This window comes from Brumimicrobium oceani (assembly GCF_003143775.1).
GTDB classification, from domain to species: Bacteria; Bacteroidota; Bacteroidia; order Flavobacteriales_D; family Crocinitomicaceae; genus Brumimicrobium; species Brumimicrobium oceani.
Genome location: NZ_QFRJ01000003.1, coordinates 193,294 through 250,964 on the forward strand (window position 1 = coordinate 193,294; position 57,671 = coordinate 250,964).

Annotated in this window: 39 protein-coding genes; 19 read left to right on the forward strand and 20 right to left on the reverse strand. The window is 35.9% G+C overall.

The genetic code is table 11. From position 1 onward, the window contains the following. From DIT68_RS06140 to DIT68_RS06160, 5 genes are all read right to left on the reverse strand, one after another. On the reverse strand, window positions 1–3,199 hold a 3,199-nt coding region (locus tag DIT68_RS06140; RefSeq protein ID WP_199223386.1), incomplete at its 3' end, for an FG-GAP repeat domain-containing protein. Between the two features lie 671 nt (window positions 3,200–3,870). Beyond that, window positions 3,871–8,640: a fibronectin type III domain-containing protein gene (locus DIT68_RS06145; protein ID WP_158276124.1), complete on the reverse strand. Its 4,770-nt coding sequence runs from the start codon at window positions 8,638–8,640 to the stop codon at window positions 3,871–3,873. Window positions 8,641–9,176: 536 nt separating this feature from the next. Then, the gene (locus tag DIT68_RS06150) at window positions 9,177–9,806 is read right to left on the reverse strand and encodes a response regulator transcription factor (RefSeq protein ID WP_109358942.1); all 630 of its coding nucleotides are present in this window, start codon (window positions 9,804–9,806) and stop codon (window positions 9,177–9,179) included. 1 nt (window position 9,807) lies between these two features. Next, the gene (locus DIT68_RS06155) at window positions 9,808–11,847 is read right to left on the reverse strand and encodes a tetratricopeptide repeat-containing sensor histidine kinase (protein ID WP_109358943.1); all 2,040 of its coding nucleotides are present in this window, start codon (window positions 11,845–11,847) and stop codon (window positions 9,808–9,810) included. 304 nt (window positions 11,848–12,151) lie between these two features. After that, window positions 12,152–13,669, reverse strand: a complete 1,518-nt coding sequence (locus DIT68_RS06160) for a hypothetical protein (protein WP_146194140.1) — start codon at window positions 13,667–13,669, stop codon at window positions 12,152–12,154. 462 nt (window positions 13,670–14,131) lie between these two features. Between DIT68_RS06160 and DIT68_RS06165 the strand changes: the two genes are divergently transcribed. Then, the gene (locus tag DIT68_RS06165) at window positions 14,132–14,698 is read left to right on the forward strand and encodes a hypothetical protein (RefSeq protein WP_109358945.1); all 567 of its coding nucleotides are present in this window, start codon (window positions 14,132–14,134) and stop codon (window positions 14,696–14,698) included. A 6-nt stretch (window positions 14,699–14,704) separates the two neighbouring features. Here the strand turns inward: DIT68_RS06165 and DIT68_RS06170 are convergent, their stop codons facing one another. Continuing rightward, complete coding sequence (locus tag DIT68_RS06170; protein WP_109358946.1) at window positions 14,705–15,139, reverse strand: NUDIX domain-containing protein; 435 nt, start codon at window positions 15,137–15,139, stop codon at window positions 14,705–14,707. A gap of 174 nt (window positions 15,140–15,313) precedes the next feature. On the opposite strand from DIT68_RS06170, the gene DIT68_RS16300 reads away from it, so the two are divergent. Then, window positions 15,314–15,484: a hypothetical protein gene (locus DIT68_RS16300; protein WP_158276125.1), complete on the forward strand. Its 171-nt coding sequence runs from the start codon at window positions 15,314–15,316 to the stop codon at window positions 15,482–15,484. Next, a complete protein-coding gene (locus DIT68_RS06175) occupies window positions 15,484–16,197 on the forward strand; it encodes an EI24 domain-containing protein (protein WP_109358947.1) in 714 nt (237 codons plus the stop codon). The genes DIT68_RS16300 and DIT68_RS06175 overlap by 1 nt, the downstream gene beginning before the upstream one ends. 61 nt (window positions 16,198–16,258) lie before the next feature. On the opposite strand, the gene DIT68_RS06180 is transcribed toward DIT68_RS06175, so the two are convergent. From DIT68_RS06180 to DIT68_RS06190, 3 genes are all read right to left on the reverse strand, one after another. Continuing rightward, the gene (locus tag DIT68_RS06180; RefSeq protein ID WP_109358948.1) at window positions 16,259–17,212 is read right to left on the reverse strand and encodes a transglycosylase SLT domain-containing protein; all 954 of its coding nucleotides are present in this window, start codon (window positions 17,210–17,212) and stop codon (window positions 16,259–16,261) included. A gap of 82 nt (window positions 17,213–17,294) precedes the next feature. Next, window positions 17,295–18,011 carry a (d)CMP kinase gene (gene cmk / locus DIT68_RS06185; protein WP_233244169.1) on the reverse strand — a complete coding sequence of 239 codons (717 nt, stop codon included), beginning with the start codon at window positions 18,009–18,011 and terminating at the stop codon, window positions 17,295–17,297. 842 nt (window positions 18,012–18,853) lie between these two features. Beyond that, window positions 18,854–20,977, reverse strand: coding sequence for an endonuclease MutS2 (locus DIT68_RS06190; RefSeq protein ID WP_449374852.1), 2,124 nt, complete (start codon window positions 20,975–20,977; stop codon window positions 18,854–18,856). A 30-nt stretch (window positions 20,978–21,007) separates the two neighbouring features. Here DIT68_RS06190 and DIT68_RS06195 point away from each other — a divergent pair, with 30 nt between their 5' ends. Next, complete coding sequence (locus DIT68_RS06195; protein ID WP_109358950.1) at window positions 21,008–21,610, forward strand: hypothetical protein; 603 nt, start codon at window positions 21,008–21,010, stop codon at window positions 21,608–21,610. A gap of 66 nt (window positions 21,611–21,676) precedes the next feature. On the opposite strand, the gene DIT68_RS06200 is transcribed toward DIT68_RS06195, so the two are convergent. Then, a complete protein-coding gene (locus DIT68_RS06200) occupies window positions 21,677–22,459 on the reverse strand; it encodes an alpha/beta fold hydrolase (protein WP_109358951.1) in 783 nt (260 codons plus the stop codon). A gap of 682 nt (window positions 22,460–23,141) precedes the next feature. Here DIT68_RS06200 and DIT68_RS06205 point away from each other — a divergent pair. Beyond that, window positions 23,142–24,347 (forward strand): class I SAM-dependent rRNA methyltransferase, encoded by a 1,206-nt coding sequence (locus DIT68_RS06205; RefSeq protein ID WP_158276126.1) that lies wholly within the window; start codon window positions 23,142–23,144, stop codon window positions 24,345–24,347. 192 nt (window positions 24,348–24,539) lie between these two features. On the opposite strand, the gene lon is transcribed toward DIT68_RS06205, so the two are convergent. The 4 genes from lon to DIT68_RS06225 all read right to left on the reverse strand — a co-directional run bounded on the left by lon (window position 24,540) and on the right by DIT68_RS06225 (window position 31,348). Next, the gene (gene lon / locus DIT68_RS06210) at window positions 24,540–26,987 is read right to left on the reverse strand and encodes an endopeptidase La (protein WP_109358953.1); all 2,448 of its coding nucleotides are present in this window, start codon (window positions 26,985–26,987) and stop codon (window positions 24,540–24,542) included. A gap of 329 nt (window positions 26,988–27,316) precedes the next feature. After that, window positions 27,317–28,465 (reverse strand): putative sugar nucleotidyl transferase, encoded by a 1,149-nt coding sequence (locus DIT68_RS06215; RefSeq protein ID WP_109358954.1) that lies wholly within the window; start codon window positions 28,463–28,465, stop codon window positions 27,317–27,319. A gap of 13 nt (window positions 28,466–28,478) precedes the next feature. Then, a complete protein-coding gene (argS, locus tag DIT68_RS06220; protein WP_109358955.1) occupies window positions 28,479–30,377 on the reverse strand; it encodes an arginine--tRNA ligase in 1,899 nt (632 codons plus the stop codon). 11 nt (window positions 30,378–30,388) lie between these two features. Further along, on the reverse strand, window positions 30,389–31,348 hold the full coding sequence (locus DIT68_RS06225; RefSeq protein WP_109358956.1) for an arginase: 960 nt from the start codon (window positions 31,346–31,348) through the stop codon (window positions 30,389–30,391). Between the two features lie 158 nt (window positions 31,349–31,506). Between DIT68_RS06225 and DIT68_RS06230 the strand changes: the two genes are divergently transcribed. From DIT68_RS06230 to DIT68_RS06255, 6 genes are all read left to right on the forward strand, one after another. Next, window positions 31,507–32,139: a lipoprotein gene (locus DIT68_RS06230; protein WP_109358957.1), complete on the forward strand. Its 633-nt coding sequence runs from the start codon at window positions 31,507–31,509 to the stop codon at window positions 32,137–32,139. A gap of 86 nt (window positions 32,140–32,225) precedes the next feature. Then, a complete protein-coding gene (locus DIT68_RS06235; RefSeq protein WP_109358958.1) occupies window positions 32,226–34,787 on the forward strand; it encodes a DNA translocase FtsK in 2,562 nt (853 codons plus the stop codon). Between the two features lie 78 nt (window positions 34,788–34,865). Next, window positions 34,866–35,504: a LolA family protein gene (locus DIT68_RS06240; protein ID WP_109358959.1), complete on the forward strand. Its 639-nt coding sequence runs from the start codon at window positions 34,866–34,868 to the stop codon at window positions 35,502–35,504. A gap of 315 nt (window positions 35,505–35,819) precedes the next feature. Next, a complete protein-coding gene (locus DIT68_RS06245; protein WP_158276127.1) occupies window positions 35,820–36,527 on the forward strand; it encodes a polysaccharide biosynthesis/export family protein in 708 nt (235 codons plus the stop codon). A gap of 5 nt (window positions 36,528–36,532) precedes the next feature. After that, complete coding sequence (locus tag DIT68_RS06250; RefSeq protein WP_109358961.1) at window positions 36,533–38,932, forward strand: GumC family protein; 2,400 nt, start codon at window positions 36,533–36,535, stop codon at window positions 38,930–38,932. A gap of 194 nt (window positions 38,933–39,126) precedes the next feature. Next, on the forward strand, window positions 39,127–39,798 hold the full coding sequence (locus DIT68_RS06255) for a hypothetical protein (protein WP_146194141.1): 672 nt from the start codon (window positions 39,127–39,129) through the stop codon (window positions 39,796–39,798). Window positions 39,799–40,345: 547 nt separating this feature from the next. On the opposite strand, the gene hemF is transcribed toward DIT68_RS06255, so the two are convergent. From hemF to DIT68_RS06280, 5 genes are all read right to left on the reverse strand, one after another. After that, entirely contained in the window at window positions 40,346–41,263 is a 918-nt protein-coding gene (gene hemF, locus DIT68_RS06260; protein ID WP_233244171.1) for an oxygen-dependent coproporphyrinogen oxidase, read from the reverse strand. Beyond that, window positions 41,235–43,169 carry an amino acid ABC transporter substrate-binding protein gene (locus tag DIT68_RS06265; RefSeq protein WP_158276128.1) on the reverse strand — a complete coding sequence of 645 codons (1,935 nt, stop codon included), beginning with the start codon at window positions 43,167–43,169 and terminating at the stop codon, window positions 41,235–41,237. The genes hemF and DIT68_RS06265 overlap by 29 nt, the downstream gene beginning before the upstream one ends. Continuing rightward, complete coding sequence (gene guaA / locus DIT68_RS06270) at window positions 43,169–44,701, reverse strand: glutamine-hydrolyzing GMP synthase (RefSeq protein ID WP_109358965.1); 1,533 nt, start codon at window positions 44,699–44,701, stop codon at window positions 43,169–43,171. The genes DIT68_RS06265 and guaA overlap by 1 nt, the downstream gene beginning before the upstream one ends. A 403-nt stretch (window positions 44,702–45,104) precedes the next feature. Beyond that, window positions 45,105–46,061: a phosphoribosylaminoimidazolesuccinocarboxamide synthase gene (locus DIT68_RS06275; protein ID WP_109358966.1), complete on the reverse strand. Its 957-nt coding sequence runs from the start codon at window positions 46,059–46,061 to the stop codon at window positions 45,105–45,107. Beyond that, complete coding sequence (locus tag DIT68_RS06280; RefSeq protein WP_109358967.1) at window positions 46,039–47,004, reverse strand: PhoH family protein; 966 nt, start codon at window positions 47,002–47,004, stop codon at window positions 46,039–46,041. Before DIT68_RS06280 ends, DIT68_RS06275 begins: the two co-directional genes overlap by 23 nt. 489 nt (window positions 47,005–47,493) lie before the next feature. On the opposite strand from DIT68_RS06280, the gene DIT68_RS06285 reads away from it, so the two are divergent. The 7 genes from DIT68_RS06285 (at window position 47,494) to DIT68_RS06315 (ending at window position 54,775) form a co-directional block, all read left to right on the forward strand. Beyond that, on the forward strand, window positions 47,494–48,354 hold the full coding sequence (locus tag DIT68_RS06285; RefSeq protein ID WP_109358968.1) for an SAM hydrolase/SAM-dependent halogenase family protein: 861 nt from the start codon (window positions 47,494–47,496) through the stop codon (window positions 48,352–48,354). A gap of 9 nt (window positions 48,355–48,363) precedes the next feature. After that, on the forward strand, window positions 48,364–48,666 hold the full coding sequence (locus DIT68_RS06290) for a putative quinol monooxygenase (RefSeq protein WP_109358969.1): 303 nt from the start codon (window positions 48,364–48,366) through the stop codon (window positions 48,664–48,666). A gap of 240 nt (window positions 48,667–48,906) precedes the next feature. Then, the gene (locus tag DIT68_RS06295) at window positions 48,907–49,638 is read left to right on the forward strand and encodes an ABC transporter permease subunit (protein WP_109358970.1); all 732 of its coding nucleotides are present in this window, start codon (window positions 48,907–48,909) and stop codon (window positions 49,636–49,638) included. A 2-nt stretch (window positions 49,639–49,640) separates the two neighbouring features. Continuing rightward, entirely contained in the window at window positions 49,641–51,416 is a 1,776-nt protein-coding gene (locus tag DIT68_RS06300) for a GldG family protein (protein WP_109358971.1), read from the forward strand. Between the two features lie 6 nt (window positions 51,417–51,422). Further along, entirely contained in the window at window positions 51,423–52,442 is a 1,020-nt protein-coding gene (locus tag DIT68_RS06305; RefSeq protein WP_146194142.1) for a hypothetical protein, read from the forward strand. Window positions 52,443–52,627: 185 nt separating this feature from the next. Further along, a complete protein-coding gene (gene dnaN, locus DIT68_RS06310; RefSeq protein ID WP_109358973.1) occupies window positions 52,628–53,752 on the forward strand; it encodes a DNA polymerase III subunit beta in 1,125 nt (374 codons plus the stop codon). Between the two features lie 105 nt (window positions 53,753–53,857). Next, window positions 53,858–54,775 carry a hypothetical protein gene (locus tag DIT68_RS06315; RefSeq protein WP_146194143.1) on the forward strand — a complete coding sequence of 306 codons (918 nt, stop codon included), beginning with the start codon at window positions 53,858–53,860 and terminating at the stop codon, window positions 54,773–54,775. A gap of 23 nt (window positions 54,776–54,798) precedes the next feature. Here the strand turns inward: DIT68_RS06315 and DIT68_RS06320 are convergent, their stop codons facing one another. Then, window positions 54,799–56,778: a ComEC/Rec2 family competence protein gene (locus DIT68_RS06320; protein ID WP_109358975.1), complete on the reverse strand. Its 1,980-nt coding sequence runs from the start codon at window positions 56,776–56,778 to the stop codon at window positions 54,799–54,801. Window positions 56,779–56,833: 55 nt separating this feature from the next. Between DIT68_RS06320 and DIT68_RS06325 the strand changes: the two genes are divergently transcribed. Next, a complete protein-coding gene (locus tag DIT68_RS06325) occupies window positions 56,834–57,154 on the forward strand; it encodes a hypothetical protein (protein WP_109358976.1) in 321 nt (106 codons plus the stop codon). The last annotated feature ends 517 nt before the right edge of the window (window positions 57,155–57,671 follow it).

A 57,671-nucleotide genomic window follows, 5' to 3' on the forward strand; every position in this document is an offset into this window, starting at 1 on the left:
CTACTGCATTTCCTCCAGCGATTGTGAAAGTAGCTGTGTTGTTGGAAGCTGTGTAAGTATTTCCATCAATCCATGTGTAACTGTCGCACGCTGTTTGAACATCTGTTCCTGTTGTAGAATTGTTGATTGTTAAATCTAAAGTTACGATAGAATCACAACCTACTGTATTTCCTCCAGCGATTGTGAAAGTAGCTGTGTTGTTTGATGAAGTGTAAGTATTTCCATCAATCCAAGTGTAACTGTCACACGCTGTTTGAACATCTGTTCCGGTTGTAGAATTGTTGATTGTTAAATCTAAAGTTACAATAGAATCACATCCTGCTGCATTCGTTAAAGTGTGCGTTGCGGAATTGTTGGAAGCTGTGTAAGTATTTCCATCAATCCATGTGTAACTGTCGCACGCTGTTTGAACATCTGTTCCTGTTGTAGAATTGTTGATTGTTAAATCTAAAGTTACGATAGAATCACAACCTGCTGCATTCACTAAAGTGTGAGTAGCTGTGTTGTTTGATGAAGTGTAAGTATTGCCATCAATCCAAGTGTAGCTGTCACACGCTGTATGAACATCTGTTCCCGTTGAACTATTGATCGTTAAATCTAAAGTTATAATTGAATCACAACCCACAACATTCGTTAAAGTGTATGTTGCCGTATTGTTGGATGAAGTATAAGTAATTCCATCCATCCATGTGTAGCTATTACATGCCATTTGAACATCCGTTCCGAACGAGGAATTATTAATTGTTAAATCTAAAGTTACAATAGAATCACATCCTGCCGCGTTTGTTAAAGTATGCGTGGCCGTGTTGTTTGAAGCTGAGTAAGTATTGCCATCTATCCAAGTATAACTATCACATGCAATTTGAATATCTGTTCCGAATGTTACGGAAAAACAAGTTGTATTTCTGAAAGCCCTAGAAATACCTTGATCAATTCGATTTCTCCCAGTAATCAAGACATCGCTATACCCATCATTATCTATATCACTAAAGGCTAACGAACCAGACAAAACGGAATCAAAGGGTGTACCTGAAAGCTCTACAAAAACTCCAAGACCATTATTGGTATATAATTTAGAAATAGGTTGACTAGAACTATTTTTCCCTGTAATCAAAACATCCTCATCGCCATCATTATCCACATCGCTGAAGGCAATAAAACTGTCTCTTACCCCCTCAAAGGGAGTACCTGTAATTTCCGTAAATACGCCCAAACCATCATTGGTGTACAACTTGGAAATATATTGACCTGCGCCATTCTCGCCAGTAATCAATAGGTCGCCATCTCCATCATTATCTACATCACTAAAGGCTACACAACCATAAACAACCCCTTGGAAAGACGTACCTAGCACTTCTGTAAAATTTCCTAAACCATCATTGGTATACAATTTAGAAGTATGTTGACTAGCGCTATTCATTCCTGTAATCAAAACATCTTCATCTCCATCATTGTCTACATCACTAAAGGCAACAGAACTATAATCAACCGCTTCAAAAGGAGCAGCTATCACTTCGGTAAAAACACCCGATCCATTATTGGTATACAACTTGGCCACAGGATTATTAGAGCTATTCCGTCCCGTAATCAAAACATCTTCATCTCCATCATTATCTATATCACTAAAGGCTACCGAACCATTTCGAACTCCCATAAAAGGAGTGCCTGTAACTTCGGAAAAAAAACCTAATCCATCATTGATATATAATTTAGAAATATCCTGATCAGAGCTATTCTCGCCCGTAATCAAAAGGTCTTCATCACCGTCATTATCTACATCACTAAAGGCTATTGAACTTCTCATTACTGCTTCAATAGCCGTCCCTGTAAGCTCTGTAAAAACGCCCAGACCATCGTTGATGTACAATTTTGAAATGCGTCGATTAGGAACATTGTACCCCGTAATTAAAACATCCTCGTCACCATCATTATCCACATCACTAAAAGCTATTGAACCTCTCAAAACTCCATCAAAAGGAGAACCTGTAACTTTTGTAAAGAACCCAGATCCATCATTTATATATAACCTGGATGATTGCATAAAAGAGCCTAGAAATCCTCCCATAAAAATATCTTCATCTCCATCATTGTCTACATCACTAAAAACTAAAGAACCTAATCCAACTTCTTCAAAAGATGTACCCATGACTTCCGTAAAAACTCCCGAGCCATCATTAGAATATAATTTGGAAGACGTCTGAAAGGAGCTATTAGCTCCCGCAATCAAAACATCGGCATCTCCATCATTATCTACATCACTAAAAGCTACCATACTAAAAATGACTCCTTCAAAAGGAGTGGCTGTAACTTCTGTAAAAACACCTAAACCATCATTGGTGTAAAGTTTAGAAATATGTTGACTCGAGCTATTTTCACCTGTAATCAAAACATCTTCATCTCCATCATTATCTATATCACTAAAAGCTACAGAACCATTTCGAACTCCCATAAAAGGCGTACCCGTGACTTCCGTAAAAACACCCAACCCGTTATTGGCATACAGTTTAGAAATAATCAACCCTAAATCACCCTCACCCGTGATCAAAACATCCTCATCACCATCATTATCCGCATCACTAAAAGCTATAGAACCTCTCAAAACTCCATCAAAAGGAGTACCTATAAGCTCAGAAAAAACACCAGCGCCATCGTTAGCGTATAATTTAGAAATGGGTTGACCAGTATTATTACTTCCTGTAATCAAGACATCTTCATCGCCGTCATTATCTATATCACTGAAAGCTATTGAACTAAAACTAACTCCATCAAAAGGGACACCTACAAACTCTGTAAAAAGACCCGAACCATCATTTAAATATAATTTTGAAATGGGTTGACCAGAATCATTTTTCCCTGTAATCAAAAGGTCCTCATCGCCGTCATTATCTACATCACTAAAGGCTATAGAACCTTCCGCAACTTCTTCAAAAGGCGTACCCATTACTTCTGTAAAACCACCAAAACCATCATTAGCATACAATTTTGAAATGATTTCCACATTTCCAGTATATCCCGTAACTAAAAAATCTTCATCACCATCGCCATCTACATCGCTAAAAGCCACAGAACTTTCAATTAACCATTCAAAATCTGCAATAATTTGAGGTGCTGGTGGAGGTGGGAAAATTCGTTCAAAAGAGATTTGAGAGGAAAGTAATTGCGCCGTAAACAACGCAAATAATAAACTAATTCTTTGCATAATAATAGTATTAAATTTGTTAATTATATGACGAATTTAAAAACTATACTTTTAATTTAGGCTTCAAACAATATGACTTTAATCATTTCATTACAAGACTAATATCTTAATTGATATGTAACATTTGTACTTTCTAAAGGCTCTGTAATTATTGAATGGGCTATCCGATACTTTGTGATTAAGCGGTGAACTGATAAGACCCTTGGCAAGTTTCTATTTCAACAAATTGAAAAAGAAATTTATCTCAGGGTAGTATTAGGCTAAGGGCATATTTCAAGAATGGAGAAACCTTGTCAAATTAAAGAGGGAACCATTTTCTATGGTAATTTATTAAACTGCTGGTAAAGTTCACGACAAGCATTATTATTTATTTTGAAAAAGTTGTAAAAAAGTTCGCTTCAGCATACTAATAAGCCTGATAATCAAACGAAATAGCCTTTTTTTACTAAACTGCCAATACAATACTTGAATAGCATTTATTTGTTTTTTTAAATATTCATCTAGGAACTAAACACTCAAGCCCCCTTTGCTTTTGGGGAAGTACTCACTAAGAAACTCAGCAAAAAACAAAATGCTTGAAACCAAAAAACCGATTCCAAAACTCAATCTCCTCTTAAGGAAAATCAAGTTTGGAATCGGTTATTAAAAACTAAACGACTCTAAAATGAAGTCTAATTCTTTATTACGCGGTGGATGCTTTCGCTTGTTCCATCCGTAATGCGAATCATATAAACTCCTTTTTCGTAAGCAGATAAATCTACTTGCACTGAGTTATTCATGATGTTTTGTTCTGTCAACTTACGGCCTGTTGCATCAACTACTTCTAAAGCATATTGATTAGACTCAAAATTCTCAAACTGAACTGTCACCACTCCACGGGTTGGATTCGGATATAGACTTATTCCTAAGATTTTGTCTAAATCATTTAAGCCAACATTGTCCACTAAAATACAGTCAGAAGTATCTGTACAATTTCCTTCCGTTACAATCACTGCATAATTTCCATTAGCCAAAGCTGTGAAATCTTGATTCGTCTCTCCAGCAATTGGTGCATTTCCATTGTCACAGTCAATCCACTGATAAGTTGCCCCTACTGCATTTGCAGTTAAGACCACACCCGCAACGCTTGTTGTAACATCGACAGTATTGATGGTCAAATCTAAAGTTACGATAGAATCACATCCTACTGCATTTCCTCCTGCGATTGTGAATGTAGCTGTGTTGTTTGATGAAGTATAAGTATTTCCATCAATCCAAGTGTAGCTATCACACGCTGTTTGAACATCTGTTCCTGTTGTGGAATTGTTGATTGTTAAATCTAAAGTGATAAGAGAGTCACAACCAAATGCTCCAGCACCAGGTATAGTATGCGTTGCTGTATTGTTTGAAGCAGTGTATGTGTTTCCATCAATCCATGTGAAAGTTTCACATGCAACTTCCGTATCCGTACCTGTTATAGGCGAAGATAAGGTTGAGAAAGTGAAAGGTCCAACGAATGTACTTACCAAGCTACCACAATCTGCCTCAACATAATAATCATAGTCTGAACAAGGGTTTAAACCTGTCAAAGTGTAAGGGTTACTTGTTACTGTTACTTGCGTTCCTGATCCAGGAGTGAATCCTGCAGATCCATACTCAATATTCCAAGTCGTTGCTGTTCCATTTTCTGTCCAACTTAAGTCAGCAGAGTTTAGTGTAATATTAGCAACACCTAACGCTGATGGGTCTGTACAAACAGGTGCTTCCATAACGAAGAAGTCATCTACACCTAAATCATTTTGATAATAATTAGACGAGGTTGTTCCTGTTGCAGCAATTGCATAAATTCTAAACTTTGTAGTTGTTGGAATTCCAGCTGGAAGTGTACCAGAAACTTCAACCCATGATGTAAAGTTTCCTGTTTCGGTAGTGATATTTACCCATGCACTACCATCCCACGCATCTAGCGCTATAGTGTGGTTCGTGGAATTATCTGTATTATCAGACGCAAACCAGAAACCAACCAATGGAGTTGTCAAGCCGCTCATATCAATGAAAGGAGAAACCATTTCATTGGCTGTGATATCACCTGAGGCATCAATCCACATATAGTTACCAGTACCAGATGTATGATCACCTAGATCTGGCAAATAAGCGTGACCTGTATTCACAACATCATCTGTTACTTCCCATAAATCTGACAGCGTTTGCGGCTCCCAACAAGTAGGTAAATCCGTGTATGGACTCGTTAATGCAAGACCATCAAAGTCCTGCATATATGGTGCAGTAATTGCAAAGCATGGCGTAAAGAATGTGGAAACCAATGACCAAGCACTGGTATCTCCCACCGTACAGATTGCTCTTACATATACCTCATAATCGGTATCATCTGTTAACGCTGTTAAAACTGCAGAATTACTTGTTTCTGTACTTCTCGTACCTGAGCCTAGAGTAAATCCTGGTGCTCCATACTCCACTTCCCACTCCATTGGTGAACCAGATTGGGTCCATGACAAATTTGCGGTAGTAGCTGAAGTCGCGTTAGCGAGCAAATTGGTTGGCGCTAAACAAGTAGGAATAGCTTCGTAGTTAAATTCATCTATTCTGATGTATTTATAAGTTCCCCCGTCTAATTCATGCGCAAGCACAATGTATTCGTCTGTTCCATTGTAACCATTTGCAGTTGTAATATCTACAATAACTTGCTGGTAGGTATCATCTGCAATAAAGGTAATGGTTTCAATTGGGTTAAATGTTGACGTAGGCGTTGGTGCAGCAATTGTACCCACAATCAGTCGTGTGGTCACATTATCTGCGTTTGCTTGGAACCTTACTCTTTTATCGCCTGCTGGTAGATCTGTAAATTGAGGTGACAAAGCAATTAGAGTATCTGTAACACTTGACGCACTATTGTATAAATACAAAGCTTGAGAACCAGCAAAAGGTGCCGATGTTCCAGTGAAATCCTCTACTTCTACCCATGCACTGCTATATGATGCGTAAGAATCCCAACAACCTGGGGCCATGTCCAACATATCATTTTCAAATCCATTATAATAAGGAGCAGTATATGGAACACATAAAGTAGTAAAGTTTGAAGCAAAAGTCCAAGTACTTGTATCTCCAACAGCACAAATTGCTCTTACATAAACATCATAGTTTGTGTTATCGGTCAACGAACTTAAAGTTGCATTTGTTGAACTTTCTACGCTACTTGTACCTGATCCTAAAGTAAATCCAACTGGTCCATATTCGACTTCCCAAGATGTTGCTGTTCCATTTTCAGTCCATGCTAAGTCTGCTGAAGAAGAAGTAATGGCACTAACCGCTAAATTTGAAGGAGCAACACAATTAGGAATCGTTTCATAATTAAATTCATCTATTCTAATGTATTTAAAAGTTCCTCCATCCAACTCATGAGCAAGAACAATATATTGGTCTGTTCCGTTGTAACCACTTGCTGTTGTAAACTCTACAATTACCTGCTGGTATGTATCATCCGCATTGAAGGTAACCACTTGAATTGGATTAAATGTTGATGAAGGAGTTGGTGCAGCAATTGTACCTACTATTAATCGTGTAGTTACGTTATCTGCATTGGCTTGAAATCTAATTCTTTTATCACCCGCAGATAAATCAGAAAACTGTGGTGTTATAGCAATCAAAGTGTCTGAACCTACTGTAAAGCCCGAACCACTATAGATATAAAGTGCCTGATTTCCGAGGAAAGGCGCCGCTGTTCCAGTGAAATCCTCTACTTCTACCCAACCATTAGAAATAGTAGAATAAGAATTCCAACATCCAGGTGGCGTATCTAAAGGATCATTTTCAAAACCATTATAGTAAGGCGCTGTGAAAGCTGAACACAATGTTTTGAACGACCATGCACTAGACCATTCACTCGTGTCACCAGGCGCACAAATTGCTCTAACATACCATTCGTAATCTGAGTACGGAGACAATCCTGTGGCATTATAATTTGTTGAATTCACAATGAATGAATTTGCCGTAGCTCCAGGTGTAACACCAGGTGCTCCTAAAGTCACTTCAAATGAAGTAGCAGATACATGGGTCCACGATAGATCTGCACTTGAGCTTGTAATATTTTGAGCTATCCCCGCATTGGCTTTGAAGCACGAAATTGTCGACTCAACAACAAAGAAGTCATCTATACCTAAATCATTCTGATAATAATCCGAAGACGTTGTTCCCGTTGCGGCAATAGCGCGAATTCTAAATTTTGTTGTTAAAGGAACTCCATTAGGTAAAGGACCACCCACTTCTTTCCAAGCAGGGAAATTACCTGATTCTGATGTAACATTTACCCAAGTAGAACCGTCCCAAGCATCTAAAGTGATGGTATGGTTCACATTATTGTCCACATTGTTTGAGGCAAACCAAAATCCGATATAAGGAACAGTTAGTCCAGTCATATCAATCAAAGGGGTTACCATCGCATTTTCTGTGATATCACTTGAAGCATCTATCCACATATAATTACCCGTACCAGTGGTGTGATCTCCAATGTTTGGTAGATAAGCGTGTCCTGTATTTGTTACATCATCTGTAACATCCCAAAAATCTGGTCCTACTTGAGGCTCCCAACAACTTGGCAAATCAGTATAAGGAGAAGATAAAGCCAAGCCATCAAAGCTCTCATTGAATGGCGCAACGAATGCTGCACATGGCGTTGTGAATGTTAAGGGAGCTGAGAAATTACTGGTGTCTCCAGGAGCACAAATAGATCTCACATAAAAATCATAAGTTGTACTCGGAGCTAAAGATGACAAGACTTGACTTGTTGTAGCAGTGACATTCGATGTCCCACTTCCAGGCGTGTAACCTGTAACATCATACTCAGTAATCCAAGAAGTAGAAGTTCCATTCTCTACCCAATTGAAGGTTCCTCCTGAACCACTTGGCAATAGAGATAGACTTCCAGGTTTCGCACACGTTGAGAAGTTTTCTACTACGAAATTATCGATGTAAACATTATAATCTGTGTTACTCACCGAAGACCTTCCATAAAAACCAATCTTTACGATTCCACTGTAGGCAGATAAATCTAAAGTTACAGTTTCACCAGCGTTTGAAGGCTGATCTCCTTCGGTGTAGAGTTTTAGAATGTTAGATTTTGACCATGTTACTCCGGCATCCGTTGAAATTACGACTGCCATAGTATCATCAATACTCATTAAGTCTGTTCCAGAGCCTGAGTAATCTGTTAAACCTATATCGAATTGAATTTGATAAGCACCCGTCCCCAAATCTATCTCTGGTGACACGAGCCATTCGTCAATTGTTGTTCCATAAATATTAATTCTTGCTGATCCTGAAGAACCTGAGTTTAGAAATCCATCTGAAGTCCAGTTCGAGGTTGTAGCAGTATAAGTACTTGCATTACCTAAAACCCCCGTTGGTTTCTGTCCAGCAGGTAGGGACATAGGTGCTAAATCCCTCAAAGTAAGTCGGTGTGACCGTGCATTGAGCATTTGATTTAGCATTGGGGTTCAGAGCCAAAAGCCCTAAAAGCATTCCTGCTAAAAGTGATTTTGTTTTCATAAGTTTTCTGTTAATAAATTAAATTATCGCTTTACCCATAACTTTTAAGGATAAAATTTGCTTTGTGAAATTACAAAAAAATTAAAAACCGAACAACAATCTGTTAAGAAACAAGTATCTAAACCAAAACTCCAAGAAAAAAAAATGTTTATGTGAGCAGGATCTCACTCTAAATCTAAAAAAAGAAAAAAGCCCCAAATGTTTTTATGGGACTTTTGATTTTTGGCTTTGGTCATATTTTAGTCAGTACTTTTCTATAAAAAGTGTCGTCTGCTGTTGTCTGAAGTAACACAACAAATTTATATTTGAGACAAGCCAATTCTATACGTGCTACTACGTATTTTAAGATATATTTCGGAGTATCATGATCGCTGAGCTTAGACCATTAGCGATGCCTTTCAATATTCATAAGACAAAACTTAAGGATTTGATTAAGCTAGATCCATGTTTTATTCTCATTTACCCAAGCCAATAAGGAGATTGACTTTTCTTTTAATCCTAGCTTACTTATAATATTACTCCGATGTTTTTCAACAGTTCTAATTGAGATAAAAAGCTGTTCCCCTATCTCTTTTGTGGATAGGTTTTGCGCTATTAGTTTTAAAATTTTGCGCTCTGAAGGAGTAAGGTATTCTAACTTATTCATTTTTTTTTCAGCATCAATTAAAGTCCTTGAGCTAAACACCTTGCTATAATATTCTTTGCCTTCTAGTATTGCTTTGAGGCAATTTTCAATTTCTGATACGGCATCCTCTTTCAACACATATCCTGCAATATTTAGCTTTTTTGCTTTGAGTAAAAACGCTGCTTCTTGGTGATAAGATAAAATGATGAATTTGGTAAAACAATCTGGATTGGCTTCACATTTCTTGGCAATCGTAAGCCCATCCACAAATGGCATTTCTATATCCAATATTGCTATTAAAGGCTTGTGCACTATCAACAAGTCCCATGCTGCTTTACCATCATTGGCTTTTAATAAATTTGTATACCCTAGGTTTTTAAGCTGTACATACAAACCTTCTAGCAAAATTGGGTGATCGTCCGCAATAAGTATTTTCGGCATTTTAAAGGGGGATTTTTAATTGAATAATTGTTCCTTGCCCAAGCACTGAAGAAATAACAAGTTGAGTTTTGAGGATATTGGCACGCTCTTTTAAGGTTTTCATTCCTAAAGAATTCATCAGCATTGCTTTTTCCGCTTGATCAAAACCTTTTCCATAATCCTGAATTTTAACCTCCACCATGGTCTTATTATTCTTTACGAGAATTAGCAAAGAGGGAGAACCTGAATGTTTTATCACATTATTTAAGGCTTCCTGTACTATTCTGTATAGGTTTAATTCTTGTTTCTTATCCAACAGACCATCAATGTCTTCAACTTCTTTACTCACAAAAAGATCTGTACTCTCATCCACAGACGTCACTAATTTATTCAATGCTGCGGTGAGTCCAAATTTCTCTAAAATGAAAGGGTGTAGACCTTGCGTGATGGTTCGAACATTCTGTAAAGCAGAGGCGATTAAATTTTCAAACTCGTATTTTTCCTCCAAAACAGCCTTCGTTTTCAACAATATTAAATCTTGTCCAACAGAGTCGTGCAATTCCCTTGAAATTCTCTTTCTTTCTAATTCTTGCGACTCTATCAATTCTTGAGAAAATTGAGTTTGAGCTTGCTCCTTTTCTGCCAAATACCTCCCCTCCTTTTTCGTTTGTCTATTTCTTAAAATCAAAAAGAAAATTCCCACCAGTAAAAAAGATAAAATAGCTATTCCAATAAAAAGAGAGTTTTTTGTTTCCAACTTTTGTGCAGCGATAATTTTCTGTTTCTCTTGTTCTGCCTCATAAATAGCTAATTCTTTTTCTATCTCAAATTCACTCTTTAACTGATAAGTCCTTTTTATCTGATCTTCGCTATTTATGCTGTCTTTGAAAATGCTCACCTTTTTCAGAAAGATTAGGGATTGTGCAAAGTTCCCCAAGTGTTCATTGGCCTCTGCCAAGCACTCACAAACCTTAACTTTATGAAAGAGAGAAACTGTGGGTTCAAAAAACTTCCAAGCTTTTTGACATAATTCCAAGGCCTTTGCAAAATCTCCTCTTAATAAAGCTATACTTCCAAGATCATATTGGGCAATGGCTACAATTTCATCACTTTGAAATTCTGGAGCTTTTGTTAAAACAACCTGTATATAGTCTTCTGATTTACTGGGCTCTCCCAAATTTAGGTAAAGCTTAGACAAGATGGAACTGTACACCACTTCTCCATAAGGGTCGGGATTATTGAGCACCAAATCATATCCTTCCAAGGCATATTTAAGCGACTTTTCATATTCCTGAAAATGCAAATGAAAATCAGCATAGGAATATAGCAAATGGATTTTTACTCGGTAAGAGTCATACTTTTCTGCATAATTCTTAGCCAATTCAAAGTACTTTATGCCTTGGTTATAGTCCCCAAATTGTTTATAAGCGTCTGCCAAAGTAACATAAACACTATAACTTTGAAAATAGTCCACCGTATCTAAATATTGTATTGCCTTTTGCAAGTCCAATATCGCTAAATCATATTTTGATTCTGAAATAAAGTAGGACGCTCTTTTTCTTAGAGCGCTGACAAAAACTGTCTTTTCCTTTTCTTTGTCAATGTCGGCATTCGAAATAACATATTCACTATATTGCTTAAAAGAATCAATCTTTCCCGTAGCAATATAAGCATAAGCCAATTCATCGGCAATCAATAATTTTGCAAGGGGAAATTTTTCCTTGGAGATCTTTACAAAATAATGCTCACCAAGACTTTGTATTTCAACAAAATTATTTTTGCTGGAGTAAACACCCAAAAGCTTAGAAACAATATCTGGTGAATTATTCAGTTGATTTGTCTCACTTAACACTAATGCTTGATGAAGATAATGCAAGCTGCTATCCAGGCTCTCGCTCTTGTATTGCTCTGCGACCTTTATAAATAGGCTAACTTGTCCGGCAACATCTTTGGTCTCATCAATGGAATATTTCAACGAATCAATTGGTGTACTCTGACTTACAGATTGCAAAACAAATGCAAAACTGAGACAAATCAATAGGTATTTGTAAATTCTCATCATTCAACAAAGAGTTCCTTATTCAATATCTCTTTAATTTTATCATTATTCCTGAGCGCATTCAACTGCCCGTAAAAATAAAGATAAAACGATTGACTTTAGCGCATTGGTAAATAAATTGCTTATCGGAAACTTTACCACCTGTTGAATATACAACAATAAAAGTTCTCTCTTTAACTTGGCCAGATTCTTCCATAGTCGAAAATCTTAATTTTCAACTATGGTCGGGATGACAGTTGTAGGCGCTGGGAGGCCATTGAGAGTATGAAGCAAAAGCGATCATATCTTTAAACCTTGAGCACCGGGATTAGAAGGAGATATTCCCCATTCTTGATTTTAAATCATCCTTGTAAATGTCTATAACTTGTTTTAAAACATTTTCATTTTCATCTTTCAAGACCAACTTGAAAATCATTCTTTCATTATCAGCAGTTAGCGTCAAATAATCCGCTATGGACAACATGACGTCAAACTGTCCTTTCATCTTGTTAAATTCTGAATCACCAAGTGTTTTCAAATCCACAAACAACGAAAAAGGCTTACTTCCAAAATCTTCCAACCCCTTTACTTTATGCATTTCTCCAATTTCAAAATCAGATTTTAAGGTGTCGTTACTGTGCATAACAACCGATTTATCCTTCATTAAAAGCATGGAGTTCTCAATTTTAAAATAGCCCTCACCCAAATCCGAAATCACTTCCTCGCTTGCAAATGTTCTTACTAAGTCTTTCATATTTTGAGGATTTTTACCTAAGCCCAAATAGAGATGTGAGTTGGGAAGATTATTTGAATTGTCCATTTTGTCGCTGTCCTCACTATTGCTAATCATCATTCCTAGATCTCCATTCAGAATATCAGATAAATTTTCATTCGTTAAAGAAGCAAACATACTTCCCATAGGCCCCATAGAATTGTAAAAAGACCTCTCTGCTTCCGGAGAAAAATCTTTCATCAGATTTTCCAACTTCTCTATATCCAAAGACATGGCCATGGCCATAATTGGCTCTCCAGGCCCTAGGTTGTTTAAGACATCATTCGCTACTTTATCCTTAAAAAAAGTGTTTTTTTTCATTTTATCGTTCACCCTTGAAAAATCCATTTTCGCCGTTAGATTTCCATTATTAAAATCTACTGTCATAAAGAAGTGGCCACCTCTCACCATTTCCTTAATCTCTGCTTGATTTTCTTCCGCCAAGTCATTCAATGAAGTATTTGATGTCTGGTACAAATTCTCTAAATCACCGGCTAATAAAATATCGGTGGTTGTGGCTAAGATTTCGGTAACATCAGTGTCTTTTTCCTCGTTCTTAAAAGAAGCAAAAGCGTTAAACAGTTTATCTTTTGGGTCATCTCCAAAATTTCCTGACACCATTACCACAGTATGCTCATTGAAGCCTACGGCCATATTCATATCAAAGGAAACGTTCATATCATTTACTTCCTCAAAATAAAACCCCATCTCTTTAAACATTTGCAAGGTACTGTCCTCATTTTCAACACTCATAAAGACATATGCGTACTTGGGTATTCCATCGTTATTCAGGGGTCCTTCAAGCGCATAATGTATTTTGTCGGTTAGTCTTAAACTATTTTCAAACGATTCCATTTGATTATTCACAAACTCTCCAATTGTGGGAATCTGACTCAATTGAGCTTTTCCTTTGATGGCCAAAATATTTACATATCCATATCCCACTACCTCATCGGAGGAAGTTACAAATCTTGCAACATCAGCATTCAAATCACTGGAACTTTTCCCGTTACAGCCAATTAATAAAGTTGAAATTAAAATCCCAGAAAACAAATACGATAAGAACTTATTCATAAATTTCATTTAGTTTACCCAAAAATAATGAAATCAAATTATAAAAGACTGATTGGGTTAATAATGAACGTTAAATCTGGATTTGAAATGGTTTTAAGAAATCCAGTTCAAATGTTTTATAGTGTATAATTTTAGCCCAATTATTCATTAATGTCCTCCCTCCCTTTTTTGGTTAAACAAAACTTCTCAATTCTTGTTTTTAAATTTAAATGCTTGAACGCAACTTTACAAGCAGTTTACTAATTTAAAAGAGAAAATGGTTCTCTACTTAATTTGACTAGATTCTTCCATTGTTGAAAAGCATAATTTTCAACAGTGATCAGGAAGACAGCTGTGGAAAATTTCTTTTTCAATTTGTTGAAATAGAAATTTGCTGAGGATCTTGTCAGTTCTTAGCTGAATCACCTACTTGCTTAGATATATTTGCTGGTAAAGTATCGGTCTTATTTGTAACTTTGTATTATGCATGAATTAGAACCTTATTTTAATTGGAGAGATCATTACATATCATCGGAAGATGAACGTTCTCCTTTTTTCAACAAAGAATACAGCGAATTTGAATTTTCAGATAGAGTGTATAATTATCTGTTGCATCCTCAATGGGATAACTTTGGTTCTTCCACACTTTTTATTAAGATTTTGTACGCGGATTACGAAGAAGGATTTACGGTTATAGAATTGATTGGGGAATGGAATGATGCGATAAATAATGATATAATGACTTTGAAAAGAGACATTATTGAGCACCTAATGGAAGAAGGAATTGACAAGTTTATATTGATTGGTGAAAACGTGCTTAACTTTCATTATTCTGACGATTGTTATTACGAAGAATGGTTTGAAGAATTAGAAGATGGATACATCGCAATGGTTAATTTTCATGATCATGTGGTTAGGGAGTTTAATGAAATTCACTTAGATCAATATTTTGTTTTAGGTGGAGAATTGGAGGATGTTTCTTGGAGAACCTACACACCAGAGCAATTTTACGGTAAAATAAATTCTTATGTACAGAAAAGATTAGGTTAAAAATGCTTAGTTGTCATTCGTTAAAATTCCAACTACTTTTTTATCTATTGGAAAAGTTACATCTTTCTTCTGTAAATCCGATAATTTAACCCAGCGATGAGACTCTATTTCTCCCTGATTAAAATCAAAAGGAATTTTAGTCGCTTTGATGGCTTCAGTATTTTCTACCGACACTTCATAGTAAACACTTATTATCTGATCATCAAAATGAAAGGCAGATTTTTGATAGAAATCGGTTAAGTAAATCAATTCTTTTACTTTTATTTCTACACTCAGTTCCTCCTGAAACTCTCGAATTAAGCAATCTTTTATCCCTTCTCCCTCCTCCAGTCCTCCCCCTGGAAATTTCGTAAATTCCTTACCAAATCGGCGCTCATCAGAGAGTAAAACTTCATTATTTGAATTCTTTAAAATACCATAAACCCTGATGTTAAACGCCATATCTTCTGCTTTTATATTTTTCTATCCTAATACGCTAAAATTGCGTTAGCTAAAATAGAGATTCCGCAGAGTCAAAAGCGTATAAATTCCGGAAATTTATCGAATTGGTATTTCGGGTAACAAAACACACATTAAAATCAATTGAAAAATAGTAAACTTGTCGAAAATTCAAAAATGTCATTAAACCTATACATTTATGCTTTTATTGGCGGATTAATTCTTGGCGGAATTAATAGTTGGATTGCATACAATAAAGGTTTGCGCGGAGGAAAGATGTTTTTTATGGGAACTATTGCATTTTTCGGAATTATCATGTTAATTTTAAGGCTGTTCAATCAAAGTTAATGAGAGCGATAAATGATCATTTTTACTCCTTAAAACGTTCAATAAGCCTTCTGCTAAAAGGTCACTTCTTAGTATTTTTCATCCCAGGTCTTGTTATTGCTTTATTTTTTTTTCTTTATCTACTAACCATTGATACCGTAGAAGGATTTTTCGGGTTATTAAATCACACACCGTGGATAGGAAATTATATGGGAACTGCGGTAGACTCAGTCTTTAGCTGGGTAAATAGCATATCAATCTATTTTTACCAATTCACAATCATTACCCTTTTGTCACCCTTTCATACCGTCTTGAGTCAACGGGTAGAAACCAATGAAAACAACAAACTTTACTCTTCAGGACCTTTGCAATTTATTAAAGATATCCTAAGAACTATTGGTGTTGCTGTTGTTGGAGGTCTAATCTATTCTTCACTTTTCCTTCTTTGGACAGTCATTGCTTGGACATTTGAACTCAGCTTTCTTTCGCCAATTATTTCCGCGATTTTAATTGCCTTTTTTACTGGATTTAACAGCTATGACTACGCTTTAGAAAGACACAATGTTACAGTAAAGGAGAGTTGGAAATTTGCATTTAGGAACCCAACTCAAATGATTTTAACTGGATTGATTTTCACAGGACTTTTATACATTCCTATTATTGGAGTTGTTGTAGCTCCTGTTTTGCTTACGATGGTAGGCACGATAAACTACATTAGGATAAACAAAATTTGATCCCTCGCTCGACCCTATTTTTTTACCTATAAATCCAGAATGAGACTTCAGCAACAATTCATCAACAATCCCAAAGCATTTCTTCAAAAATCAACATCGCTGCTAAAGCCAATTGAGAATAATTCTGAGATGAATTCCTAAATCTACCATTTTCTGTAATCCACATCGTTTGAATGAGCTCCATTCCGCCCTTTGAAGGACTAATTTTGTTGATTACTCCCGCCACATTTCCTGCTCCTGCATGGTAAATATGCAGTACGAACAGTCTAAACCAAAGGTCGTTCTCGTGGTAAGAAATATTGTGTCTATCTAAAATAACTTTAGCCTCTGGAATACAAACATTTGCAATCAAACTACTTGCTCCAATTGCCGATTTAACAAAGTCCTTTCTATCGTCTACATAGCGATTAACAGTGAGTCCTTGGGATCTGGCTACGGCAGCCATCAATTGAAAAGAACCGTACGCTCCAACATTTGATTTTGCTAACCTTCCCGGACTTTCGATCATCAAAATCGCCTGCGCATACCAAGGGTCTACATCTTGTTGTTTAAACACCTCTACACCTTTCGAAATTGTAGGTAAAACATTGTCAAAAGTATAAAAATCCCTTTTTCCAGTAGTCATGTAAACTTTGTCGGTGCTGTTCAATCCTAAAGAAGTCCTTATAGAGTCTCGGTAAGAATCTTTCTGTTCATCCGATTTTTCATCCCAAGAAGCCACAGATTTAGCCTCAATGATTTGACGTGTTGCTCCAATATTGATTACACAGGAATCTGGTGAAAGCTTCATTATTGTTTTCCAAAAAACAGGATGCGCCAAGTGATCCCATTCTTGTTGAAATAACTGCAAATTATTTACATACAATAGATTTACGGTATCATTTAGGATACGCGATTCTACAAAGTTCACTTTGGGAACAGATGAAGAAGGGGTGTTTGGTAAACTATCATTTTCATGAGCATAAACAAACCCAACAAAGCAGCAAGTTAAAGCTATAATTGTATTTCTAATCATGTTGTGAATTAACAAGGTTTAGTCGCAAGCACAAAAATGAAGTGCTGCATTTATACAATTATAACAAAAAAAAGTAAATGTGTTACTTCTTCCTTACTTTTTTTACTAACTCCAATACCTTAGTTAATTGTTCTTTGGGTGTGAGGTTTGAGTTATCCAACACAATAGCATCCTCTACTTGTGTTAAAGGGCTTTCTTCTCGTGTAGAATCCATTTCATCTCTGAGTTTTAAATTCTCTTTCACTTCTTCCAAGGTAACTTTTTCACCTTTTGAAGTCAGTTCATCAAATCGACGTTGCGCTCTGATATCAGGATCAGCGGTCATAAACAATTTTAGTTCTGCCAATGGAAAAACGATTGAACCAATATCTCTACCGTCCATTACTACTCCACCATTAATCCCCATAATACGCTGTTGTTTTACCAAAAACAAACGCACTTCTTTAATCTTCGCTACAGAACTCACACTATTTGAAACTTCAATAGATCGAATCTCCTTTTCAACATTCTCTCCATTCAAATAAAGTTCTGCTTTTCCTTTAGCATTGTTTTTAAATGCTATTTTAATTTCCGGCAAAGAAGCTATAATTCTATTTATATCCACATGGTTACGCGAAACTAAATTCTTTCTCATCGCATGCAAGGTTGCCCCTCTGTACATAGCACCTGAATCAACAAAAACATAATTTAGTTCTTTTGCCAATGCTTTTGCCAATGTACTTTTACCACAAGCTGTCCAACCATCAATAGCAATTGTGAGTTCTTTATCTCTGCTCACGCTCCTCATATCCCTTCTCATAGCGCCAAAGATATGAATTCATATTAATAAGAGAAATTTGAAAGTTTAATTTTATTTACTCCACATAGAATGCACCTCCCTATTTTGTTGCAAAAAACATCGTTTTCTGGGCCTATTCCAATAAGAAATCAGTGATTTTTAGTAGCTAAGCTCTGGTCTAAACAGAAACAAAAAAGCTTTGTTGCGAAATAAAAAAAATAGTGTACTAAACCAAAATGGACTGAAAGTATCCTAAGCTTAGATAGGAATAAAATGGGTCAGTTTCAAAAGTTGGGAATTAAGTTTTTTCTTGACTAAGAATCCCTGTATAAAAATTAGTCTTATCCTATCTTGAGTTGATCTTTTAGACTCTGTAAAAGATGAAGTGCATAAAAGGACAATACTAAAGCGTTCCCACAAGAAGCGTTCCCACAAGATACAATCTTGCGAGAACACTTTGTGAAAGGGTTGAAATTAAAAAAGGGGGAGAATTAATGGCGCAAAGCGCCATTAATTCTCCCCCTTTTTTGAACTCACAACTTAAAAAAAAGTTACCTCAAGATTATATCTTGTGGTAACTTTTTTTTTATTTCTCGGTCTAATTCCACATCGACAAGCCACAAGAAAACTTATAGCTAAATGTCGATCTTATTTCGAAATGAAGCATAAATTGAAAAAATATTGACGTGATGTTACCTGTAATTGACGTGTGGATATTAGCTGGCCATTGTTTTATAATAAAACATATCCCCACAAATTTAATGTGACCCAATAAAATCCTCTAACTGTAAAGTTCTAGACTTTGGATATTATACCTAGGATTATGGTCTAGCACCCAAGGACTGCTAAGGCTCCTACTATAACTAATTACTTACCCAAATCAACTGCTCTAGTTTTACTTTCATTCTAGCAAAACCCAATAAAACTGTTACCTCATCCCCTTTTATCTCTTCCACATCACCAGTTTGCTTCGTTGCAATGAGCTTCACTTTACTCCCAACCTTAATTTTATCTTGTTGGTATTCGTTGACCATTTTCTTTGGCTTTCCTTTTTTCTTATTGGCCTGCTTCTTAAGTCGAATTTCTTTTTTAACTTCCTCTGTTTTCGCTTTTTCTTTTGCAATGTACTTTTTAATATCTTGCATCAGCGGTTCATTTACATTCTTCTTCTTGACACCAACTTTATAGTTGTCAATATATGATTGAAGTTTATTCCCTAGACTTACGAATTTGCTGGTTTCCTCTGCTTTATTTTGTAGAGAGGCCAATTTTCTATCGTATTTTTCCTTTGTTGTTTCGTAATATTTCCGATGTTTATCAGCAGTTTCTTGTGCTAAAATGTGTTCTTTGGTTAAGCGACTCAAATAGGATTTTTCTTTTTGCAATTCATGAAGCAGTTGATCCATCTCTACCTTCTTATTGTCAAGTTTGGATTTTGCCCTATTAATTAGCTTTTTCGGAATCCCATTAATTTGAGCAACTTCAAAAGTAAATGAACTTCCTGGCTGCCCCATTGAAAATTTAAACAAAGGATTCAACGTTTCCGTATCGAACAACATGCAACCATTGATAGCTTCAGGCAACTTGTCCGCTTTCAGCTTTATATTGCTGTAGTGTGTAGTGATAACTCCGTAAGATCCTTTGTCATAAAGTGTTTCAAAAAACACTTCAGCCAGCGCACCACCCAAATCAGGATCTGAACCCGTACCAAATTCGTCTAATAAAAGTAGAGCGTTTTCATTGGCTACATTTAAAAAATGACGCATTCTTTTCAAACGGTAAGAATAGGTACTGAGCTCATCTACAATGGACTGATTATCTCCAATATCCGTTAACAGTGCATCAAAAAAGCACATTCTACTATTCGGATGCAGGGGCACTAATAAACCACATTGCAACATCAATTGTAAAAGTCCAACTGTCTTTAGGGTTATACTCTTCCCTCCTGCGTTTGGTCCAGAAATCACCAACATTCTAGAATTTTCATTCATAGAAATTCGTTGAGGAATAGTTTTCTTTCCTAAATTGTCATTGTTCATTTTCAACAAAGGGTGAAAACAATCAATTAAATCGAATGCTTTATTTTCATTTATTGCAGGTAAATTAGCGTCGAGAAGCAGCGCCAGTCTACATTTTGCATTGATAAAATCCAACTTGGTTAAAACTTGCTGATAGTCTTTTATCAGCGGAAGGAAAGCCAACATCTCATAAGTTAACTGCTGCAGAATGATGAAAATTTCTTTTCTTTCATCATCTTTAAGTTGCTCTAATTCATTATTTAAAGGAACAGTTTCTCCCGGTTCTACAAAGGTAACGTTTCCAGATTTTGAATTGCCCACTACCTGACCATTAACTTCTCTTTTGTAGGAAGACAGAACAGCTAAAACCCTTCTATCATCGAAATACCCTTCCTTCGTGTCGGCCAAATACCCTTTCTTCAAGTACTTTCGCATACTCCTGTCGAAAGTGGAATGAATATGTCTTTTTACTGAAGACATTTGCTGACGTATTGACAAAAGATCTGATGAGGCATCGTCTTTTACCTTTCCGTGTTTGTCAAAAATAGTATCGATTTTCTCGATAATTTCTTTCGTAAATTCTACATCCGAGAGGAGTTCATACAACTGAGGGAAATCTTCTTCTCTTTTATTAAAAAAGAAAAGCAAGGAATTTACCATGACAGAAGCCATACGAATTCGGGCAAAGCTTTCTTGAGGAAGACTGGCATTTTGCACAGGCAACATCCGAATTTCATTTTGCAGTTCCTCGAATTCCAATCTTGGAAAACTTTCGCCTTCTCTACGGATTTCAACCAACTCATTGGTCTGATTAAGGAATTTCATTAACTCCTCATTGTTCTGAACAGGTTTCAACCGTTCTACGATTTTGAGCGCAGATGGGCCAACACAATACTCGCGTAATATGTCCTGAAGCTTTCCGAGCTCTAAATCCTTATATGTTTGTGGGTCGCATTTCAACATTTGCATACAAAGCTAATAAATCATTACATTTGTTAAATGAAAAAGTTCACTGCATTCGTATTATCCTTGTTGACAATTGTTGTATTTGCATCGATTGCCTGGTTACTTTACTCCAATTTCCAAACTACTCCAGTAGTAATTATCAATTTAGTGATAATGATGACGGGCGTTATGCTTGCATTTATTGTTTACAACAGAGTGATGGTAAGCAGCGATAAAAGTTCAATTCAAGTTAATACCGATCATTTCCCTTATATTGAACGTGCTTTAATCTATGTTATGCCTCAAGACTTTGTCTCTAAATTGGAGAAAAATAAAGGTAAAATATTTATGGTTTCAACTGATGTTGTTGAAAGTGACATTTCACTTAAAGATGGCGACTTCAATAGACTTACAGATACCATCACTTTGCGTTACACCAATGGAGTTAGCACTAAAATACGTGGCTCGAGAACTGTTGCTGTGGGAGATAATCAATTTCTTTTTTACGGTTTTGATGAATTAATTCACATAAAAGGTAAAACAGAGCTTATTTATCAATGGGAAGAAGACAGATTGGTTCAGCAAGTAAATGGTGAATTGGTTTCTATCAATATCCCCGATAGAATGCCTGTTTATATCTTTGATTGGAAAGAATAAAAAACACGGTTTTTTCCCGCTGTACAACAGCTTACATTATCTGAACCAAAGAAAAACCTGTTGATATTATTTTTGCAGCTTCAAGAAAGAAATCACGGTATCGTTGAATTCAATGGGCTGATCTACATTTACTACATGACCACAGTTTTCAATAACATGCAATTGCGCACTCATGTGTTTTGAAATCACCTCTTTTATAGAAGGCAGAAATAAATGATCCTGTTCTCCCATGATGTAAAGCGTAGGAATATTGATGTCTTTCATTCTAAATAATCGCAGCAAAGGAGTCAGTTCTGCAGTTAATTTATACCATCTTTTAAATTCTTTTTGGTAAAGCTTTTTAGCTTCTTTCACAAACAATGAACGAGATTCCTTGTGGTTCTTTCTTGGCATTATAACGAATGCAAAAAGTTTGTACAAAAATATATAAGGAACAACGGATTTAAAAACATTTCCAAAACCGATAAGAAACTTTGATCTGACATTTAACTTTAGAATCGCGCCTCCCATAACCATGCTCTCGACCCTCTCAGGGTTTCTTTCGGCTAAATCACGAATTAAAATTGTCCCCAAAGAAATTCCAATAAAATGAGATTTCTGAATTTTAAGGTGATCCAAAACTTCAAGAATATCGTTGGAAATAAATTGAAAAGTATATTTCTCATTGCTGATTTGCTTTACTGGAACCTGACTCTCGCCATGACCTCTTAAATCAATCAACAAAACATTAAACTCATTTTTAAAAGCACGAATTTGCCTAAACCAAATGGAACTACTCCCCCCTGCTCCATGAACAAAAGTGACCCATTTTGTGGTATTTTCATTAGGATAAATTGAATAACTTAACATAGTTTAAAAATAGTTTATTGCCCTAAATAAACAGATGAGCTGCATATAAAGTTTTACAATAATACAACAAAAAAATTCAGTCCTTCAAAATATTTTTAGTTGAAATTCAGCTACTTGATTGTTTTTAAATGCGTACATAATATTTTTGAAAGTTAAATGCTATCATTAGAGGGCGCTAAGAAAATTAGAAGTATAAAATAAAGCTCGAAAACTTTTTTCGAAAAATGAAAAAGAAGTGAACTTGTGACATACTTCTCATGTGTTACCGAACAACAATTATGTAAGTCCCGACTGAAAGACGAATGCAGACATTAAACATAAAATACTTGTCCGGAACTTTACCAGCAGTTTAATAAACTACAATAAAAAATGGTTCTCTCTTTAATTTTCACTTTGTTGAAGTAGAAATTTGCGAAAGATTTTGTCAGTTCACCGCTGAATCACATACTTCATTAAATCTATTTGCTGGTAGAGTATCAAATAGACATTTAAAAGATAGACCAATAGTTTTAGTGCTTGCGTTTAAGGCCTGTGACAAAAAGTTGACAAGTAAATAAAGCTGAACGCATAGTACTAGCTCCTGTTCCCAACATCCACATTTTTACTACAATTCAAAACTCCTCATCTATATACTCTCTCCTACTTCTATTATTCTTAAATTCGCAACTCCAAAATGCATAGAATGAAAATCCCCACAATAGCCATAAAACTTAATAAAGCAGGAGAAAGAGCCGTAAAACAAGGTCACCCTTGGGTATTTGAGAACAGCATTGAGAAAGCACCTGAAGGCGATAGACCCGCTGGAAATTTGTGTGTGATTTTTGATCAACGCTACAATAAACCTATCGCATTTGGTTTGTGGGATCCTGAAGAAATTATTCGCATAAAAATTATTCTTCAAGGCAATCGTTTGCAATTGAACACTGAGTTTTGGAAAGCACAGTTAAAAATGGCGTATTCAAAAAGACAGAACCTCATCAATAAAGGCATTACAGGTTACAGAGGAATTCACGGGGAAAATGATAGTTTCCCTGGATTAATTCTAGATGTTTATGCAAAAGTTGGTGTTCTGAAAATCTATTCAAACATTTGGAAACCTTACATCGAAGTTTTGATGGAGGAAATTCAAAGTTTGTATGGCTTAGAAAGTATTGTGACCCGTTTCAGTAGAAAAATTGAACAAAAGAACACATTTCCTTATCAAGAAGGTCAAATTATTGGTGAAGCTTTAGCGGATGAAAAAGTCGAATTTGAAGAATGTGGTGTGAAGTTTTATGCCTACACACAGTCTGGACACAAAACAGGATTCTTTTTGGACCAGCGACCAAACAGGTTGTGGGTTCAGCAAAATGCAAAAGGAAAGAAAGTCTTAGATGTTTTCAGTTATGTTGGCGGATTTGGCATTCATGCTTTAAAGGGAGGTGCATCAAATTTAACATCAGTTGACATTAGTCAGCAAGCGATGGACGTAGCAGCAGAAAACATTAAACTGAACAAACTAGACATTTCAAAATGGACACCAATCACAGAAGATGCATTTGTGGCTTTAGAAGACTTGATTGAGAAAAATGAGCTCTTCGATATGGTCATCATCGATCCACCTTCATTCGCAAAACAAGCCAGTGAGGTAGCCAGCGCATCCAATCAATATGAAAGGTTAGCCCGGTTGGGAAGAGATTTAGTTGCTAAAAATGGCACCCTTATCCTCGGCTCTTGTTCAAGCAGAATTTCCTTAGAAGTCTTTGAAGATATTCATCGCCATGCAGGAATAAACCCAATGAATGATTGGAAATATTTACATTTTAAGCTCCACGATGACGATCACCCGATTGGTTTTGCAGAGAGTAATTATTTGAAGACCGTGTTTTATAGGAAAGGGGGTGATTAATTGGTGATTTTTCAATTGAAAATGGTTAATCTAAAAAAACCACTCATTCTTACCATATAATCTTTCTTATTTCAGGAACGCCACATTGCTGTAGCTTGTTTCTGAACCAAAAAAAACCACTCCCTACCTAAGTAGAAAGTGGCTTTTATAATTAAAACCTAAACGAATAATTTGTAATTATCTAATTCGTAATTAATTCACCGAAACCGCATCCAAAACCTTAACCTTCGTTAAAGCGATATCCAAAACTTCCTTCATGTGGCTCACATAATGGAAAGTTAATCCATTTAAGTACTCTTCTTTAATTTCCTCAACATCTTGTTTGTTCTTGTCGCTCAGGATAATTTCTTTAATGTCGGCACGCTTTGCCGCTAAGATTTTCTCCTTAATTCCACCCACTGGTAAAACATCTCCACGCAAGGTAATTTCACCTGTCATGGCTAAATTTTTCTTTACCTTCCTTTGCGTGAATAAAGAAGCCAAGGAAGTTAACATTGTAATACCCGCTGAAGGCCCATCTTTTGGTGTAGCTCCTTCTGGAACGTGCATGTGCACATCATAATTATTGAAAACATCTGCTTCGACACCTATCCAGTCTGGATGTGCTTTTAAGAACTGTAAAGCAATCGTTGCGGATTCTTTCATCACATCCCCCAGGTTTCCAGTCAAAGTAAGCTTTCCTTTCCCTTTGGCCAATGAAGATTCAATAAATAAAATATCCCCACCCATTGAAGTCCAAGCCAAGCCAGTTACTACTCCTGCAACATCATTGTTGGCGTACTTGGTTTTTGGTCTTCCAGGCCCCATGATTTTCACTAAATCATCCGCAGAAATGGTCTTTTTAAATTCTTCTTCCATGGCAATTTGTCGTGCGCGATTTCTAACCAATTTAGCCACCACTTTGTCTAAACCTCGAACACCCGATTCGTGCGTATATTCTTCAATCAATTTTTCCAGGGTGGACTTACTAATTGAAATATCAGATTTTTTAATTCCATGTTCCTTTATTTGGTTTGGAAGTAAGTGTCTTTTAGCAATCTCTATTTTCTCTTCCACTGTATACCCTGAAACCTCAATAAGCTCCATACGGTCTCGCAGTGGACCTTGAATTGTAGATAAATCATTTGCTGTTGCGATAAACAACACCTTTGATAAATCATACTCTGTCTCCACATAATTATCGTAAAACTCATTGTTTTGCTCTGGGTCCAAGACCTCTAGCATAGCACTTGATGGATCTCCTTGATTTGAACGAGAAATTTTATCAATCTCATCGAGCACGAAAACAGGATTTGAAGTACCGGCCTTTTTTAAGTTTTGAATTACGCGTCCTGGCATAGCTCCAATATAGGTCTTTCTATGTCCACGAATTTCGCTTTCATCTCGAATTCCTCCCAATGACATTCTTACATATTTTCTTCCTAGCGCCTCAGCCACTGACTTTCCTAAAGAGGTTTTACCTACTCCCGGAGGTCCATAAAAACATAAAATTGGTGACTTCATGTCTTTCTTCAGTTTCAAGACTGCCAGGTATTCTAAAATACGCTTCTTTACTTTTTCTAGGCCATAATGGTCACGCTCCAAGACCTTTTCAGCACGTTTCAAGTCGAGATTATCCACCGTATATTCATCCCATGGCAAATCCAGCAGCAAATCTAAATAGTTCAGTTGAACAGTATATTCTGCCCCTTGTGGATTTGATCGCTGTAAACGATTCAATTCCTTATCGAACATTTCTGCCACTTTTTTAGACCACTTTTTCTTAGCTGCACGTTCTCGCATCTTTTCCACATCTTGCTCCTGTGGGTTCCCGCCTAATTCTTCTTGAATCGTTTTAATTTGTTGATTTAAGAAATACTCGCGCTGTTGCTTGTCTAAATCTACTTTAACACGCGTTTGAATTTCATTACGCATTTCAAGTTGCTGTGCCTCAATCGTCAAATGTTGCAGAACAGACATTGCGCGTTTTTTCAAATCCATCTCATCCAGCATCTTTTGCTTTGTTGCAACGTCAGCGTTCATATTAGAAGAAATAAAATTGATTAAAAAACTTGGGCTATCAATGTTCTTTATTGCAAACTGGGCCTCGGAAGGAATACTTGGAGATTCTTTAATTATCTTTAAAGACAACTCCTTCATCGATTGAATTATCGCCGTGAATTCCTTACTATTTTTTGGAGCTTTCGCTTCTTTACACAGTTTGATTTCACCACGTAAAAATGGTTTTTCCTGAGTTATTTTCTCTAGCTCAAACCTTCTTTTCCCTTGAATGATCACCGTTGAGGTACCATCCGGCATTTTGAGCATACGCAGAATAGTTGCCACTGTACCTATTGAATGTAAGTCTTTCCCTTCTGGATCTTCAATTTCAGGATTCTTCTGAGAAACTACTCCTACTACCTTATCACTATTGTTGGCATGTTTTATTAAATCAATCGATTTATCTCTTCCTACAGTGATTGGAATTACAACACCGGGAAATAATACATTATTCCTTAAAGGTAAAATTGGAATATCAGAAGGGAACTTAGCGTTGTGCATATCGTCCTCTTCTTCTTGAGTAATTAGCGGAATAAATTCGGCGTCAGAATCGTCTGGTGATCCTAAACTTATAATACTTTTATCAAAAATGTCGTTCATATCTTATGTGCGCTTTTGCGTCAATGTGTCAGTTAGTACTTCCAATTAAGTTAAAGAAATTTATTAAATCCCCAACTATAATTGCGGCTTCTAATGGTTCAATCCTTATGCCATAGTAAAAAACTGTCAAAAATGACAGTTTTTTACAGTTTTGAAGAAGAGTATTGAGGCACTTCTGAGTAAACTTTGTCCTAATTGAAAAAAACTAAAACTTCGATAATTGAATTTCAAGTTCAAAAATAATCACAGCGCATGATTTACTTACTCATTGAATTCTAACTCAATAACCAGTGATTATCCGGTTCAAAAGTCTTTATTTTTAGAATCTTTTATTTCTTTGGAAATAAATAATTTAAGATTTTTAAATCAGCATTTTCGATTTTTTTTCCTCTACGTATCATCATTTGATTAGCGGCATCAATTGCTCTATCTAAATCATATACTGGAGAATCTTGCTGACCTCCCCAAGAAAAGTTAGGGACATATTTTGGTGGAAATCCTGATGTAAAAATATTTGCACAAACACCTATTACTGTTGCTGTATTTAACATTGAGTTGATACTTGTTTTGGAATGATCTCCCATCGCAACTCCCATAAACATAAGGTCTGTTTGTTCCATATCTTCCGATAAATAACTATAGGTCTTCACATTTCCGTAGTTGTTTTTAAGATTAGAACTGTTTGTATCCGCTCCTAAATTACACCATTCTCCTATTAGCGAATTTCCTAAAAAACCATCATGGCCTTTATTTGAATAGGCTTGGAAAATTACGTTATTCACCTCTCCCCCAACTTTACAATGCGGACCAAGAGAAACTGCACCATAAACTTTGGTGGATAGCTTTAATGCACTGTTTTCTGACATAGCCAAAGCTCCACGGACAACGCTTCCTTCCATTATTTCAGCGTTTTTACCAACATAAATAGGTCCAGACTTCACATTCAGAATTGCACATTCAACAGTTGCGCCCTCTTCAATAAAAAGCTGACTCGGGTCTCCAATTAATGTGTTTGTCTCTGAAAGCTGAGCGCTCTTTTTTCCTTTGGTATAAGCTGAAAAATCTGTGGCTAAAATAACATCGTTCTTTTGATACAAATCCCAACGGTTTTCTAAAATCACCAGATCATTAATTGTGACCGAAATGCTGTTTTTAGGCTCGAAATGCTCACCTCTGTGCGCCATAAAAACGCCTTGCATGTATAAGGTTTGATTTAGCTCTAAATTTCTAACCAACTCCACTAACTTTTTATTAGGAACTACAGAAGCATTAATCCAGTAGTTGTCTTCCGTTTTATTGATCGGGAATTTCTCCGTAAAATAATCCTCGGTTTTAAAAGAAATTTTAGCTTCAGGCAAGTAAAACTGCCAGCGCTCATCATTCGTAAACATACCCGTTCTAAGATTTCCAACAGGCCTTGTTAAAGTTAATGGTGCAAATGTTAAGTGATTTGATAAATCGTGTAGGATGATATTCATAATTCTGTTTTTGTTACATTCTATTCGGTACTTCAATCCCTAACAAACGCATTGCTGTAAGGATAACTTTTCCAGTATTTTGACTAATTAAAATTCTTGCATTTTTCAACGCTATATTTTCCTCTTTCATTACACTAAAGGCTTGGTAGAAAGAGTTGTAGTTCTTCACCAATTCAAAAGTATAATTTGCTATTAAAGCTGGACTATAATTCTGCCCTGCTTCCTTAACCACTAATGGGAATTCGCTTAATTGCTTGATCAACTCCTTTTCTGCAGGATTAATCGCCATTTCCTTTTCAGGATTTACCAAATCAACCTTGGTCATTAAGGAATTAATTCTCGCATAAGCATATTGAATAAAAGGTCCTGTATTTCCATTTAGCTCAATAGATTCATCTGGATTAAATTTCATACGTTTTTGAGGATCAACTTTCAGCAAGTAATATTTCAACCCACCCATACCAATCATTTCGTAAAGGTTTTCGCGTTCTGCCTCTGTCATTCCTTCAATATGGCCACGTTCTTTTGTGCTTTCCTTAGCCATTGAAACCACCTCTTCCATCAAGTCATCGGCATCCACCACCTTTCCTTCACGAGATTTCATTTTACCATCAGGTAAATCCACCATTCCGTAAGATAAATGATAACAGTTCTTCGCCCAGTCAAAACCGAGTTTCTTCAAGATTAAAAACAAGACCTGAAAATGATAATCCTGCTCGTTTCCAACGGTATAAATTATCCCATTCAAATTCGGATAGTCTTTAAAGCGATCTATTGCCGTTCCGATGTCTTGAGTCATGTAAACAGCAGTTCCATCTGCACGCAATACCAATTTTTCATCAAGTCCCTCATCTGTTAAATCCACCCAAACAGAGCCATCTTCTTTCTTAAAGAATACCTTTTTCTCCAATCCATCAGTCACCAAATCTTTTCCTATAAGAAAGGTATCAGATTCGTAATAGATTTTATCAAAATCTACTTGCATTCTGTTATAGGTTGTTTCGAATCCTTTATAAACCCAATTATTCATGGTAGACCATAACTTGTATGCCTCTGGCTCATTGGCCTCCCACTTCAACAACATTTCCTTAGCGTCTTTTGTTAATTGAGCGAACGGAACAGCAAACGCAGCTATTTTTCTAAGAATAGCCGTTTTCTTTTTCTCATCTATTGCTTCTTGATAAGCTTTAAAAAGACCAGGAAGCTTTTCCTTTGCATCCTCTGGAGCATCTATAAAGCCATTTCTTTGCCATTGCTCCGCTATTGAAAATGCCTGAATCGTAACTTGCTTATCAAATTCAATATAGTATTTACCAACAAAATGATCTCCTTTCATCCCAGTGGTCTCTGGAGTCTCTCTGTTCCCATTTTCATCTTGGCTTGCAAACTGCTCCCAAGCCACCATGCTTTTACAGATATGAATTCCACGGTCGTTAATGATTTGGGTTTTGACCACTTCGTGTCCATTTGCTTTTAGAATTTCAGACACACTATATCCCAAAAAGATATTTCTCATGTGGCCTAAATGCAGTGGCTTGTTCGTGTTTGGCGAGGAATATTCAACCATGTACATCTTACCTGACAATTCTGAAGCAAATCCAAACTTTTCATCTTTGGTCATATCGAAAAGCTCTTTTTTCCAAAAATCAGTTGTTAGATTGATGTTCAGAAAACCACTAACAACGTTAAAGCTCTCCACTTCTTCTAATTCTTCTTTGAGAAAGCGTCCGATATCCTCACCAACCACAGCTGGAGAAGACTTTAATATTTTAACAAATGGAAAGACAACCAAAGTCATATCACCTTCCACATCTTTTCTTGTCTTTTGAAATTGTATTAATTTCTCGTCAATTTTCACTCCAAAAACCGACAGACTATTCTCCAGCAATAATGCTTTAATTTTGTTTTCCATTTTTAATATATCTATGCTTTCTTTTCAGCAACCTCAACAACTTCTTTCATTAAATAGTAGGCAACCTCTGCCATGTGATTCGTTTTTTCATCTAAGCATGGGTTTACCTCCACGAATTCAATACACTTTACTTTTGGGTGAGCAGCATAGTGCCTTAACAATTCGCTTGCTTCATTTGGTGTTAATCCGTTTGGAACAGGAGTCCCAGTTCCGTGAGAAACAATGTCAGGATCCATAGAGTCTACGTCAAAAGAAATATAAAGCTCATCACAATCGGCATATTTCTCCTCTAGTCGGTCAATTATTTTCTGTACTCCTTCTGTTCTGATCTCATCTACAGAAATATTCTTGATTCCTTTGCGTTCCATCAATTCAACCTCAGGAGTCTCAAGATCACGCAAACCAATAAAACCGAGATCTTGTGCCTCTATTTTAGGCGCTATTCCGCCTGTATTTTTTAATTCATTCCAAAATTTAATAGTATCCGGCACAGGGTCATTTTGTTTTGACTCTAAATTATCCTCATTCAATGCTGTAGCCAAAGGCATGCCGTGCATGTTTCCTGATGGAGTCGTATATGGCGTATGTAAATCTCCGTGTGCATCAATCCACAAAACCCCTAATCTGTGCTGGGGATTTGCCACTTTCAATCCTGCTATTGTACCTCCTGCAGAACCATGATCTCCAGCAACCACAATTATAAAATCATTCTTTTTTCTTTCTCTACTTACTACTTCAGCAACATTTTTGTAGACCGTAGCTAAACCATCAGCTCTTTTCCCCCACTTATATTTGGTTGGCTGATCCAAAAGATGATTCATGGTTTTAACATAATGAATAGGATATTTAGAGAACAAAAAGTTCCCCGAATTATCATCTGCAACACGCATTGCTCCTGGTCCTAAACTTGCCCCACGAGTTCCTGCAGAAATTTCTGAATCATTGATGATATATGCTATTGATTTTGCCATAACAATTGTTTTCTTTGTTTTTTAGTTGGTGCGAAGATAAAAAAATCATAGTTAATATCTTAAAAAAGTAGAACAGGAATAACATCTGCCTTCAGATTTGAATATTGCCATAAAATTTATTCTAAATTTGTATTAGAAAACACATCTTTTAAATCCCTATGAAGAAAATACTTTCATTCACCCTTCTTCTTTTTTTACTTTCCGCTTGCTCTTCACCAAAGGTCAGCATAGATAATTTCGAAGGAAAATTTATATATACTATTTCAACTATCGAAGAAGAGGTTAATCTGTCAGATAGCACCAGCTACCAAATAGTTTACGCGAAAGACTCAATGCTGCGAATTGATAATTTTACACCCATTGGGAAACAGATTTACATAAAACACATCCCAAAGAACAAAGCCTACATCTTAATGGATGTAGGGATGAAAAAAGTGGCAATTCAAACCATAGCCGATAGTTCTGAAAATGCGGGTCGATATCTTTTTGAGCATGCGCGAGGAAAAGAAAAAATGGCCAATCGCAAAGCAAAAAAGATTCGTGTAACAGACACCGTCTACGACACCACCTTCAATATGAATTATTTGGAAGAAATCCCTGCTAAATACGCTACAGCCATAGAAGGAATGCCAGGTCTACCTGCCCGGTACTCAATCAATGCCAATGGAACTTGGCTAAATTATGAAATTAACTCCGTAGAAGAACGCCCACTAAACATCGACCTGTTTGGAATACCTTCTGGATATGAAGTTATCACATTAGACGAGTTTATTGACTTAATCAAAGACTAACAGTAAATTGTGAATACCCTTGGAGATACATCCCTTAATTAACAAATTCATTCCTTATATTCGCAGAATAAATCTGCAGCAATCGAATGGCAAAGGGAAATGTATTAAAACAAAAAGATAAAAAGAAGAAGAATGAGCCTTCGTCTAAATCGAAAAAAGGCAAATCTTTATCTTCACTTTATGCAAAAGTAGACAGAAGAAAGGCAAAATCAATTAGTGGTGCTATACTTTTACTGCTTTCCATCTATTTATTCATCGCATTTACATCCTATCTTTTCAGCTGGAAAGAAGACCAAGATTTAATTATTTCAACAACTTTTTTTGAATTTATTTTTGGTAGTCCAGACATTGAAGTTACAAATTGGCTGGGTAAATTCGGGGCTTGGACCGCTCATTTATTCATGTTTAAATGGTTCGGAATTGCCTCCTTTGCTTTCAGTTTTTTACTTATGATATCTGGTGTGAGACTTCTGCTGAATATCAGAATTCTTCCGCTGCGTAAAACATTTCTAGTAACCTTCATTGGAATAATTTGGTTCTCTGCATTCTTAGGGCTTATGACCACTAGGGTAAATTATTTAGGAGGTTCTTTTGGATACGCCACTAAGGAATGGTTAACTTCTGTCTTAGGTGTTTTTGGTGCTATTCTACTGATTCTAGTGCTACTGTTTGTGGCTATAGTTTCTTTATTTAATCCTGACTTTAAAGCAATATTTCAAAAATATTTTCCAAAAAAAGAAAACTCCGATTCAACTTTGGCAGACAATAACAGCTTTTCACAAGAAGAGGTTATACCATCAGAAAAGGAAGACGATGAAAGTAAAGCGTTGGAAGACGATTTTGAAGAAGAAGAATATGAAGTTACTTTCAAAGACGACAACTTAGATAAGCAGAGTACAGAAAACACTGAAGTAGAAGAAGATGATACTGAAACTATTGAAACGCCAGAAAAAGAAGTTAAAAGTGATGATAGCTTCGAAGTGGTAGAAAGAAAAGAAGAGCCTGAAAGCGAGATTATAACTCTAAAAAGCGAAATTTCAGAAAAAGATCCCGACGACAATGAATTTTCAATTGAGGTAGCCAAAAGCGAAAAAGAACTATCGGATAAAGATTTAAATAAAAAAGCGGAAGATTTTGGCCCTTATGACCCAAAACTGGACTTGTCAAGCTATTCACTTCCTACCATTGATTTACTTCGAAAATTTGAAAGTAACCAGGGGGGAGTAACAAAAGAAGAGCTGGAAGCCAACAAGGACAACATTGTAAATACGCTCGCAAATTACAAAATTGACATTTCAAAAATAAAGGCTACAATTGGTCCAACGGTAACCCTTTACGAAATTGTACCTGCTCCGGGAGTAAGAATTTCTAAGATTAAAAATCTAGAAGATGATATCGCTTTGAGCTTAGCTGCATTAGGAATTAGAATTATTGCTCCTATTCCTGGAAAAGGAACGATTGGTATTGAGGTTCCGAATAGCAACCCAGAAATTGTAAGTATGCGCTCTTTAATTGCGTCTGAAAAATTTCAAAGTTCTAAGGCCGAACTACCTATTGTATTGGGGAAAACCATCACCAATGAGACATTTACTTTCGACTTGGCAAAAATGCCTCACCTATTAGTCGCAGGAGCCACTGGTCAGGGTAAATCTGTTGGACTGAATGCAATACTTGTGTCCTTATTATATAAGAAACATCCATCCCAAGTTAAATTCGTTTTAATTGACCCAAAGAAAGTGGAGCTCACGCTTTTCAATAAGATTGAGCGTCACTTTCTGGCGAAACTCCCAGATGAGGAAGAAGCAATTATTACAGATACTTCCAAAGTAGTGAACACCCTCAATTCATTGTGTATAGAAATGGATGAACGTTATGATTTATTAAAATCTGCTCAAACAAGGAACATCATAGAGTACAACAATAAATTTATTGCCAGAAAATTAAATCCTGAAAACGGTCACCGCTACATGCCCTACATTGTAGTATTGATAGATGAGTTCGCCGATTTAATTATGACTGCAGGAAAGGAAGTTGAACATCCAATTGCACGATTAGCTCAACTTGCCCGTGCTATTGGTATCCACTTAATTGTGGCTACACAGCGTCCATCAGTTAACGTAATTACGGGAATGATAAAAGCCAACTTCCCTGCCAGAATAGCATTTAGAGTGTTATCAAAAATAGATTCTAGAACTATACTTGACACATCAGGAGCAGATCAATTAATTGGAAAAGGAGATATGCTTATTTCTACAGGAAACGAAGTCATTCGTCTACAATGTGGATTTGTTGACACCCCAGAAGTTGAGGATATTTGTGACTTTATTGGAAATCAAAGAGGTTATCCTGACGCGATGATGCTCCCTGAATATATAGGTGAAGGCGCTGAGGGAGCAAGCTTAGACGTCGACGATGAGTTGGATTCTAAATTTATTGAAGCTGCAGAAATTATTGTAACCCATCAACAAGGTTCTGCCAGTCTACTTCAACGAAAACTTAAACTTGGCTACAACAGAGCAGGAAGAATTGTAGACCAACTTGAGGCTCACGGAATTATCGGCCCGTTCCAGGGAAGTAAAGCAAGAGATGTTCTCATACCTACAGACGAAGCACTGAACGAACACCTCAATTCACGAGGTTTACGTTAACAAAGGTAAACATACAAGTAAAAAAATATAGTTATTTTTGGCACAGTTTATGCAAAATCGATTTTAAATTTATAAAATATGAAATACTTAATTATAGCGGTTCTATTTATCTCAACTTCATTATTTGCGCAGTCAGATCAAAAATCAGATCAAATTCTAGACAACATGTCTTCCGAGATTAAAAAAATGAATTCATTTTATATTGAGTTCACGATGAACGTTAAGAATCCCGCAACCGGTGAAAATTCCAATCAAAAAGGATTAGGTTACGTGAAAGGCGATAAATACTATGCTTCACTTGGACAAAATACACTTGTTTCAAATGGTGTAAAGAATTGGACAATTGTAAAGGAAGAAAAGGTTACTTACCAAAGTGATGTTGACCTTGAAAGTGATGAATCAATGAATCCAAAAAAATTAATGACAATTTGGGAAGAAGGATTCAAAAATAAATACGACCAAGAAATTCAAATGAATGGAAAAAAGACTCACCAAATAAGTCTATTCCCTCTAGATCCAAGTAAAGTAAACTATCATACTATAACTTTATACATCGAAGCAAGTAATAACGAATTACAAAAAGCAATTATGAAAACTAAAGATGGAAGTACAATGACCTACACCATAGATAAGTTTGAAAAGAACAGTGCTGTTACAGACAGTAAATTCGTTTACAATCCAAAGAACTTCCCAGGTTATCAGCTCATCAGAGATTAAAAATTTAAAAGCAAATTTCTTTCAGTGAAGAAATTTGCTTTTTTTATTGCTTTAATTGGTTCAGAAAATAATATATTTGTGCACAAATCAGCAATTTAGCAATTTAGCAATTAAACTATTTCGATCAACGTACACAATTTAACCATTTACAAACATTTTCACCCCTTTAAATCAATAGCAAAACAATAAAAAATCTTGACAAAGTAAAATTGTTTATATTTGTCCCCTGAAATAAATTTTATGTACAAATCCATATCACTTATAATTATCCTAATCAATGTTCTGTTGTTTAGTTCCTGCGGTACACACAAAAAAATGGTGTATTTTCAAACAGATCAAACAGATAGTACAGCGGTAGAAAATTCACAATATACACCCACTTTTAAGCCAGATGACTTCTTGGCTATTGTTGTTACTGCCAATGATCCAAACAGCGTTGTCCCATTCAACTTCCCAGTGTCGGGTAACACTCAGCCTGCTCAAGCAGGATATTCCTCTGGTGCGCCTGCAAGAACAGGATACTTAGTAGATCCCAATGGATTTGTTAACCTACCTATTTTAGGTAAAATAAAATTAGGTGGACTGAACAGAACTGAAGCTACTGATTTATTAGAGGAAAAAATGAGTGCTTTTTTACAAAGCCCAGTAGTGAACATACAAATCCAAAACTACAAGGTTACTGTTTTGGGTGATGTTAAAAAACCAGGAACCTATACCATTCCAAATGAGAGAATAAGTATTTTGGAAGCCATTGGCTTATCAGGTGACTTGGACATTACTGGAGTTAGAAATAACGTACTCGTGATTAGGGATGAAAACGGTGAAAAAAAACAGTACAGGGTGGACTTAACTACGGACCAAGTGCTCACTTCACCTGTATTTTATTTGGAACAAAATGATGTTGTTTATGTAGAACCAAATAACGCAAAAAGATCACAAGGAACATTTTGGAGATCTTCAGGAGGAATAATTATATCCTTGACTTCATTAGTTATTACTACTATCACTTTAATCACTAATTAGCAGATATGCAACAGCAAATATTTGATCAACAACCTGAGGAAAACATAAATATTCAGGAAATTATCTGGAAGTACTTACAGCACTGGAAGTGGATTTTACTTTTTACATTTGTATTTTGCGGTGTAGCGTACCTCTATTTAAAAGGACAATCGTCCATTTATAAAAGTACTTCAACAGTTTTAGTCAAAGATGATAAAAAGGGAAGTTTAGGCGCGGAATTAGACATTTTCTCAGACTTAGGTCTTTCTAAAGGAAACTCTAATTTACATAACGAAATTGAGGTTTTTAAATCTAGAGACCTCATCATGAAAGTGATTAAGAAGCTACAATTAAACACGCAATTAACTCAACAAAACAATACTTTAAACGCGGACACCTATTATTACGGAGATAATTCACCATTAATATTCAAGTTCAAAGACAGTTCGGAGGATTATTATTCTAAATCATTTGCACTAGCATTAACGAAAGTTACTGACGATAAATTTGTAGTTCATCAAAAGTATAGTGAAAACCAAAATGAATTCAACGATAAATTAGGCGAATTCAAATACAACCAAGAGTTTGAAACTATGGGTGGTAAAGTAAGTGTTTCTAAAACAGAAAGCTTCAACAAAAGCCATATTGGTAATAATTTTACATTTAGTGTTTCTTCACTTTCTAGTGCTACAAATAAATGGAAAGGAAATTTCGAAGTTAGTACAGTCAATAAAGATGCTTCAGTCTTGGTATTATCAGCAACTGGATTGATTAAGCAAGCCAACAATGATTTCATTAATCAGCTAATTATTGAGCACGAGGAAAATGCAATTTCAGATAAAAATGAAATCACAAAAAACACGAGTGCATTTATTGCTGAGCGAATGAATGTTATTCAGGATGAATTATCTGAAGTTGAAGGAATTAATGAGAAATTTAAAACAGACAGAAGGTTAGTTGATGTAGAAAAAAATGCTGAGATGTTTCTTGAGCAAGAAGGATCAATTGAAAGCGTTATCATAGAAACGAATATTCAGCTCAGTTTAGCTGAGTATATGGTGGAATACCTAAACAAATATGATGATGTTACTACCTTATTACCTGTAAATTTAGGATTCGAAGATCAAACCATTAATGCTATAACTTCCGAATACAATAAGTTAGTTATGGAGCGCAACAAACTTATTGAAGGCTCTAGCGAAATGAATCCATTAGCAGTTCAACTAGAAAACCAAATAAACGGACTAAAAAAGAGTGTCAAAAGAAGTCTTCTCAATGCCCAAGAGAGCATGGAGATGAAATTAAAAGAACTTCAAAAAGAGTCTTCAAAATACAAAAAGAGAATCGCTGACATTCCAGAATTTGAAAGACGTTATAGAGAGATCCAACGTCAACAACAAATCAAAGAAACTCTTTATCTTTATCTTTTACAGAAAAGAGAGGAGAACGAAATTGCTATGGCTTCAACGATTGGAAACGTAAAAATCATAGATGGAGCATACCCGTTGAGCACTCCAGTTGGACCAAAGAAAAATATCATCTTCCTGGCGGCTTTCATTTTGGGTATAGCTATTCCAATTGCATTCATTTATTTACGTGATTTACTGGACAATAAAGTAAGATCAGTGGACGAATTAGAGGCTACGGACATTTCAGTGGTAGCTGACATTCCTATGGATAAAACAAAGGAGGTTTTAGTTACTAAAAAGGGAGAGCGAACGGTAATCTCTGAAGCCTACCGAATGCTAAGAACGAATATGAAGTTTTTACTGGAAAAGAAGGAAGAAGGTCAAGTCATCTTTTTAAGTTCCACACTTCCAAGTGAAGGAAAAACTTATACCTCCATAAATATAGCCAATTCATTAGCGCTCACAGACAAGAAAGTAGTACTTGTAGGACTGGATCTTAGAGCACCAAAACTTTCTCAATACCTGAACCACGAAGAAAGTCTATTAGGAGCCTCCAATTACTTGGCGAGTGAAGATATAACTCTGGATTCGATAATATACCCAGCAAATGACGATATTAATTTCGACTATATATTTTCTGGCGACATTCCTCCTAATCCAAGTGAGTTGCTAACAAGACCAAGAATGAATGAGTTGTTTGAAAAGCTAAAAAAACAATATGATTATGTTATAGTGGACACATCACCAATGGCATTAGTTGTGGATACTGTTTCCATACTTGAACATTCGGATCTACTTCTGTATGTCGTGAAGGCAAACTTTGCACATAAAAAATCACTTAATATCCCGATTAAACTCCATAGTGATAGCAAAGTAAAAAACATCGCCTTTATCCTCAACGGAAGCGAAAGGAAGAAAGTTGGCTATGGTTATGGAAACTATGGCTACGGATATGGAGACACCTATGAAGCAGCAAGCGGCAAAAAAAGTAGGTTTTCATTTTTTAAGAAAAAGTAATGGAAAACAACGACTTTATTTAACACATATTTTTTGGTTTTAAGCCATTATTATCTTTAACTTTGCTAAAAATAGTTTAAATCAGATTTAACATTAAATAAGAAAAGTAATATTTTAAATTAATTTGATTAACTAGTTATAATTCATACATTTGTAAAAAACTAACATAACAATAAATTAAAATTCACATAGCCATGAAAAAAATCTCACTGATATTATTGATTACTCTTTTAAGTACCTCGGCATTTTCTCAAATGAGATCTGGTCGTTCAATGGGTAGTCTAAGAATCAACTGGCACAAGACAGGATGGTTCATTGATGGTAACGCTGGAATTCGTCTTTTGGGACAAACTTCTCCTATTGCCGATTCTGAACTTGCTTGGTCAGCTAATGGTGGATTAGGGTACTTCTTTAATAAGAAAATTGCAATTAAGGGTAGATTAGATTACAATCAATTTAACGCTGCTTACAACGGTAAACTGGATAGATCAGGTCAAGCCGCTGCATCGTTAGAAGCAATGGTTCGATTATTAGAACTTATTTCTCCAAATTATTACAGAAAATTCGAATTGAACGTTCACGCAGGTGCTGGTCTAACAGCGCTTTTGAATCCATCTCTGAGGGATCAAGTAGAAGCTAACGGTGGTGAATACAAAGGGAAATTATTTAACGCAGACAATATGGGACACATTATTGTAGGTATTACACCCCAATATCACATTAACTCAAGAATGTCTATTAATTTAGACATTAGTCAATTTACACAATTCAAGCAAAATAATACTTATGACAGTCACAACGGAGTAAAATCCAAAGACGTTACTGGTTTTATTAGTGCATCCGCAGGATTGACAATTAGATTTTAATAGTAGTTAGTTAAAACTCAATATCAAAAATCCACTCAATGTAATTGAGTGGATTTTTTGTTTTATACCCCCATCAAAATTCAGGAGTGGCATTTAGTGCTCAATTAAAAAAGCTTACGTCAAGCAGTTTTCTCTTCTTTATTTCTAGATCTCTTCGCTAATAATAACAGTAGATGTGCAAAGCCCTGCAAGAAGAGAATACATAAGCAGTCTTATTTTCGTTTCATGGCCTCTATCACTCCAAACGAGCACAAGGAACTAGTAGCTCGCTATTTCTATAAGGAAGAATAAGCTCCATTTAAATTTCAAGTTTTAGGATATAATCAATTGGAGTGGAATTCAGTTCGTTCTAAAACATAAAAGTATGCTCGATGAAACAGTAAGAATCTATAAAAAAACATTAAGGAAAAGTATACATAGACACATTGAACAGCGTTGCAAATAAAGCAATAGAAGTACTACTGCTTTCTTTGTAATAGATACATAAAGCCGGCCATTGAAGCTTAGAAAAAGCCCCTCGAGAACATTCAGGAAATTCTAAAAAGCGTTATATACTATTTTTAGAACCATTTAGCCAATCAACATCTTTCTTTAGCCAATTCAGTGTTTCTTCCTCTTTAGAACCGCTTTCCGCTTTAAAATCATAAAACCAAGAAGCGTTTTTAGGTAAACTCATCAAGATAGACTCTATCCTTCCTCCTGTTTTTAGGCCAAATTTCGTTCCTCTGTCATGCACTAAATTAAACTCAACATATCTTCCTCTCCTGAGGTTTCTCCAATCCTCATTCACTTCGGTAAAGCGCGGATTTCGGTCAGCATTTATCTGATCTGCATAAACTTTTGGAAAAAGCTCTCCTAAGTCAATAGCAAAGTCGAGTAGTTGCTCTTTTGAGACACCCTCTTTCTCTGTTAACTTATCGTAGAAAATACCACCAACACCTCTCGTTTCCTCACGGTGCGGAATGTAAAAGTACTCATCGGCCCAAGTTTTAAATTTGGGATAAAAATCAACATGATACCTATCGCAGGTTTTTTTCAGGTCTTTATGGAAATTTTGAGCTTTTTCAAAATCGATATAATGCGGTGTCATGTCAATCCCTCCACCAAACCAATAGACACCCGTATCCATCTCAAAATAGCGTACATTCATGTGCATAATTGGATGAAAAGGATTTCTGGGATGAATCACTATGGAAACACCTGTAGCCAAAAACGAATTACCATCAAGACCCAATTGCTTTTTCATCACTTCTGAGACTGGTCCGTGTACCGCCGAGAAATTAACGCCGCCCTTTTCAATTATTTCACCTTCTGATAGAATTCGAGTTCTTCCACCTCCACCCTCTTCACGGACCCAATTGTCCTCATGAAATTTGGCTTTACCGTCTAGCGTTTCTAATTGATTGCAAATGTAATCTTGAACAGATTTTAATCTGTTAATTACCTCTTCTTTGGTTAACGTCAAAATGATTGTTATTTGAAATTATTTCTAAAAACTGAATTTCAAAATCTTTTTGTTTTGAAATAAATACACTCGAGTTTTCGCTTCCATGATTCTTCCCTAATGATTCGACACTAAAGTGATCCATTAAACCAATGCTTCTGTCATATCCCAAAAGCAAAGAGGCCACTTGAGAGAGCACAACATCAAATCCGTGAAATGCATATTTGGATGCATCTGAACCATATCTCAATCTATAATCCGCCAAAAATTTCTTGACATCTTTCTTGTCATAGTCTAAATAATTGGAAGCCGCAAAATGAAATTCAAAACGATTTTTATAGTAACTATTTAATGCTGGTATATCCATCCAACTTTGTAGCCCCACCATATTAATGGCAGCTTTACCGTAAGTTGGACTATAATTTTTAGCAGCATTTAAAGCGTTTACAAATTTCATTATTTGCTGCACATCACTTGAAAGACAAACAATAAAATTACTTCCATCAGTGTCTATTTGATTCATTAAGCTTCTACCAGAAGCATCTCCTACTCCAGTCACTTTTGCCGACTTTCTTGTTGCAAACGACTGACTTTTTTCAAAAATATCTTTAAAATACTGAACCCGTTCTTTTACTTCCTCATTTTCACCTTCAATAATGACTATATTATCCGCTCCGTGTTCTTTGGCCAGGTATTTAGCCATCGCACTAATCATTGTCAATTCCGAGGGAACCATAGAAAGTAGGTAAGGATTATTTTCCAAAAGCTTAGTTGGTATTTTGGTGACAGCGACAATAGGAACTTTATTGCTCAAACCCCACTTGGCTGCGTGCTCTAATAATTGTGGGTAAAAGGGACCAATCACGAGGTCTAAATTACCCTTGTTATTGCTACCTAATTTTTCCTTTAACTTAATTAAATCTCCACCTGTGTCAAAAAACTCTACTTCAGCATTTAAACCAAGCTTTTCGAGGGAATCTAGAGCCATCTGAGCGCCCATCAAAAATTCTACAGATAAATTAGTGAGTTGATTTAAAGAAGTACTTTCAGAATAGAGTCCTGACAAAGCTTTCGGATTATCTTCTAATCTCATGGGCAAAACAATTAAAACCTTGTAATCATCTTTTTTCTTCACAAGAAAGTCTGTTGTCTTTTTTATTGTGTCTTGTTCCACCAACTCTCTCACCTCAACTTCTTTAATTCTCTCTTTCTTTAGTTTAATGGTTAAAACTTGGCCCGGTTTAATTGAGCTGCCCTGTAGATTATTTTGTTCTATTAACTCTTCCACAGGAACCATAAATCGTCTTGAAATTGAATAAAGTGTCTCTCCTTTTTGAACTTCATAATTTACAATGCTGTCTTGAAAATCAACCTTGTAATCAATAACAGTTACAGAGTCATCTTTAAATGGATTATGTGGTTCAAATCTCTGTTCTGTTTCTTTTTCTGACTTTTCGTTTTTATCAAGTGGTTTTTCTTCCTCCATCAAAATAGGTTTTCCATCTATTTTAGACAGCAATGGGATTTTCAACTCTTGCTTTATATCTAAACCTTCATCTGCTCCTGGATTTAACCGAATTATATCTGCCACCGAAACATTATAAGAACGAGAAATTCCATAAAGTGTCTCTTTTCTTTTTACGAAATGAAGCACATACTTCTCTTGGGCAGGCTTTTGAGCAACATCCCCATTCGTTGGAATATATAGAATTTGACCTACTTTTAATCCGTCTTTTGCAGTGGGATTAGCTTTAATGATAGATTCAATTGTGACTTCATACTTTACATGTAAACCATACAAAGTATTCCCTGCCTCTACTGCATGAACTCTATACAATTTACCGTCTTTGGTTTCTTGTCTTATTTCTTGAGATAAAACAGAAAAAGCACCTCCAAAAAATACAATTAAAGCTATTAAAATCCTCATTATTCCCATTCTATTGTTGCAGGTGGCTTGGAGCTAATATCGTAAGTTACACGATTAATTCCTTTCACTTGATTAATTATTTTATTCGATATTTTACCTAAAACTTCATAAGGCAAATGACACCAATCTGCAGTCATTCCATCTGTTGAAGTCACGGCACGCAATGCCACTGCATTTTCGTAAGTTCTTTCATCGCCCATTACACCAACAGTGTTCACAGGTAAGAAAATTGCACCCGCTTGCCAAACCTCATCGTACAAGCCAGCAGCTTTTAATTCTCCGATAAATACAGCATCTACCTCTTGAAGAATCGCAACCGTTTCTGGAGTTACTTCTCCTAAAATTCTAATCCCCAAACCTGGACCAGGGAAAGGGTGTCTTCCCAAAATAGCCGGAGAAATTCCTAAAGACTTCCCTACACGTCTTACCTCATCTTTAAATAAAGATTTTAAAGGCTCAACGACTTTTAATTTCATATAATCTGGTAATCCACCAACATTATGGTGAGATTTTATGGTTTGTGAAGGTCCTCCAGTAACACTTACAGATTCAATTACATCGGGGTAAATTGTACCTTGACCTAGCCATTTTGCGTTTTCTACTAATTTTGATTCTTCATCAAAAACATCTACAAACACCTTACCAATTGCTTTTCTTTTTTCTTCTGGATCTGTTAACCCTTTCAAGGCAGAATAAAACTTTTCAGATGCATCAACACCTTTCACGTTAAGCCCCATTCCCTTGTAGCTTTCTAAAACTTCTGTGTATTCGTTTTTACGTAACAATCCGTTATTCACGAAAATACAGTGTAAGTTCGAACCAATTGCATGATGTAATAAAGTTGCCGCTACAGAGGAATCCACTCCTCCAGACAATCCTAAAATCACTCTATCGTCTCCAAGTTGTTCTTTTAAAGCATCAACTGTAGATTCCACAAAAGCATCAGGCGTCCAATCTTGTTTACACTCTGCAATTCCAACCACAAAATTATAGATCATCGTTCCACCATCCGTTGAATGATAAACTTCTGGGTGAAATTGAATTCCATAAGTTTTTTCTCCTTGAACCGCGTAGGCAGCATTTTTTACATCTGCTGTACTTGCAATTACATCAAAATCTGATGGTAAAGTCTTAATAGAATCTGCATGCGACATCCAAACTTGTGACTGTTCTGCAATTCCTGCTAAAAGACTACTTTCGTGATCATGGGAAACAATATTTGCTCTTCCATACTCTCGCGTATCAGAAGCAGCCACTTCTCCACCAAAATTGTGCGCCATATATTGTGCACCAAAGCAAACTCCTAAAAGTGGAACTTTACCTTTAATTTTTGATAAATCGATTTTCGGCGCTTTCTCGTCTCTTACAGAAAAAGGACTTCCTGAAAGAATTACACCTTTAATATTACTTGTGATTTCTGGGCATTTATCCCAAGGGTGAATCTCACTATAAACATTCAGCTCTCTTACTCTTCTCGCTATAAGTTGCGTATATTGAGAACCAAAATCCAAAATTAAAATCGTGTCTTGCATGGCGCAAAGATAATAAACCCTTCATTCGACACCTAAGTAATTTTTAATTTTTAACGACTAAAAATCTAAAAGTCGAATGAATAGTGATTATGACTTTAAAAGCCTATCCAATACTCTACCAATAAATATGTCTTATCAATTAATTAGTCTTTGAAAGAAAACTCCAAATATTCGTCAATAGGACGGACAGGTCGATGTTATGCTTACCTCGGCTGGCTCGCATCGGACAAGCTTACTTCGTCAGACTATGCATATCTCAGCGCAACGTTGCACAGGTGTTTTGAATTGCAGGAGTCCAGAAGTTTACAGTCGGGACTCCTGACAATTAAAAACTTCTCAAGCCTTTTCTATAGAATTTTCTTATCAATAACTTGAAAAAGCCTAGTTTTCTTGCGAACACAACCTATCGGATAATTTGATTGGTTTTCAAGGACTCCACAGTATTCTTCATTATACGTTCTTCTATATTTGAGGTATCCGCTTGAACGAAGCCTTTTCCTGTAATTTTTTCAAAAAGCTCTATGTATCTTTCTGTAACCAAAGAAATGAAATCTTCTGGAATAATTGGCATTTTCTGACCTTCCAAACCTTGGAAATCATTTTCAATTAACCATTGACGGACAAATTCCTTACTTAATTGACGTTGTTGTTCTTTATTCGCTTGTCTTTCTGCGTAACCTTCTGCGTAGAAATAACGTGAAGAATCTGGTGTATGAATTTCGTCCATCAGCATTACTTTTCCATCTTTCATACCGAATTCATACTTTGTATCCACCAAGATTAAGCCTCTTTCAGCGGCCATTTCTGTTCCTCTTTGATACAATGCATGAGTATACTTTTCTAGCTGACTGTAAATTTCTTCTGTTGCATAACCTTGCTTCAACAATTCTTCACGTGAAATATCTTCATCATGTCCCTCAACTGCTTTTGTAGATGGAGTAATAATTGGAGAAGGAAATTTATCGTTTTCATTCATTCCATCTGGCATTTCAACGCCACATAAAACTCTTTTTCCAGCGCTGTATTCTCTCCAAGCGTGTCCTGTTAAATATCCACGAATCACCATTTCAATACGAATTGGATCACAACGGTAACCCACAGCCACATTTGGATCTGGAACATCAATTAACCAGTTGGGTAAAATATCTTCAGTAGCTTTCAAAAAATGAGTTGCCACTTGATTTAAAACTTGACCTTTGAAAGGAATTCCTGCAGGTAAAATATGATCGAAAGCAGAAATTCTATCTGATGCAATCATCACTAAGTGGTCATCACCAATAAAGTAGACATCTCTTACCTTCCCTTTATAGACTTCCTTTTGTTCAGGGAAATTGAAATCAGTTTTTGTTAGACTCTTCATATTGCTTTTTTTCTTTATCGAAAGCTTCGATAATTTGTTTTACTATTCTGTGACGAATAACATCATTTTTATTTAATCGAACCACGCCGATTCCTTCAATTTCGCTTAAAGTATCTAAGGCAAATATTAAACCCGACTTTTGCTTTGAAGGCAAATCAATTTGCGAAGCATCTCCTGTAATCACGAAGCTAGCGGTCATCCCCATTCGGGTTAAGAACATTTTCATTTGATTGACCGTTGTATTTTGTGCTTCATCTAAAATCACAAAAGCCTTGTCTAGTGTTCGTCCACGCATAAATGCCAATGGAGCAATTTCTATGACACCAAGTTCCAAATAATCAATCAATTTTTCGGCAGGAATCATATCGCGCAAAGCATCGTACAAAGGCATCATGTAAGGGTCTAATTTATCCTTCATGTCTCCAGGTAAAAAACCAAGACTTTCACCCGCTTCCACAGCAGGGCGCGTTAAAATAATACGTTTAACTTGCTTGTTTTTTAAGGCTCTCACAGCGCATGCCACGGCGGTATATGTTTTTCCTGTTCCCGCTGGTCCAACGGCAAAAACCATATCATTTTGGTTAATGGCTTCCACAAGTTTTCTTTGATTGAAAGTTCTTGCTTTTATTTTATTTCCACCAACACCGTGAATTATGATTTCTGAACCATCACCCGACAACATTTCAACTGGATCTTCCACCATAACGTTGTCGATATTATTTTCTGTTAGCCCACCATACTTGGCAATATGTTGTATCAGTTGATTGACTTTGGCTTCAAAACTTTCTACAACAGCTTCGTCGCCTTCTATTGTAAGCGTGTTTCCTCGAGCCACAATTTTTAAATCTGAAAAGTACTTTTTAATCAGCTTCAGTTTTGAATTATTAACTCCTAGCAATTCTAAAGGATTAATATCTTCAATTTCAATTTTTCGTTCTAGCAATATTTTACGGTTTTAATCTGCATCCAAAATTAATGAATTTTTAATGTTTTGAAACAAAAAAAGACACAGAAAGACAAAAGTTAGTAATTCCAAGATTGTTGGTTTAATAAGTTCGTAAAAAGGGCTTCAAAACATCAACTACCCTCTTGACTAAAAGCCAAATATCAGCATGGTATAGATTTGATTTTAAATGCTTGTCGGGAACTTTACCAGTTGTTTAATAAATTGCAATAGAAAATGGTTTTCTTTTAAGTTTGACAAAATCCTTCCATAGCTTAAAATCATAATTTTCAACAATGATCAGGATGACAGTTGTGGGAGTTAGTGGGCAAACGAGAGGAAAAAAAAACATTCCAAATTGCCTCACCTCCGTGAGGTTTAGGATCAAATTACTTTACTGCTCGAAATTCCCAGAACAACGCAACAATATTCTAAAAATTAAAGCTAATTTTGAATTTAATTGTTTCAATAAATTGCGTTTAAGTTAATATGAGCATAATCACGCTTACAACAGACATGGGATTAAGTGACTACTACGTTGCTTCGCTGAAAGGAAGGCTTTTGAGCTTATCGCCAAATGTTCAAATTATCGATATTTCTCATTTTATAAGTCCTTTTAAGATTACCCAAGCTGCTCATTTACTTAAAAGTTGTATTCGAGACTTCCCAGAAAACACTGTACATATTATAGGAGTAGATGCCGAACCATTGATTAATTTTAATCAACCAGAACAAAGTATTTATCCAACAATAGTAAAACATCAAGGACAATATTTTTTGGGTGCAGACAATGGTTTTTTCAGCCTGCTCATGGGGAATAAGAAAGCAGAAGGCATGTGGAGATTGGAGGATGTTCTTTCGCGTCCAGAATTAATGAATTTCCCAACAAAGAATATCCTTGTTCCTGCTGCATGTAAAATTGTAGATGGTATCCCATTTGAAAATTTTTGTAGTCCAATTGAAAACATTCGTAAAGCAATTCCGCTGTCTCCGGTTATTGATGGAGACACATTAAAAGGAGCTGTTTCATATATTGATCATTACGGAAACATCATTACCAACATTACAAAGAAGGACTTCCTACGCGTTGGAAAAAATATTCCTTTTGTTATTTATTTCCGACAGAAAGAATACTATATCGATACCATTTCATTGGGTTACAACGAAGTTCCAGCGGGAGAAAAACTGGCTATTTTCAATGACAGTGGTTATTTAGAAATTGCAATTAACAAAGGAACACCCGAAAATGGTGGAGGCGCAAATTCCTTATTTGGACTGCGTCTTGGAGACATCATCAGAATTGAATTTACCCCACGTGGATCTCGCACAACAATCGATTCACTTTTCTAAAATATACAAATGACAAGATTAGTTAAGCTCACATTAAAAGAAGAACACGTCAACGATTTCATTGCGCATTTTGATACCGTAAAGGAAAAAATAAACGCTTTTCCAGGCTGTAAAGGAATGAAATTAATGAGAGATAAAAATTCACCAGGAATAGTTTTTACTTACAGTGAATGGAAAACGGAAAATGATTTAGAAAATTATAGAAATTCTGAATTATTTGCTTCCATATGGCCAACTGTAAAACTTTGGTTTGAGAAAAAAGCAGAAGCTTGGTCTACGGAGACTTATTTTGATGGCTTTGCAATCAAATAAATAATATTAGCCCGAAATAGATGAATTTTAGCCTTGCTTTTTTTTCTTCTACTCAAGAAACAAGGGCCAGTCAAAAGCACTTCGAATTAAAGCAAAACTTTTTAATGTATTTCAGGTCAGAAGTTAATTTTGTCCGAACAATCAAAAGAAGTTTATTATCATTACAATTTTGACAATCTTTAGCAGTTATAAATCAAAATAAGCAAGAGAAGCATTATTTTTGACACAAATTTCATAAAAATGGGAGCACTTTATCTGAAGGAAATACGTAGTTTTTTAAGTTCTATTATTGGTTATGTGTTTATTCTTATTTTCATCGTAACCTGTTGGTTATTTCTATGGATAATCAATGACGACTTTAATCTTCTAAATGGAGGCGTAGCGGATTTAATTCCGTTTTATAATTTAGCCCCTTTAATCTTGCTCATTTTAATTCCTGCCATTACCATGCGTTCTTTCGCTGATGAAAGAAAAACTGGGACAATTGAACTACTTTACACTCGTCCCATTTCGGATTTTTCAATTTTAATGGCGAAATATTTAGCTGGTGTTACCCTAGTTGTAATTTCGCTTATTCCTACATTAACTTTTTATGTATCTATGCATTATTTAGGCGATCCTATTGGTGTAATGGACCATGGTGCGGCCATCACCTCTTTTATAGGACTCATATTGCTGGGCGCTTCATTTGTAGCTATTGGAATTTTTGCAAGTACAATAACCAGTAATCAAATTGTGGCTTTTATTTTCGCTATGTTCTTGTGTTGGTTCTCTTTTAGTGGATTGTCACTCTTAGGTTCTTATGCCACATTTGCAGGATTCGACAGCATAATCCGCTATGCCAGTTTAGACTATCATTATGATTCGATAAAAAAAGGAGTGATTATTTTAAGCGATATGGTCTACTTCTTCAGTGTAATCATTTTCTTTTTATTCGCTTCACACAATATTTTAACTGCAATACGTAAATAATTATGGCTAAAATAAAATTAAAGAGGGCTTCCAATAAAGCGTATTATGGAATTATTACTGCAATTGCTTTAGCGGTTTTAATTCTTATCAACATTATCGTATCCTTTGTTGATTTTCGTGCAGATTTCACAGGAGATCAGCGCTATTCTCTTACAGATTCGAGTATAAACTTCTTGAAATCGGACACCATTCTTACGGATAAAATTCTATTCAAAATTTATTTAGAAGGAGAATTTCCAGCAGAAATTAAACGTTTGCAAACAGCGGTTCGTGATAAATTAGATGAATTTAAATACTATGCTGGTGCAAAAATTCAATATGAATTTATTAATCCTAATAAGGGTTCAATCGAGGATCAGGAAGCGTTGAAAGAACAACTTTTCAATAAAGGACAAGGAATTCGCCCAATAGACATTACCTACAGAAGTCAAGGAGCATCAAACATAATTGAAATTTTCCCTGGGGCTATTGTAGAATATAGAGGAACAACAATTGACCATATTCGATTCCTTGAAGGAGGACAATACCGTTTGGATGCTAGACTCAACGACCTTGTTCAAAAAGGAATTAATAGCTTGGAATATAAATTCATGCGGGTTTTGGCCAAAGCAACACGAACAGAGAAGAAAAAGTTAGCTTTCGTTCATGGACATGGAGAACTAGGAATTCCTTATACTCAAGGAGCAAGAAGAAACATTGAAGATTCTTACCTTATAGATGATGTAATTATTGATGGCCAATTAAACGCACTAGATGTTTATGATGGAATTATTATTGCCGAACCCAAAGAAAAGTTTAGTGGTAAAGACAAGTTTATCATTGATCAATATTTGATGCAAGGGGGAAACATAATGGTTTTTAACAATCCACTAGAAATTAATAATGATACCATTCGCAGAACAGGAAAAACACATAGTGTAAGAAAAAGAACAGGTATTGGAGACTTACTTTTCGACTATGGAATAAAGGTGAATGAAGACTTAGTGATTGATGCGAACTATGATGCCTTTGCAATGCCTGGAATACCCAAAGGATTTGTAAACTGGTATTTTTATGTGAGGGCATTAGGAACAGACCACCCTATTTCTAGCATGGTAAATCCGGTGAAATTGCCCTATGTTTCTAGTTTGCAATTTGTAGAGACGAAAAATAAAACGAAGCCTTCAGTAATTTTAACGAGCTCATCGAATTCTAAATCTTTTGGAAACGCTCCCCTCCTTTCTATCGCCATGGAAACTCAGTTTGGTGAAAACCCTATTTTCCAAGAAGACCCGAACAATAAAAACAATCGTTCTATGTTGGGAGGAATTGTAGAAGGAGAATTTGAATCGGCGTTTAAGAACAGAATTATCTCAACTTACTCGGATAATCCTGATGCTAAAATTTTAGATAAATCTATTGCACCAGGAAAAATCATGGTAGTTGGAAACGGTACTTTCTTTAAAAACACTTACTATGACTCCGTTGCTGTTCCAGAGGAAAATAGGTACAGATATGTTCCCAGGTTGCCGCGAGGTAGAGAAATCGATGAACTTTTTGCAGGAAGAACATTTGGAAATTTTGAATTTTTCGAAAATTGCGTTGATTACATGCTGGGCGAAAGCACCTTATTATCCATCAGAAGCAGAACGATTGACCTTCACCCAACAGACAAATTAAAAATTGAAAAGCAAGGTGCGTTTTATAAATTCATCAATATTGCAATCCCTTTACTGTTTATTATCGTCATGGCTGTAGTTGTATTTGTAATACGCAGATATAAATACGTGAAAAAATAAATTATTATGAAAAAGTTAATTGTTATTGTTTTAGGAGTCGCACTTATTGTCGGACTATCCTACATGGCTTTAAATTTAAAATCCAATTCTAAAGCCACAGACATTAGTCTAATTGCCTTTGCTGTTGAAGACACTTCCACAGTAAATAAAATTGAAATTTATGATTCCTACACTGATCAAAACTTTTCAGTTTCTAGAAATGATGAAGGAATTTGGGTTGGGGAGAACGGTGAATGTATTCAACAGAACATTATACAGATGATGTTGGAAACGATGAACAAAATTACGTTGAAGGGCTATGTTCCGCAATCTGCAATGGCCAACATGAAGAAAAGACTTATGGCCAACCATAAAACAGTAAAAATTTACCAGAATGGTAAATGGGCGAAAACTTGGTATGTTGGACACTCTACTCAAGACCACATGGGAACACACATGTTGTTGGAAACGCCAGACATTAAAAGTGATAACCCTGTTATTATGGGGATGAAAGGCTTCTATGGAATTTTGGAACCACGATTTTTTGCAGACGCAAGAAGATTTGCTTGTATTGGACTATTTTCATACAAAAGTTCTGACCTAAAACAAGTTGAAGTCATCAATCGTGTAGTTCCAGACAAGAGCTATTTGATAGAAATTAACAGTCCAGATGACATCAGTGTTACCACAAACGGAAAACCTGTTCAGAACATTAACAAGGATAATTTAACCTTCTATTTGAATGGTTTTGAGAATGTAAACTTTAACCAACCCAATTTTACGCTTTCGCCAGCTCAAATTGACAGTATAAAAGCAAGCACTCCAGACTACGAACTAAATATCACTGCAAAACAATCTTCATACAACTTAGATTTATACAGAAGATTAGACCCGGAATATGATAAAAAAGACACTTTGGCTTACGATCAAGATTATTTATGGGGAGTGAAATCTGATGGAGATTTGGTTAGGGTTCAGTACTATTCTGTTGGTCCATTGATCCAAGGAAAAACTGTTTTTGTGAATGAGTTTATAACAATTGAGTAAAAGTAATTAGAACAATTCCTCAATGAGGCCATAATTAAAAAGAGAACAATGTATTTCCTTTTAAAATAGGCCCTTGTTTGGTTAGAATTCGCAGGAAAGATTGAAAGATTAGAAAAAGGTTTTTAATGCTTTAAAATTGAGTGTAAAAAACTATATTTGTCGTTATAAATTTTAAGAAAGAAAAAATGAATTTTGTAGTTTCAAGCTCAAGCTTATTAAAACACCTTCAAACAATCAGTGGTGTATTGACAACAAGTAATACTTTGCCAATTTTGGACAATTTCTTATTTGAAATCAATGAAAAGACTTTAAGGGTTTCAGCATCTGATATTGAGACTACAATGAAAACCACTTTTGAAGTGGATGCCAACGAAACTGGAAAGATTTGTATTCCTGCGAAATTATTGTTGGATGTTCTTAAGAATTTACCAGACCAACCTTTGACTTTCACGATTAACCCAGAAGGTTATGGTATCGAAATCACTTATACTAATGGAAAGTCTAAAATGGTAGGTTATAACGGTGATGATTTCCCTAAAGTGAGAGAAATAGAAAACACAAATAGTACTCTTATTAAAGGTGAAGTTTTAGCCGACGCCATAAACAAAACTATATTTGCCACAGGAACTGATGATTTGCGTCCGGTAATGAGTGGTGTTTTTTGCCAATTTACAACAGATGACATGACATTTGTAGCAACAGATGCTCACAAATTGGTGAGGTACCGTCGTTCAGACTCCACTTCATCTGGAAATTCATCTTTCATTCTTCCTAAGAAAGCATTAAACATGCTGAAAAACAATTTGGGTGGACAAGCGGATGCAGAAGTCAAGATTGAATTTAACGATTCAAACGCTGTATTTAATTTTAAAGACATCGAATTAACATGTCGTTTGATTGATGGGAAATATCCAAATTACGAAGCGGTAATTCCACAAGAGAATCCAAACGTATTAACGGTAGATCGCGAATCTTTGCTAAGGTCCATTAAACGTGTATCTATTTTTGCCAACAAAACAACACATCAAGTTCAATTAAAAATTTCAGGGTCTGAACTAGCGATTTCAGCTGAAGACATTGATTTCTCTAATGAGGCAAAGGAGCGTTTAACTTGTAGTTATGACGGAACAGATATGGAAATTGGGTTCAATTCTCGATTCATCATTGAAATGTTGAGTAATATATCATCAGATGAAATTAAATTGATGATGAGTCAACCCAATAGAGCTGGATTAATAGTTCCTGCAGTTCAAGAAAATGAGCACGAAGACATTTTAATGCTGGTGATGCCAGTTATGGTGAATTCATAAATCTATTTTTTTGGCATAAGGCTGACGTATACTTCACTTTATTCTTGATTTTCGCATGAAATTTGCTATCTTTAGGTTGCACTAATTTTCATTATGCTCAATCGTATGAATAATTTTTCTAAAGTATTATATGTCATTATAGGAAGTGTTTTTCTTTCTAGTTGCGGAAGCGCAGTAAATGCTCCTGTAAAAACAATCGAAGATCAAAAGGCTTCCCTGCATAAAACCATTGAAGAAACTGCTAAGGCCAATCATGTTTTAGAGGATTATCAATCACTTTCGTTCGGACAAATGAAGGTGTACAAACCAGAAACATTTGTTCGTTTAGACTCTATTTATGCCATCAAACAAAACTATATAGAGGAGAATGACTTACGGGGATTAAGAAGCTCTGGAATTGAGGAATTAATTCCCATTTATCGAGAAGAAGCTCTCCTAGAATTAGATCAAGTTCAGTACGAAATAGAACATATCTATCAAACAGGCACTGGCGATTCAATACAAATACATAGTTCCTTTTTCCTTTTTGACCACAAAGACAGCTTAGTTTTAATTTCGCCATTCTATCATTTTAAAATAGCACCAAAATTCAAAGATTTATTCTATGCCTATCAATTCGACTATCACTTTGTTACCAACAGAAATCTATACATTTCGGAAGCTGAGTGGGACTTTATTCGTTTTTTTAAAACCCGACAATTTGAATTAACAGGCACTTCAGCATTAGAAGCATTTATGCAACACACCATGCGAGTTATGGAAGCGGCTAGAAAATCTGCCACAGTAGACTTCAGAAATTTGAGTAAACTCTTGGTCACTGATCATTTTAAAACCTTGGGCAAAGAAATTATGATTGAAAAGTTTGGTAAGCTCATGGTTATTGAAGAAAATAATATTGTTATGAACTACGAGCTAAAAGTAGACTGGATAGATGAAACCATGGAAGGAATGAATAAATCTACAGTCTTTAAATTTAGTCCCTATTTAGAAATTGAAGACATAAAAACCAATATCCCACAGTAGCCTTTGTCCCTAAGAAAAGAAAATCAATCGGTATTTTTTATAATCAAAGCTTTTTGAGTTGTATTTTCATCAATAAAGTCACTTTCTAAATAAGGATTCCACGCTCCTTTAACTATGGATATTTTTTGATTTTTAGCGTTTTCAACCACCCGATCAGCTAAAAGAAAATGTTGATTGTGATAATTAACCAACCAGCCATTTTTCGTACTTCGAAAATATACATCTTTTTGCAAGCGCATTTCCTCGCCATCTACTAAGGGCAAGACTTCTGCTTTTAAACCCACCGTATTTTCATAAGCTTTCAAAAGAAAATCGATTTGCTTCTGAGTACTAGCGCTCGAATCATCGTAAATAAAGAACAGTTTTCTATTGGCTTTAAACACCACTGCTTTTTTGTAGTGATTCAAAACAATGAGCTCTTCTTTTGACTTATTATATTCACGATTTATAACTAAACTTAAGCCTAAGATGAAAAGTAAGACTATTCCAAATCGAAAGGCTTTTAGTTTTCTGCTTTGCCAAAAATAAAAAGTTAAAGCTATGCACAAATACATCATTGTTACTTGAAAAACATTCGGCGTGAATCCAGTACTCACTTCACCAGGCAAGGAATTAATCCATTTTATGAAAAGTGTAAGGGTGTCGTAAATAAAATTCACAAGATCAGCTAGAATATCTGAGAGATAAGGAACAGCATGAAAAATTAAAAAAACAACAACGCTTATCAGAGCCACTGAGGCGAGAACCAGCAGACCTATATTCGTTAAAAAGAAATAGTTTGGGAATTGGTTAAAATAATACAAGGTCAAAGGAATTGTGCCGATTTGAGCTGCAATTCCGATTACCGTACCTTGCCAGAAAAAATTGAATACCTTATACCGGAAATATAGCAGTTTAACGATGGGTCCGTAAAAAAATGCAATGCCCAAAACCGCCAAGTAGGACAATTGGAAACCTATATCGAACAAATAAAGTGGATTAAAAATGAGTAAAAGCAAGGCGGAAGCAAAAATGGCTTGTAAACTAAAGAACTTCTTGCCCATTAACTGTCCGATGGCTAAAATAGAAAACATAGTAACCGCCCGGGCCACTGAGGCGGACATTCCTGTAAGAAAAGCAAAAGCCCAGATAAGAATTAGGGCAAAATAAAGATAGAGATTTCTTTTTCTTAGAGGTTTGATAAAAAAGAATATCCACTGAAGAAAGCCCAATAGAATACCAACATGCATCCCCGAAACGGCTAAAACATGCATTGCGCCAGCGTTAGCAAAGTGATTTCTTTTTTCGATAGAAAGCTTTGACTTGTCACCCAAAGTTAAAGCAACCACCAAACCTTGATTCTCTTCTGAAATATTTTCCTTTATGATGTTAACCAAATAAGCACGAGAACGTGACCAAAAACCAGAAAAACTGTTTACGAAGTCCAACTCTGTAATATTCTCATCGTCTAAAAAGCTAATTGTGCTTATTCCTTTTGCTTTCCAATACTTTACAGCATCAAACTCGCCTGGATTGTTCTTGTTTTTGATGACTTGCAAATCCGGTTGTAATAGAACCACACTACCTTCTGAAACTTTAGGTGAGCTGGTTTTTATATAGCAAAGCAACTCTCCTTGTGCGTATACCTTTGCATGTGGCTTAATAATTTGCTGAATGGAAACAATGGCTTTATCATACTCCCCTTTTCCCTCTTGAAAATCAATTATTTGTCCTATCAACTGATCATTCTCTAAATAAAGACCTTTAAAATCCTGTTCATAGGACACAGGCATCTTCAACTGATAGCCCAGCATACCGGACGAAAACAGTAAAAGCACAATGTTCCAATTGATCCATTTTCTGTAGAAGTAAACTTTCTGACTAAAAGTCAATAAAATAATTAATGTGAATAATAATGTTGCCCAAATGGTAAAAATCAACACCCAATGAATATCGAGGAGATCGCCAAGAAAAATACCGATCAAAAACGCAGAAAGCGCTGCAAAGATTGAGCTTTTAATCAAAATGGTTAAATAATTTGTAGTGAACTGATGTTAAACTTAGGAAAATAATTGGAGATTGGAGGGGGGTGGAGGAGATTTTTTTTGGGTTGGGTGGGGAAAGGGTTTCGTGGAGGAGAAGAAGAAAGGTGACGCAAAGGTTCGCAAGGAGGGAGAGATTCGCGGAGGAAAAGAAGAAAAGTTACGCAGAGAAAAGGAAAAGGTGACGCAAAGATTCGCGGAGGGGCAGAGTTTCGCAAAGGAAAAGAAGAAAAGTTACGCGGAGTTTCGCAGAGGGGTAGAGTTTCGCAAAGGAACAGAAGAAAAGGTGACGCAAAGTTTCGCTGAGGGGCGGAGTTTCGCAAAGGAACAGAAGAAAAGTTACGCGGAGTTTCGCTGAGGGGCGGAGTTTCGCAAAGGAAAAGAAGAAAAGTTACGCAAAGGTTCGCGGAGGGGCTGAGTTTCGCAAAGGAAAAGAAGAAAAGTTACGCGGAGTTTCGCAGAGGGGCAGAGTTTCGCAAAGGAACAGAAGAAAAGTTACGCGGAGTTTCGCAGAGGGGCAGAGTTTCGCGAAGGAATGGAAAAGTTACGCAGAGAAAAGGAAAAGGTGACGCAAAGATTCGCGGAGGGGCGGAGTTTCGCAAAGGACAAGGAAAAGTGACGCAAAGATTCGCAGAGGGGCAGAGTTTCGCAAAGGAAAAGAAGAAAAGTTACGCGGAGTTTCGCAGAGGGGCAGAGTTTCGCGAAGGAATGGAAATGAAAGGTGACGCTAAGTTTCGCAGAGAGGGAGAGATTCGCGGGGGAAAGGAGGGGGAGAAAGTAAAATTGTCTGGGGTAAGCCCATAATATGGAAAGGGCACGCCCGAAAAAAAGATATTTTCACTCACTTCCTATTAAGCGTAGAAAATTCCTATTTT

Coding starts and splice junctions, on each gene's coding strand:
- DIT68_RS06150 (WP_109358942.1), bottom strand. CDS start 9,806: ATGCCGAAAATACTTATTGCGGACGATCACCCAATTTTGCTAGAAGGT.
- DIT68_RS06155 (WP_109358943.1), bottom strand. CDS start 11,847: ATGATGAGAATTTACAAATACCTATTGATTTGTCTCAGTTTTGCATTT.
- DIT68_RS06160 (WP_146194140.1), bottom strand. CDS start 13,669: ATGAATAAGTTCTTATCGTATTTGTTTTCTGGGATTTTAATTTCAACT.
- DIT68_RS06165 (WP_109358945.1), top strand. CDS start 14,132: ATGCATGAATTAGAACCTTATTTTAATTGGAGAGATCATTACATATCA.
- DIT68_RS06170 (WP_109358946.1), bottom strand. CDS start 15,139: ATGGCGTTTAACATCAGGGTTTATGGTATTTTAAAGAATTCAAATAAT.
- DIT68_RS16300 (WP_158276125.1), top strand. CDS start 15,314: ATGTCATTAAACCTATACATTTATGCTTTTATTGGCGGATTAATTCTT.
- DIT68_RS06175 (WP_109358947.1), top strand. CDS start 15,484: ATGAGAGCGATAAATGATCATTTTTACTCCTTAAAACGTTCAATAAGC.
- DIT68_RS06180 (WP_109358948.1), bottom strand. CDS start 17,212: ATGATTAGAAATACAATTATAGCTTTAACTTGCTGCTTTGTTGGGTTT.
- cmk (WP_233244169.1), bottom strand. CDS start 18,011: ATGAGAAGGGATATGAGGAGCGTGAGCAGAGATAAAGAACTCACAATT.
- DIT68_RS06190 (WP_449374852.1), bottom strand. CDS start 20,977: ATGCAAATGTTGAAATGCGACCCACAAACATATAAGGATTTAGAGCTC.
- DIT68_RS06195 (WP_109358950.1), top strand. CDS start 21,008: ATGAAAAAGTTCACTGCATTCGTATTATCCTTGTTGACAATTGTTGTA.
- DIT68_RS06200 (WP_109358951.1), bottom strand. CDS start 22,459: ATGTTAAGTTATTCAATTTATCCTAATGAAAATACCACAAAATGGGTC.
- DIT68_RS06205 (WP_158276126.1), top strand. CDS start 23,142: ATGAAAATCCCCACAATAGCCATAAAACTTAATAAAGCAGGAGAAAGA.
- lon (WP_109358953.1), bottom strand. CDS start 26,987: ATGAACGACATTTTTGATAAAAGTATTATAAGTTTAGGATCACCAGAC.
- DIT68_RS06215 (WP_109358954.1), bottom strand. CDS start 28,465: ATGAATATCATCCTACACGATTTATCAAATCACTTAACATTTGCACCA.
- argS (WP_109358955.1), bottom strand. CDS start 30,377: ATGGAAAACAAAATTAAAGCATTATTGCTGGAGAATAGTCTGTCGGTT.
- DIT68_RS06225 (WP_109358956.1), bottom strand. CDS start 31,348: ATGGCAAAATCAATAGCATATATCATCAATGATTCAGAAATTTCTGCA.
- DIT68_RS06230 (WP_109358957.1), top strand. CDS start 31,507: ATGAAGAAAATACTTTCATTCACCCTTCTTCTTTTTTTACTTTCCGCT.
- DIT68_RS06235 (WP_109358958.1), top strand. CDS start 32,226: ATGGCAAAGGGAAATGTATTAAAACAAAAAGATAAAAAGAAGAAGAAT.
- DIT68_RS06240 (WP_109358959.1), top strand. CDS start 34,866: ATGAAATACTTAATTATAGCGGTTCTATTTATCTCAACTTCATTATTT.
- DIT68_RS06245 (WP_158276127.1), top strand. CDS start 35,820: ATGGTGTATTTTCAAACAGATCAAACAGATAGTACAGCGGTAGAAAAT.
- DIT68_RS06250 (WP_109358961.1), top strand. CDS start 36,533: ATGCAACAGCAAATATTTGATCAACAACCTGAGGAAAACATAAATATT.
- DIT68_RS06255 (WP_146194141.1), top strand. CDS start 39,127: ATGAAAAAAATCTCACTGATATTATTGATTACTCTTTTAAGTACCTCG.
- DIT68_RS06265 (WP_158276128.1), bottom strand. CDS start 43,169: ATGAGGATTTTAATAGCTTTAATTGTATTTTTTGGAGGTGCTTTTTCT.
- guaA (WP_109358965.1), bottom strand. CDS start 44,701: ATGCAAGACACGATTTTAATTTTGGATTTTGGTTCTCAATATACGCAA.
- DIT68_RS06275 (WP_109358966.1), bottom strand. CDS start 46,061: ATGAAGAGTCTAACAAAAACTGATTTCAATTTCCCTGAACAAAAGGAA.
- DIT68_RS06285 (WP_109358968.1), top strand. CDS start 47,494: ATGAGCATAATCACGCTTACAACAGACATGGGATTAAGTGACTACTAC.
- DIT68_RS06290 (WP_109358969.1), top strand. CDS start 48,364: ATGACAAGATTAGTTAAGCTCACATTAAAAGAAGAACACGTCAACGAT.
- DIT68_RS06295 (WP_109358970.1), top strand. CDS start 48,907: ATGGGAGCACTTTATCTGAAGGAAATACGTAGTTTTTTAAGTTCTATT.
- DIT68_RS06300 (WP_109358971.1), top strand. CDS start 49,641: ATGGCTAAAATAAAATTAAAGAGGGCTTCCAATAAAGCGTATTATGGA.
- DIT68_RS06305 (WP_146194142.1), top strand. CDS start 51,423: ATGAAAAAGTTAATTGTTATTGTTTTAGGAGTCGCACTTATTGTCGGA.
- dnaN (WP_109358973.1), top strand. CDS start 52,628: ATGAATTTTGTAGTTTCAAGCTCAAGCTTATTAAAACACCTTCAAACA.
- DIT68_RS06315 (WP_146194143.1), top strand. CDS start 53,858: ATGAATAATTTTTCTAAAGTATTATATGTCATTATAGGAAGTGTTTTT.